Below are 55,945 nucleotides of genomic sequence, written 5' to 3'. Positions count from 1 at the left end.
TACGGCCTGCTGGTAGGCATCCTCGTTGAAGACCTCGGGGGCGCAGTTGACCTTGTACCCGGCCAGGAGCAGGGCGGGGATCGCGCGGATGGCCAGGCGCTTTTGCTCATCAGCGTCGAGGTGTTGCGGCGCAACGTGCCGGGTGTAGACGGGGCCGGCGGTGCGGACCTCCCGCCGCTCCAGACCGAGCGGGTCGAGCAGGTCGAGGAGTCGCCCGGGGGCGCCTGTGGCGGTGTCGGCGTGGATGGTGGTCGTCAGGGCCTTGATGTAGACCTCGACGTCGGTGCCGTACTCATCGGCCAGATTCGCCATCGACGGGCCCTCCCGTCGCCCTATCGGCTCCTGCTGGCCGGGCTACGGGTCGCAGCCGACGCCGGCGGCACCGCGGGTGTGGCGGTGGGCGCGATCCGCCCCGACGGGTGCTGGAGGGCGGTGCCGATGCCCTGGGCGTCGAGCTGGCGTCCGGTCTCGCGCACGGCGCGGGCCTGCGCCTGGGTGTCGTCGCCGCTGAGACGGTAGATGCCGCTCGGGTCCTTGACGAAGCCGTTGGCCGCCAGGACTTCGGCGGCCTGCTCGCCGACGGGTGCGGCGGCGAGGCTGCCGTCCTGCTGCCAGGTCAGGACGACCCGGTCCGCCTGGGACGGCTGCACGCCGCCCAGGGCGTTGTACCTGATCTGGGCGAGGGCGGTGTCGTAGCGGGAGAGCAGGTCGCCCGCTACGGTTTCGGCGCTCAGAAAGGGGTCGTCGGTCAGCGCGATGCCGTTGGGTTCACCGACTGCGCGGTATGCCTCGTCGGGGAGGGTGCGGGGGGCGACGGCGGCGATGAGGAATCCACCGCGGTCGTCGTGCCGGTCCAGGACGACGAGCTGGGCGCCGTCCGGGCGGCTCAGGGTGGCTGCGTGCTGGAGGGGATGCTCGGCCAGGGATGCGGCGATGAGGTCCAGGTCCCAGATGCGGTCGGTCAGTTCGGTGAGGTCGTCCTTGTCCTGGGGCGAGTGGTAGGTGCTGGTCCAGGTCCCGGGAAGTTCACCGGCGACGATGTCGGCGTAGGAAGCGAGGCGCTCGGAGTTTTCGTGGTCGTACATGGTGTCCTTGGGCGAGGTAGGTGTCATCGGCGCAGACCGGCGGACACGGGTGGTGGCGGGGCCGGCACGGTGCGCGGCGGGGCGGGCAGGCGCACGCGGCGGAGCGTTCACGTTCGGTGGCGGGGACCTGTTGGGTGCAGGTGCTGCGGCCGGGGTGCGGGGCGTGGCGGTCGGCAAGGCTGTTGCGGGTAGCGGCTAGGTCGGCGCTGATGATGGGCAGGCGCTCGTCGGCGAGGTAGCGAAGCCGTTGGGCGATGTGCGGGTCGGGGGCCTGGCCGAGGCCGTCGTGGAACTCCGCGGTGGCGGTCAGGACCTCGGCCAGGGCGGCGAGAATGCCGTCGTGCGCGGCGGTCAGCTCGGTGAGAGCGTCGGCGGCCTCTTCGGTGGTGGTGGCCTGGTGGATCCGCTCGGCGAGCTGGGCCACGGAGGCGCCGAGTGTCGGGTATGTGGCGGGCCGGGCTTCGGTGTCGAAGTCCGCGTCGCAGTCGACGTGGTATCCGGCGGCTCGCAGCCTTGCCACAGCGCCGATGGCGAGGCGGGATTCCTCGTCCTGATCGAGACCGGTGGGGGTGCGGTGGTAGGTCTCGTGGACGCGCACGACGGGAACGAAACCTGCCCGCTGCAGAACACTGTGGGCTCCTGCGTCTCCGCCGCGGGCGAGGACCTCATCGGAGTGCGGATCGCGGCGGATGTCGAGGAAGCGGTTGGCGAGAGGTGAAGGAACGTTTCTCCTATGGTGATCGGTGGGTGGCGGACCGGACGGCGGGTGGTGCCGGGGCCACGCTGGGGCGGACGACCGACAGGTGGGCTGCCGTGGTGTCGAGGTCCTGCTGGATGGCGTGGAGCCGGCGGGCGATCAGCTCCAGGCGGTGTGCCGTGTCCGGCCTGGTGGCTCCTGGCTGGCGGGCGATCCGGTGGGCGGTGTGCTCGATGAGCGAGCGCACCGTGGCCAGCGGCCCGGCGTGCTCGTCGGCGAGCTGAGACAGGACGCTCGCGAGGTGGCCTGTGGCAGTGGGTACAGGCGCGGGGGCCTGCGGCTGGGTTGCGGTGGGTGCCGGGGTCAGGCGCAGGTCCCCTTCGATGCGGCGGCCTTCGACCGAAAGGCGCTGCAGGACGTTGGCGGGCTGGGTGTTCCAGGTGCCGTCGAGGCGGATCAGGTTGGCGATCAGGTCGAGGCGGCCGGGTTGGGCTTGGACGGCGATCCACTGACAGCCGTGCTCATCGCCGGGGATCTCGATGCCGGCGGCGCGGGCGAGGCGGTGGGCGGTCTCGGCCCATTGGGGTCCGGTCAGCACCCGGTCATCGCGGTGGAGGCGGATTTCGAGGTGGAGGATCGCTCGCCGGTCGTCGTTCGGGCTGGCAGCGAACGGGTGCTCCAGCAGCGGGTCTTCGAGGTGCTGAGCCCACTGGGCGGATGTCCACGTCGCCTGCTCGTCATCCAGGGTGTAGGAGTCGAGCCCCGGCCAGCAGGCGACGACGGTGTGCTCGGTCAGCCCGTCATCTGGTGAGATCGGGCGGCCCAGTGCCGCGGTGAGCGGGTCGTGCGGGGTATGGGTGCGCTCGTGGACCTGGAAGATCACCGGCCGCCCCGGACGTCGGCGACGTGCACGAGCTGGTGGAGGGCGGTGATGGTGTACCAGCCGCAGTCGACCAGGGCGTTGGCGTCGGTGTGCTTCGGCAGGAGGTAGTCCTCCATGGCCCGCAGGTGGATCAGGCAGTCCGGGCAGCGGCGCGTGAGGTGGACGAGATAGCGGGGGTGGGCGGTGAGGTACGACTGTGCTCCGCCGGTCGCGTCGCGCACCCGCCATCCGTCCTCGTCGGTCGGGGCGTGCCAGGAGGAGGCGACCACGCGCACAGCGTCTCCCCACAGCTCTCCGCCGGCGACCCCCCTCAGGACGACGACCTGGTCGCCGGCCTGAAAATGGCCGTGGGTGATGTCCCGGACGGGGGTGAACGGGTCAGGCGTCGCAGCGAACGCCGGTATGGGTGGGGGCAGGGTCATCCGGTTCCTTCCACGTCAGACGTGAAGCGGTGGGAGGAACAATGGTCCGGAAGAACGCCGGTTTGGCTAACCGGCGATCCCCGGCTATGTTCCCCCTCCGTCACCGGAACGGGTTCTCCGTCCCCCGGTCGTCCTCACCCGCCGCGTCGAGGAGTTCCGGCAGGTCAGAGCCTTCTGCGCCCCGCTGATCGATCCACCACCCGGCCCGCGAGATGGCCCGCGCCTTCTCCTCCACCTCCGCCCAGTCCGCCTCGTCCCAGGCCCCCTCGACCACCAGCACGGTGTGCGCGGCAGCCATCAGCTGATGACGGGAGCGCACACCCCAGTCCAGGACCTTCTCCGGGCCTTCCAACGGCGGCATGTCGAACTTCTCCGCCCACTCGACAGCAGCCTGCTGCTCCTGGGCACGCTTGCCGGCGAGCCACTGCTCCTTGGATGCGCTGTCGGCGTCACGCGCTGCTCTCCAGCAGTCGCTGCTTATCTGCACTTCGCTCGGATGGGCGCGTATCGGTGGGGTCATAGGTGGCTGGGGCGTTCGCCATCGGGCTCCGTCAGCGGTCACGGGGCGCTATCGCGATCGGGGGAGAGCGACGTTCGGTTCCCGCGTCTGTTTGTCCTAGAATCCGCCATCTGCCCCGGCGCCGGGTTCATCGCCTCGCACGTGCACGACACGCACGCACCATGGCGCCACCCGAAGCACCGAGGCTGGGGCGGTGAGGAAAATCCTTCCCGGGGCCGGGCCGCTGCTCCTGGTCGTGCTACCGGACCGCAGCCAGGCGCCGCCCCGCCGGACGGTGAAGGGCGCCCGGGGTCACCTCCGCCCGGTCCTCCCGGCAAAGGCCGGGCGGTGGTCCGCACCACCGCCCCCGATCCGGTGGCGGTGGTGACCACCGTCTCCACCGTGATCACCCGAAGGTGTCCCAGGAGTACACGGCCCAAGGCAGGCCGGGCGGCCAGGCTAGTGCTGTGACCGCTTAGGTTCACCGGGTTGTGGTGGGCACAGTGGTGTTGGCCAAAATCGGTTTGGGTCGCTGCTTCGCCGCCTTTACCGTGGCGTGGTGATGACCCAGATGATCGTTCTCAATGGTGGTTCCAGCTCGGGGAAGTCCGACCTTGCCCGGTGTCTGCAGGATGTCATGCCGGATCCGTGGCTGGTCTTTGGGGTCGACACGTTGGTCCAGGGCATGCCCGCGTCCATGAGGTCGTCGGAGGCGGGGATCGAGTTCGCTCCGGATGGCGAGGTGCTGGTCGGGTCTTCGTTCCGGGCGCTGGAAGAGGCGTGGATCGAGGGGATCGCCGCGATGGTCCGTGCGGGTGCCCGGGTCATTGTTGATGAGGTGTTCCTCGGTGGAGCGGCGTCCCAGCAGCGGTGGCAGAAGGCTCTCGGCGGGTTGCAGGTGCTGTGGGTTGGTGTCAGGTGCGAGAGCGCAGTCGCTGTGGGTCGGGAGGTCGCACGCGGTGATCGGGTCACCGGGATGGCCGAAGCGCAGGCAGAGGTCGTCCACCAGGGTGTGCGCTATGACCTGGAGGTGGACACGACGCGTGTCGAATCCCTGGAGTGCGCGCGGATCATTGCGGCCCATGTCCACTGATCGACCCGGTGGTTGACCTCCGCGGTTGCGCGAGACCAACACCGTTGTTGAGCGGTCAGGCGGTGGCCGGGAGAGGTCGGCCGCCCCAGCAAACGCCTTTCTCGCTGCGGATACGGGCGCGCTCCTTACGCTGCGCGGCCAGGACGTCGGGGTGGCGGGCGTTGGCATTGCGCCAGCGCAGATAGCGGTGCAGTTCCCGGGTCTGGACGGTGTGGTTGGGGTGGTGGGAGTTGGCGAGAGTGAACTGCCGCAACGGCCCGAAGTGCGCCTCTATTGGGTCGGCCCAGGAGGCGTTGGTCGGGGTGAAGCACAGCTCGACCCGGTTCTTTCGGGCCCATCGGCGGATCTTGGTGCCCTTGTGGGCGGAGAGATTATCCATGATCACGTAGATCGGGGCGCCGTCCGGACGCGCGGCGCGGATCGACCGCAACGCGGCCAGGGAGTTGACCGCACCCTTGCGTCGCCGGTTGACGCCCCACAGGGTGTCGTCACCGATCGAGTAGCAGCCATGGAAGTAGGTGACGCCGTGGGTGCGGTGGTAGGTCGCGGGGACCCGGTCGGGCCGTCCCCGCGAGGCCCAGCAGGACCCGCCGGTGGGGCGGATGCCCAGCGGTCCGAACTCGTCGAAGGCGAACGTGCGGCCGGGAAAGTGTTCCAGGAGGTGTTCGATCCGGTCGAACTTGGCGTCCCGGTCCGGGTCGGTGGACTCTTTCCACGTCTTGGTGCGTTGGAAGGTGACGCCGCGGCGGGACAGGAGGATCCGTAACGCTTCGCGCCCGATCCGGATCGCCCGGCCGTGGACTTTGCGCAGGTAGGCGGCGAGTTTGCGGATGGACCAGCGGGTGAAGGGCTGCCCGAGTCTGGCCGGGCGGGTGGTGGCCGTCTGGACGACGAAGTCCTCGTCGTCACGATTGAGCAGGCGGGGACGGCCTCCCGCCCAGAGAGGGTCCAGGCAGGCCAGGCCGATCTCGTTGAACCGGTGGACCACGTCGCGGACGGTGTCCTCGTCGGCCTGCACCAGCTGGGCGATGACCGGCACCCGGTTCCCGCCGGCCGAGGCCAGCAGCATCATCGCCCGCCGGTAACGCACCGTGCTGGTACTGCCCCGCCGCACAATCTGCTGCAGCCGCTGCCCTTCCTGATCGGTCAGTCTGCGTACTCGAACCGGTTCAGCCACCACACACCTCCACACACCGCATCGGATGTCTCCTCACACCCAACCAGCCGAGCCACCACGACCGCGAGCCCCAACCCGGCGAACCTAAGCGGTCACAGCACTAGCGAGAACGCCGGACGGTGACCACGCCTGTGACCGGCCAGCCTCTCAGGAACGTCCTCGCCGATCCCACACAGGTGACGGCGGTAGTGCGGGCACAGAGCCGGCCCGCAGGTGGGACCAGCGGTGCGACGGCTAGGCGAACAAGTCCCGGCGCTGAAGAGCCCGGTGCAGCCTCTCCAGCACGGAAAGGGTGTGAACCGCTTGTCCCCGCTGAAGTCCGATCACCTGAGCGTGGCCAGGTTCCGATCGGATTCGGACAGGCGTATTACTTCCCCTCCGGTGTGGCCGTGCCGATGGGATGATCCATCTGACTTCGCCATGTACTGATCATCTGGCGTGTGCGGGTCGTTGGCTGTCGCGGCCCGGACCTTGCCGCGGTGGTGCGCCAGGGACGGGCTCGGCCGGTGGCGATGTGCCGCTGGTGCGGGCACGCCTGTACGACCGCGTCTCTGCCGGTTCACGGGGGCCTCCGGTTCCCGCCGCCAAGGTGCGGACCCGAAGGGGGAAGAGCCTTGATCTCTGCACCTGCACGGCCTTATCGGCGCCGGTCCCGATGGGGCCGCCGTCTCACGGCGCTGGTCGTCGGCGGGACGCTGGCGCTGACCGGGCTGGTGGGCCTGGACGACCCGGCGCAGGCGGCGCCGACCGGCACGTCCACCGCCGCGGCTCCGGCGCAGGCCGCCCCGACGGGCACGGCCACCGCCTACGTGTCCAACGGCGGTGCCGGCACGGTGTCGGTCATCGACGACGCGTCCGGGGCGGTGGCTGCCACCATCCCGGTCGGCTCCAGCCTCAAGGGCCTGGTGTTCTCGCCCGACGGCACCCGTGTCTACGTCGCCAACAGTGGCGGAAACTCGGTCTCGGTCATCGACACGGCGACCAGGGCGGTGACCGCGACCATCGCGGTGGGCTCGTTCCCCTATGGCATCGCGGTCTCCCCGGACGGCGCACAGGTCTACGTGACCAACGGCGGCGGGAATTCGGTCTCGGTGATCGACACGGCCACCGACACGGTCACCGCCACCGTCGCGGTGGGCGTGGCGCCCCTCGCCATCGCGGTCACACCTGACGGCAGTCAGCTCTATGTCACGGAGAACTCGACCGGCGGCAAAACCTCGGTGATCTCCACCGCCACCAACACGGTCACCGCCAGCATGACGACGGGCATCGCACCCAACGGGGTCGCCGTCTCGCCCGACGGCACCCGTGCCTACATCGCCAGTGCGTCCTCGAACAGCGTCTTTGTGGTCAGCACAGCGACGAACACGGTGACCGCCACCATCAGCGGCATTTCCTCGGCCTTCGCGCCGGTGGTCAGCCCGGACGGCGTCGACCTGTACGTCGCCCAACAGTCCTCGGGCACGGTGGCGGTGGTCGACACGGCCACCAATACCGTCACCAGCACCGTCACCGTCGGCTCCGTCCCGTTCGGGAACGCGATCACCGCCGACGGCGCGCACCTCTACGTCGCCAACTACGGCAGCAACACCGCCTCGGTGATCGACACGGCCACGAACACCGTCACCGCCACCATCGCCGTCGGCAGACTCCCCGGACACGTCGCGACCGGCCAGGTCCCGCTGCCCGCCCCGGTCGTCACCGCCATCAGCCCCACCTCCGGGACCACCTCCGGCGGCACCGTGGTCACGGTCACCGGCACGAACCTGACCGACGCCACCGCGGTCACCTTCGGGCCGGGCAACCCCGCGACCGCCGTGTCCTGCACCGCGACCACCTGCACCGCCACCGCCCCGGCTGGAGCGGCAGGAACGGTCGACGTGCAGGTCACCACCGCCTCGGGCACCAGCCCCACCAGCGCCGCCGACCAGTACACCTACCTCACCCCGCCCACCGACATCGACGTCAACCTGACCGCGCAGCCACACCTGGGCATCCTCGTGCCGTACCTGACCTACACCCTCACCGCGCACAACACCGGTCCCAGCGCCGTGGCCACCGCCACTCTGACCGCGGCCCTCCCCACCGGCGCCACCCCGACGAACCTGTCCACCGGCTGCACCACCGCCGGCAACACCGTCACCTGCGCCTACAGCGCCATCCCCGACGGAACCAGCGTCAACAAGACGTTCCGCATCCCCCTGCACCTGCTGACCCTGGGAAGCGTCTCGGTCACCGGCGTACGGACCGCATCCGCACCCACCGACCCCAACCCGGCCAACGACAGCGCGACCGCGACCTGCACCGCCATCTCGATCATCCTGGTCACCTGCCCCTGACCTCAACGGTCCCGGCCGGCCCCCACCTGCGCCGGCCGGGACCACATCCTCATGCACGGCCGTCCTATGTGTGGACATCGGCGGTGGCGCGGCCATCGGCGAGGGACGCAGGTGCTGGTCATCGATGTCGTGGGCGGTGAGAATCCGGGCACGACGGTAGCGCCCTTGCCTCTCACGCTTCCCGCCCCTTTCCTCGCTGAACAGGATGACCGCCTGCCGGTGACCGTCGGGCGCGGGAGCGGACGCCCTCTTAGTGCCGCTTGAGAACGGCTCGCATCCTGCTCAACGCGGTCCGGCCCGGCATCGGCGGATCAGCGCCCGCCGGAATCGGGAGAACGGCACTCCACCAGGACGAACGGGCGAATCGGAGTAAATGCCTCCGCGAATTCTTGTGGAGGCGCCCGACAAACACTAGAAACTAAACCGGCTGGTATGTATCTTCCCGGCCAAGGGGTCAATCCGAGCACAACTCCAGCAGTACAAGGGGGAGCTATGTCAGCGAGCAAGTCGCAAATGGAGCGCACGGCCTTCGACACCTGGACGAGAGAGGCCGCCACGGCCACCGCCGTCATCGCTCGTGTCACCGGCGCCACGACGCTCACCAGCACCGTTCCCAAGGAGTTCGTACACCGGTCGGCCGTCGCCGAGGTTCTGCTCACCGACTGGGCGCGGGTGGACGACACCCACTTCCGCATCAGCGCGCAGTGGCCGCGCGGCCACAGCTTCTTCACACCGGTGGCGGAGGGGTACCACGACCCGCTCATCGTCTGCGAGACGATCCGCCAGGCAGGCATCCTGCTGGGCCACGCCGAGTTCGGTGTGCCCCTCGGCCACCAGTTCATCATCTGGGACCTCGACGTCGCCGTGCACCCGGAACACCTCCTGGTGGGCTACGCACCCGCGGCGCTCAGCATCGACGTCGCGTGTACCGAGATCACCCGACGCGGCGGGAAGCTGTCGGGGATGCGCATCACGGCGGTCTTCCACCGTGACGGAAACGTCGTCGCGACGGGCACCGGCTCCTTCTCCTGTCTGGCGCCCGCGGTCTACCGGCGGGTCCGCGGCGACCACACGGCCGGCGGGGACTGGCACCAGCTGCCCCTCATCAGCCCGGCGGCGCCGCAGAGCGTCGGGCGCATGTCGCCCATGGACGTCGTGCTCTCCCCCACCGCCGAGGACAACTACTGGCAACTGCGCGTGGACACCCGCCACCCCGTGCTCTTCGAGCACCCGGTCGACCACATACCCGGCACGGTGCTGATCGAGGCCGCCCGCCAGGCCACGGCCGCCGTGCTGCGCCGGTCCTCCTATCTGCCCCTCAGCATCGCCACCCGGTTCACCCGGTTCGTCGAGCTCGACGCGCCCTGCATGGTCGAGGCCCGGCTGCTCGACGACGCGGCCTCCCCCGGCGTGCAGACGGTCCTGGTGACCGCCCTTCAGGCCGGCGAGCCCGCGTTCTCCGCCATCGTGACGGCGGGCTCGCACGGGCTCTGACCCGCTGCGGAAACCGGCTCCACCGACGCACGGAAAGCACTCAGATGGTGTCTGGCCCACAGGTGGAAGGAACCGGCCGGCCGGCCGAGCAGGGCGGGAACGGTCCCGTCCACCTCGCTCTTGCCGCCCTGGCGTTGCTGCTCGGCCCGCTCCAGGATCGCGTCGACGACGTCGTGCGGATAGCGCTCGGCCAGCACCGCGCGCGCCTGCCGGGGACCGAGTTCCTCGAAGCGCAGCGGACGGCCCAGCAGTTCGGCGAGCTGGGCCGTCTGCCGGGCCGCCGTGAGCGGCTCCGGCCCGGTCAGCGTGAGGGCCGTACCGGCATACCGCTCCCGGTCCCCGGTGAGCGCGCGTACCGCCACCTCGGCGACGTCGCGGGGATCGACGCAGGCGTTGGCCGAGGTCCCGTAGAGCGCCCGCACCACACCGTGCGTGCGGACGGACCCCGCCCAGGAGAGGGCGTTGGACATGAACAGACGGGGCCGCAGCAGGGTCCACTCCAGCCCGGACCCGCGCCACAGCTCCTCGTTGCCGCGCTGCCACCGGGTGATCAGGTCGTCGGCCCGGCCGTCCGTGACCCCGGCGGCGGAGAGTTTCACGACATGGCGCACCCCGGCCGACCGCGCGGCCCGTAGGAAGCGCGCGTCGTCGTCCGCGATCCGGTTCGTCACCAGGAACGCGGACCGCACCCCGGTCAGCGCGCGCGTCAGCGACTCCGGGTCCTCGTAGTCCCCCGGAACGGTCTCGGCCGTCGGGGACGCGCACCGCAGAAGGACGCCCGGACAGTGCAGCTGGAAATCGCAAGCATTTCGGGCGAGGAAGCCGAGGAATCCGTTGTCCAGGCTCGCCTCGTACCGATCCATGACCTGCTGAGCAGCTCTCTGGGGCCGGGGAAATGGACAGCTCCTCGGGACAGGGGAGGTGACACAGCCACGGGATCGGGACATGAAACCGCAGCTCAGAGCGTCATATGAGGACACGGCTGACGGGAACCTACAGCAGACCTACACGGCGCGGACGGCGCCGCGAACCTGCGCAACTACGAACAAAGGCAATCCGCGGCGTGGAACCCCCATCAAACCGCTTTCAGAGAAGCACAAGGCCCCTCACCCGGGCGCGCTATTCATCTGAACTGCAGGAGGCGTGCCAGCTGCCGTGGCGATACTGTTTTCAGGAACCGCGCAGAGCGCGCTCGAGCCCGACCGGACGGAGCATCCAATGCCCACTCCCGAACGCAAGAGTGCGCTCGACCACGTCGTGGTGGTCATGTTCGAGAATCGCTCGTTCGACAACCTGCTGGGCCGGCTCTACGAACCGGGCGAGGTGCCGTTCTTCGAGGGTGTCATCGGCAAGGACCTGTCCAACCCGATCCCTGAGTGGGCTGAGCACGGTGCGGATCGTAAGTCCATTGCCTACGGCATCGCCCAGACGATGGACACTCCGAACCCGGACCCGGGTGAGGAATACACCCACGTGAACACGCAGCTGTTCGGCACGATCGACCCGCCGAGCAACCGTGGAACGCTGAGCGAGCACATGACAGCGCCGTTCAATCTTCCGGCCGACCCTCACGCCAACCCCACGATGAACGGGTTCGTGACCGACTACATCAGCGCGTTCACCGCTGAGTGCGGCATACAGCCCACCTACGAGCAGTATGCGCAGATCATGCAGGGCTATACGAACGAGCAGATGCCCGTGATCTCGACGATCGCGCGTGGATTTGCGACGTTCGACCACTGGTTCGCAGAGGTGCCGTCGCAGACGTTCACGAACCGCTCCTTCTTCCACGCGGCCACCGCATCGGGTTTCGTCGTCAACTCGCCGTACTCGAACTTCCCCGGCCAGAATGACGCCGAGACCATCTTCGAGCGGCTGGAGGCCAAGGGTCTGACGTGGAAGGTGTACGTCGACCAGCCCTCACCGGCGTCGTTCACGGCTCTGATCCACGGGGCGCGCCTCAAGCACCGCTTCGCGACGCACTTCGTGTCCACCGATCAGTTCTACGAGGATGCCGCGAACGGCGAGCTGCCGACCTATGCGTTCATCGAACCGAACATGTGGCACGGCCACAACGACATGCATCCGCCGATTGGTGCACTCACGCCCGGACTGCAGGCCGACCCCCCGTCGTCGCTCCTCGGCGGTGACGCGCTGCTCGCGAGGATCTACACGGCGATCCGCGACTCCGCCAGTGAAGAGGGCTCCAACTGGTGGAACACCCTCCTGCTCGTCGCGTTCGACGAGCACGGAGGTACGTACGATCACGTCCCGCCGCCGGCGGCGACCCCGCCAGACCCCGCGGCGGGTCCGGGTCAGATGGGCTTCACGTTCGACCGGCTCGGTGTCCGCCTGCCCGCGATCGCGATCTCGCCGTGGATCGACGAGCACACCGTCATCACCGAGGAGCACCGGCACACCTCGGTCATCCGAACCCTTCGCGAGCGATGGGACCTCGGAGGGCCGCTGACCGCGCGGGATGCCGACGCCCCCGACCTCGCGGCGATCTTCACCCGGGACGAGCCGCGCCTTCCTGAGGACTGGCCCGACGTGCACCCCCTGCCGGTGCCGGAGTTCGACGTAACGCTCATTCCCTTCGACGCGCCTCTGTCGCCGCTCGCGAAGGCGCTCGTCGGAGGAGTCGGGACACTTGTCCGGTCGCTGGACCCAGACGCTCCCGAGGTCGGCGAACTCGACCACCTCACCGGTCGCGAAGCACTCGCGAAGATGCACGCCACCGTGGGGCATCTCTTCCCGGGACTTGCCGCCAGGTAGCTCGCCGGCAGCTTGCGGGCGCGCCGAGCGGACACATGCAGAAATGAGCGACTCGCTCGGCAATGCGTTCTGCGGACTGGGTTGCGATCAGAGCCGCTCGATGTCGTCGGGGATCCAGGTCTGGTCGAACCAGGCTTCCAGCGGCCCGTACAACCGTAGGATCGCGTACCAGCTCTTGCCGGGGACCGTCTGGATCCAGTTGCCGTCTCGCGTGCTCGGCGGCTCCGGCCCGAAGGTCAGGTCGATCGAGCCGTCGTCGTTGTAGGTGAGCTCGTCACGGTTGTTCTCACTGCTCCGGCTCGGCAGAGCCTGGCTGGTCTGCAGCTCCGATCGGGTCTGGGGGTCGTACACGACCAGCGACCAGAAGTCCTTGGCGGGAATGCCAGGCGGAAGAGTCAGTCGATACGTTGTGTCGCCGTGCAGGTACGCGCCGGAGGCGTCTCTCTCGGAGAGCGCGTACTGGGAGCCGGCGCCTACCATCTCGAGCGCCATCGCCGGGGTGTTCAGGGTCGCCTGGTAGAAGAACATCGTCCGGGCGTCCAAGTTGCGCCCGCCGCGTCCGTCACCGTCGAGCCACAGGTAGTCGCCGCCGACGAATCCGGTCTTCCACTTGCGGTCCTCGTAGTAATAGGCGCGCTCATCTCTCGTCTGGAAACAGATCGCACGGGCCGAGGCGTTGCCGACCGCGGCGGCGTCAGCGAGCGTGGCGCGCATCCGCTCGTCGGGCGCGAACGGGCGGTCCTTGTGGATGCCGATCGACGCGAGCAGGCCCCGGGTCTCCGGATCGATCACCTCGATCGGCTCGCGCCGGATCACATCGGCGACCTCGTGGTAGAAGCTCTGGTCGTTGGCGTGGATGGTGTTGAACGCCTTGCCCGAGATGGAGCTGAACTCCATCTGCGGGCGTGCCTCGGCCGTCGACAAGGGGTAGATCTTGACGCCGTTCTCGAACATGGCTTTCGCCGCGTCGGTCTTGCCGTCGACGAGGAAGCCGCGCAGCGCCAGCAAGTTCGTATAGCTCGACGACCGGGCCACGTGGTAGCCGTCCGGGACCTCGCCGTCGTAGCCGGGGGGAACCAGCAGGTAGTCACCACCGGCGCCACCGTCGGGCCCGGGTGCGCCCATGTCGGTGACGAATCTGAACCAGGCGTCGTTGACGGTGCCCGGTCCGCAGCCGGGTGGGATCTGGACGACTGTCGGACCGTCTCGGTCGAGGTCGAGCATCGTGATCGCGTAGACGGTGTCGGTGTTGCCCGTCAGGAACAGCGAGTTGGAGTCCAGGAGGCGGTCGGCGATCACCACCTTGTGCGCGGCGTCGCAGCCGATGTCCGCCAGGCCCGCCCGCAGGCCCTCCATCGAGGCGGCAGGAATGCACTGCAGGAACACCTCGACGGCACGCAGGAAGTCCAGATGGTCAAAGACCTTCACAGCCGTCTTATCGCTGGGGAAGCCATCGATGAACTCCAGCGTGCCGATCCGGGTCTCGACCCGGTCCGGCGTCATGATCTTGCTCGGGACCGGAGTGTTGTAACCGTCAGGGACGGCCCTCGATGAACTCATGGCGCCAGCGTAGGTGAAGTCGCAGCCAGTCGACCGTTGCGGCTCACACGGGAGACGGGGATTCGCTGCGGAAGGCTGTGGCAGCCCATGTCCGGGCTGCGCGACCCTGACCGCACGGGGGCCGCAAGCGTGCCTATCAAAGGGGGCCGAGTAAGTGCCGCCCGCCGCCTGGGACGGCTGGTGCTCGCCCGCCGTGTCGAGCAATGGGCAGAGCCGTCTACGGCATTCTGCGGGGGTGCGGGCCGAAGCTGGTTGTGATCACTGGATCTGATGAGGCAGCTGGCTTCTGATTACGGACAGCTCTAGCGTGATCGCATTGCGCAATGACATTGCGCTTTCACAGATCGGGCTTCCATGAGGTTTCGGCAGCACCCCCTTCCCCGGTTCACCTCCCGGCTCGCCGTCTGCGCTGCGGCTGTCGGACTCGCGATGTCGGCCACCGGGCCAGCTTTCTCCGCACCCAGCGCTCCGGGCCCGCCCTCGGCCCCGCCGCTGATGGGCGTTGAGACCGTGAAGACCACACGGACCGTCGCCGACTTTGAGCAGGTGAAGATCTTCTGTCCGGACGGGAAGGTTGCCATCAGCGGTGGTGCGGAGGCGACGGCCCCGAACTCCGCGTACGACTCCGTCGCCCTGGTCGGGAGCTTCGTGGAGCCCTACCGGGACACATCGCTGTGGGTCGCCAGCGCCCGGAACTTCTCGGGGCAGCCAGCACAGTGACGCTCTGGGCGATCTGCGCCTGGAAGCCCAGCGGCTACGAGGTCGTTCAGGCGCCGCTGAGCCAGGTGCCGGTGGACCCGCCGGTCACGGTGTCCTGCCCTGCGGGCAAGGTCGCTCTCGGCGGCGGCGGTGAGATCCAGGGCGAGGGGAGCTCCCTCACCAAGTCGTACCCGGCGGCCTTCAACTCGGCCAAGCAGCCCACCCAGTGGGTGGTGGCCGGCACGAAGTCCGCGAACACCTCGGTCGGCGTCGTCGCCTCCGCGATGTGCGCCGACCCGATCACCGACGTGACCTGGTCGACGGGCAAGGCAACCTCGAACAGCCCGGCCGGAGGGTTCCTCGTGTGCCCGGAAGGGCGGCAGGTCGTAGGCGGCGGTGCCTCGGCGAGCGGACGCCAGGCCGCTCTGATCTCGTCGAAGCCCGGCTTCAAGAGCGAGGGTGCCCGCAGTGACGGCTGGTGGGCCCAGGCGGGCAGCTTCTACGAGCCGCTCACCGCAGACGTCTACGTGACGTGCGCCAGCCGGTAGCAGCCGCAGCGTACGAGGGCCCGCCGACCGTGACTGGTCGTGCGGGCTCTCTGCTGTGCCGGCGAGCGGCCCGGGTGATCAGACTCCGGACAGTGAGCTGCGGAACTCAACCGAAAGCGGTCCTGGGCACCCTTCGAAGCCGCTTCGTCGTTCTGGGGAGGCACAGGGGCGTTCGAGCTGCTTAGCTATTAATAGAGGGCTTTGTGCGGCTGGTCCACGGGACGTCCGACGGTTCGAGCGTGAGTCAACAAGGCCTCCGGCAGATTCCCCTATTCGCGGGTTTCTGCGGCTGGCGGTCGCAGGCACCATTCGCGCGTGCTGGCCGGCGCGGATGAGCCGGCGCCGGTCGTTGCGTGGGCGAGGCAATGGAGAGGCGCTTCATGGACGAGATGCTTCCGAGCTGGACCGACGGCCCGGCCAAGCAGGCCATCATCGAGTTCATCAGCCGGGTGACAACCCCCGGCGACGGATACCTGAAGCCCGCGGAGCGGGTCGCCGCCTTCGACAACGACGGCACTCTCTGGGTCGAGCAGCCACTGCCGGTACAGCTCGACTTCATCTTCCGTGCCCTGGCCGCTGCAGCTCAGCGTGATGACTCTCTCGCGGGCACGCAGCCCTACAAGGCGATCCTCGAACAGGACCACGACTTCTTCGCCGCGGTAGGTCAACAGCATCCCGACGCGATCATGGCCTTGGAGGAGGCGCTCGCCCGTAACTGGCGCGGGAAGACACCGGACCAATTCGACGCCGAGGTACTGCGATACCTGGACGGCGCGAAGTCCGAGCGCTTCGCCGCGCCCTACACCGAGCTGGTCTACAAGCCGATGCTGGAGCTCTTCGACCTGCTGAGGTCGCACGAGTTCCGGATCTTCGTCTGCTCGGGGGGAGGCCGGGACTTCATGCGGGTGATCGCCGAAGGCGCCTGGGGGCTCAACCGGGAGGACGTGATCGGGACAGCCCCCCAGTACGAGTACCGGCACGGCGTGCTCCACCGCACCGACAAGGTCCTGGGCGGGATCGCCCTCGGACCGGGCAAGCCCGAGCACATCTTCGCCACGACCGGCCGAATGCCGGCCTTCGCGGGAGGCAACGCCGACGTCGACATCGAGATGCTGGAGTCCGCGACGTTCGCGATGCTGGTCGTCCACGACGACGAGGAACGCGAGTACGCCTACACCGCCGCAGCCGAGAGATCGGTCAAGGAGGCGAAGCGGCAGGGATGGACCCTGGTCAGCATCAAGAACGACTGGAAAGTGGTGTTCTGATGAGCGACCTCACCGCGGTCGACATCCTCATGCTCCCCGACGCGACGATGATCGAGCGCGCCAGGGAGCTGAACACCCAAATGCACCAGAGCGTCCCCGACGGCTTCGCGCTCGACGCCCACCACCGGCCCCACATCACTCTGCTGCAGCGCTACGTCCGAACCAGCGAGCTCACCCCTGTCTTCGACGTTGTCGCAGACGCGATCGGCGCGGCGGATCCGGATGCGCTCCAGCTGCGCGGAGTCAGGGTCGCCCACATGCAGGTCGCCTCCCAGGCCGGGATGGGCCTCGCCGGCCTGGTCGTCGAGCCGAGCCAGGCCGTGCTCGATCTGCAGCGCTCACTCATCGCCGCGGTCGAACCCTTCGCCGCGCAGGGAGGGACTGCCGCCGCCTACGTGACCACGGCGGAGGCGCCCGAGATCAACGCGGACACCATCGAGTACGTCGAGCGCTACGTGCCCGACCACAGCGGCAACAACTTCGTCGCACACGTCACCGTCGGCCTCGCCCAGCTGGACTTCCTCACCGATCTGGAAAGCAGGCCCTTCGACGCCTTCACCTTCCACCCGGCCGGCTTCGCAGTCTTCCAACTCGGCAACAACGGAACCGCACAACGCGAAATGCAGACCTGGGACTTCACCCAGACGGGCAGGTCCCCCAGCGGCCGACAGAGCTAGCCTCGCCGTTTCGGTTGGGCTGAGGCAGCGTCGCTGATCGCCAACTGTGGGGTGGCCGACGTGATTTCGGTGCTTGGGCAGGTTACAGTCCCGGCTCGGTGGTCGGGTTCTCCGGGTTCTTTCGGGTCGTGGGCGGACGGGGCTTTGTCGGTCAGTTGGACGGTCGGGGCAGTGCGGCGAGACGGTGGAAGGCCGTGGCCACGTGGAAGCAACCAGCGGCGACCGACTTGGTACTTCCGTCAGGTAGTACCAGGGCTGGCAGGCTCGACCCTTTATGGGGTACGGGGCGAATCGGCACAGTGGGGTGCTCGGTCATCGAATACCTCCCGTGGTCACTCAGATCCGGTCATCACGGACCTCGCCGGTTCCGGCATCATCTGCGGCGACGCACGCGGCACGGCCCGCGAACCCGAAGGCGCTCCCCGGCTCACGGGCCGGCGCTACCGGTGCTCCGCGCGGGCACGCCAGGCGGCGACCCTCCGCCAGATCGCCCGCTGGCAGCGAAGCGCGGCGGTGCCCACTCCGATCAGAACCACGATGTTGACCAGCAGTTGGATGAGCGATCCCAGGCGTTGCTCCAGCTGGTGAACGCGACCGAGACGCTGACGTCCGCGGCGGCCTGTCAGGCACTCGCTGCCGCAGCCGGGCCCGACCCACCATCGGCGTCGTTTCCAGCGGGCTGCGGTGCCCGAGCGTGCGGCGCCGCTGAGTCGAGCTTGGCACCGGGTTGACGACCGGGCCTTGACCCTGATGCGCGTGGAACTCGTAGAACCCGCTGATTACTGTCAGCGCGTGGTTGATGGTGCGCGGCGCGTACCCGGCGCGCAAAGACCCCTTGCCCGTACGGAGATTCACCGTCCCGGCCAGTGGGCGGCCCGGTGTCGCTGCGGGTTGGCGGCCGAGCGTAGCCAACCCGTCAGCACGGCGACCTCGGACTCCGTCGCCCGCTCCCACCCGGTGCCGAGCAGCCACAGCAGGCGGAACCACCGCAGCATTCCGTACCCGTAGCTGCGGCAGGTCAGCGGGCTGGAATCGCCAAGCGCTAGGTCCCGCAGGAACGCGGTGACTGGCTCCACTTCGGCTCCCGCCGCATCGAGCATCACACACGGCGGATGTGCCCGGTTGACCTCCACCACTTGTCCGAGGCGAGGGATGGTCCGTCGGCACTCCAGCAACTCAGTACGTACATGCATCACTTGCTCCTCGATGGCGGCCTATTACGCCGTGACTAACGAAGCGGAGATGGTGCAGTTAACAGAGCAGTCCTTCGTCGCGAGCCAGCGGGCGAATCCGGCCCGTTTGTCGGCGGGACGGCCGGACAGGTCGTGCTCGACTGCGTGGGAGCAAGGGTGCTCGACGCTCCATCGGGTGCGCACTGCCATAGATGGGTCTCCTCAAGTAAGTGACATGGAAGCGGTGTTGGGCTTGTGCTCAGGGGCTATCGCTTCGGGCTGGGGCCGCGCGGTGGCGCCCGCACTACCGGGAAGGTGTCCGGCCGGGCGCAGGTGCGGGCGCCCGGCGAGCAGGACGGTGAGAGCGAAGGCGGCGCCGGCGGCGGGGAGTGCGGCGCTGGCGAGGTGGTGCTCGGCGAGGCGCCCGGCCAGCGCGGTGCCGGCGGACTGCCCGGCGCCGATCGACAGGATCAGCCATGCGTACGCCTCGCTGGTGCGGCCCGCAGGGGCCAGGGTGTCCGTGGTCAAGAACGCGCAGGCGACCACGATGGTGAGGAACGCCCCGGGCACGATGACCGCGGCGGTGGCCGCGCCGGGGCCCAAGACGGCTAGGAGCGGGAGCCATCCGGCCAGGAACGCTGCCCCAGCGGCGATCAGTTGGCTGGTGGTGGTGCCCTTCCCCGTGCGGCGTCCGTAGACGAGGCCGCCCAGGAGGCTGCCGGTGGAGAACGCGGCGGGGATGATCCCGGACAGCATGCTCTGTCCATGCTGCTCGGCCAGGGCGACAGCCCAGACGTTCATCGCTCCGATCGCGAACCCGACCCCGGCAAGAGCGGCGAACAGCAGCACCAGACCCCCACTGGTCAGCCTGCGGACCGACCCGGCGTGCCCACTGGTGGGCTGTGCGGGGTGCCAGCGCAGGGAGGGCGGTGCCAGGGCGACGGCGGCGGTGCCGACCAGGCCGAGGGCGGCGGTAACGATCAGGGCGCACGATGGCGCGTACGCGGCGGTGAGTGCGGCGACGAGCAGCGGGCCGATGACGTACAGCAGGCCCTGGCTGCCGGTGTCCAGGGCGAGCGCGGCGTGCCGCATCCGGGGGCTGGGCAGCACGCTCGGCCACAGTGCCCGAAGCCCGACTTCCAGGGCTGGCATGGACAGGCCGGCGGCGATGACGATCCCTACGGCGAGCGACGCTCCGCCGCGCAAGCCGACCGCTGGCAGAGCGACCAGGAACGAGGAGTTCGCCAGGGCCGCCAGCAGGTGTACGGCGGTCTGTCCGTGGCGGTCCATCAGGCGCCCCATGGCCGGCTGAGCCAGCGACGACGCGAGCCCGTACCCGGCGGCGAGCATTCCTGCGAGGGCGATGCCGCCTCCCGACGCGGTGGCCCACAGCATGATCGCGATCGGGGCCATGGCGTTGGGGAGACGGCCGGTGAGGGTGCCGGCGAGGAGCCGGGCGACGTGCGGGCTGCCCAGCACCGCGCGGTAGGTGATGCGCGGTGCCGGGGTCGAGGGTGTGGTCAGGGACAACGAAGGGCTCTCTGGGAACGGGAGGTTATGGGCGGCGCGCGGTTGTCGGAGTGCGAGGTGGCGGTGCGGCTGGAGGTGCGGTCTCCAGCGCGGGGCGTGGCCGGATCCGCGGAGGTTTCGGGACGCGGTGCGGCGGCAGGACGGCGACGGTGGCGCCGAGGTCCTCTGCCGCGTCGTGGACCTCGCGTATCAGGGAGTCGAGCTGCCGCGCGAGTGCGTGGATCCGGGCGCCGATCTGCTGGCTCCTCACGGTGCCCAGCGCGTCGGAGAACTCCTCGGCGGCGTACAGGAGGTGCCCCAGGCGGACCATCGCACCGGCGCCGACGCCCTCTTGCGTGGCACTGAGCAGGACCTCGGAGACATCGCCGGCGGTGCGGGCCTCGACAATCTCCCGGAGCAGCTCCTGCAGGGGCTGCTCGGGGACGGGCTCTGGACGGTTGAACCGGGACGCGGCGTCGGGCCGTAGGACTCCGGGCGGCACTGCTCGGGGCAACGCCTGCCCGGCCGCGTACTCATGGACGTAGTGCCCGATGATCTCCCAGTCCGAGGCGTCCGGGTCTCCGCAGAGCGCGACCACCGTGGAGTCGTCGTCCTCGACGAGGTACGCGAGCGTGATGCGGCGACCGTCAGCCACATGCCACGACTCGATCAAGTCCAATGCCCCGCCCTGCCGTAGCGCGGCGTGCGCCCGCGCGGTCCAGCTCTGCCGCTCCTCATACGTCAGCCCAGGTTCGGGCTCGTGGTGCTGCTCGGCCAGGTCGGCGGCGATGGATCCGTAGTCCGCCCAGGCGGCGAGGTGAGGCCACACCAGGGCGTACTGGACCCCCTGCGCGGCCGAGTCAGGCACGGCGGGACGGTCGAGAACGCGGATGATCTCGGTGTGGGAGGTAGCGAGCGAGTCGAGCACCTCGCGCCACGCGTTCAGGGGTCCGGTGGGCGGCAGCTCGTCGAGCGCGCGGTGGGCGGCGCCAAGCAGGGCGTCGGCGTGCGGGGCGAGGTGGGTGGTGTACGCCTCCACGGCTGCCGCGTTGCGGTGAGCGAGAGCATCCGCGGCGGCGCCGGGGTGCGCGGTGCGGCCGAAGCGGTCACGGGTCGTGTCGAGTGCGCTCTGGGTTTGGGTGTCGATCACGGACATCCGTAGCCGGAACTCGCGTGCCTGTTGCGCGAGGCGCGATGCCTCCGCCTGGAGGCTGTCGGGATGGGGGTCGCCGGTGGGCGTCATCGGGCTCGCCCCTCGCCCGAGGACAACGGGCTGCGGGTCGAGGCAACAAGGTTCAGGCCGACGTGGGTTGCGAAGCGGATGTGGTCAGACAGGGGGAATCCTCTTCCTGTGGGGTGTCAGGGGTGCGGGTTCGCCGGCTGCGGGGTGGCGGGCTGGGACGGGCGGGTGGTGAGCAGGCGCGGGGTGGGGGCGGACAGCGCCACGAGCCCACCGGGAACGGCGGCGCGGGCCTGGCGCTCGAACGCTTCGCTGTCGGCAGGCCAGGTCGCGATCTGCGGCACGGGGCCCCACTTTCGTCACCAGCAGTGCCGGAGCAGCCGGGGTCCGCGCGATTTTCGTGCGCCCCGGCGGATGGGGGTTTGTGCGTCTGGTCGTCGTGGTCGTGTGTTGGTGTCTCAGCGTGTTCTGCGGATGGCGTCGGTGGCGGCTTTGGCGATGGCGGCGGGGGTGCTGGAGGGTCGGGGCAGGTGGAGTGGGGTGGTGCCCGGCAGGTGGCGGGACTCCTTGGTGAGGGTGAGTTGGAGTACAGCGCAGCCGGCCGTGGTGAGGCGTTTGATGCGGGTGAGGGCTTGGGCGGTTTCGCCGTCGGTGTAGTGGGCGTCGGTGACGATCACCAGGAGCCGCCCGGTGCCGGGACGGCTGAGGTCGAGGCCGTGGTCGAGTGCGTCGATGGCGTCGCCCAAATTGTGGTTGCCGCCGTCGGCGTTGAACTCCGTCACGCGCTCTGGTGCCCGGTGGGTGGGTCGGGTCAGTGCGGTCAGATTCATGTCGTAAGCGATGGTGGCGGTGCGGGAGTCGGGGTCGGTCAGGGCTGCTGCGCGGGCCACGATCCATGCGGCGGACGCGACGGGTTTGCAGGCGGCGCTCATGGAGCCGGAGACGTCGACCGCGATGCCGACCCGCAGTGGTGGGGTGGGGGAGTTGCGGCGGCGGGTGTGGGTGAAGGGCTCCGCGGTGGGTGTCGAGCCGGCGGCGCGCTGGGCGTCGCGGGCGAGGGCTTGGCGCATGTTGAGGCGGCCTGGCGGGGTGGGGCTGGTGGTCCGCTCTTCGGTGCGTTCGCGGTAGGCGGCGGCGCGAAGGGCGCGGCTCAGGCGCGCGGCGGCGCTCTGCTCGGCGGCGGTGGGTTTGCGGCTGCCGGTGACCGGGTTGTTGGAGGGCGCGGGTGTGCCGTCGGGGCTGACGGTGGTGCCGCGTGGGTTGAAGACCGACTTGGCGGTTGCGGCGGCTTTGCGTCGCTGGCCGGCCTGTTGGGCGCGGTCGTTGGCCTTCGCCCGGGACTGCGCTGCTACGGCGTTGTTCGAGGCGGCCTGTGCCGCGAGGTCGGCGGCGTCGTTGGCGGCCATGTTGTCCAGGACGACCGTCACGGCGCCGGACAGCAGATCGGTGAGGTCTTTCGGTACGGCGGGCAGGGCAGGGGCGGCGGTGTCCAGGGCGTCGCACCAGTCCTGGGCGTGTTGGAGCATGGTGGTGGCGTCGTGGTCGGCGCACCGGTGGGCTGCGGTCCAGATGCCGGTGAGGGTGGCCAGCAGGCGCGCGCTCAGGACCCTTTCGCACAGATCGGCGACGGCTTTGGTCTCGCCGGCGTCCAGGATGCCGGCGTCCCGGCGACCGAGCATCAGGGCCGCCACACTGGCGGCCTGCTCGACGCCCTGGAAGGCGGGGTTGGCGATGTCGGGCATGACCAGGGTCCGGGCACTGGTGCGCAGGTATGTGCGGTCGGTGGGCCGTCTAGTCAGGTGGGCGCCCTCGACACGGCTCTCCTCTAGCAGCAGCGCGGCCTCCACAACGCGGGGTTCCGCGCCGGCCGGCTCCTGCCACACGGAGTGGGCCGCATGGGCGGCCTCGTGGACGAGCACTCCCCAGGCGGCGGGGTAGTGCTCCTCGTCGCCCACAATCCGCGGACGGACCTCATGGGGCTGAAGAGGTGCGAACAGTTTGGCGTCGAACTCGATCTCGGCCAGGCCGGGGAAATAGGCGGCCGGTGCGCCGCTGCGGGTGCCGGGACGGCAGGTGACGAGCAGGTCCTGGCGGCCGGACAGCGCGACCAGCCGGTCGCCGAGCTCGGCTCCCACCCGCAGCCACGCGGCCGGGGAAGAACGGGGCTGTGCGGGCGGGGCGCCGTCGTCGTCCCAACGCCCGAGGTCGGCGTCCTCGTCAGTGGTAGAGGGCTGGACGTGGTGGTGGGCGCTCATCGCGAGCTCCGGCGCGCGGGTCCGGCGCTGCCCGGGGGCTGCCGGGCGACCGACGCACTGCCAGCGGGGAGCTGTCGGCCCAGGGTGAGGGGCGCGACCTGCTTGACGCCGGCGATCTTACCGACGGCGTCGGCGACAGCGTCGCGGTCCTCCAGGGGAGCGATACCGATCAGGTTCGCCAGCGCGGCCCTGGTGCCGAGGACGGCCTCGGCCTTCTGGTAACTGAGCAGCTCCCGCAGCTGGGGGGCCCAGCCCATCTCGCCGAGTTCGACCTGCCGCGCGAGATGCCGGGCGATCCGGACCACCCGGGCATCGATCTTCAGGGCCAGGGCGAGATCGTAGTCCGTCCCGACCTGGATCTGCACGCTGAACCGGGACGCCAGCGCCTCCGTCAGCACAGCGCCGTGCACGCCCGGATTGTGGCCCGCCACCACGTAGAAGCCCGGCTCGGCCTTGATGGTCTCGCCCCGGTGGGCCTTGACCTGGATCTGGCGGCGCCCGTCCATGGCCGGGTAGAGGGCGGCCAGCACCTTCGGCGAGATCAACGTGGCGTCGTCGATCAGCAGGGCGCGGCCCTCGGTCATCGCGGTGACCAGCGGACCGTACTGGAAGACGTACCCTCCGCCGTCGGCTTGCGTGTACTCGCCGATCAGGTCGCCGACCGTGGTGTCGCCGTCACCGGCGACGGTGACCAGGTCAGGAAACGCGGCCTCCACCAGGGACGTCTTGCCGGTTCCCGGAGGACCGTAGAGCAGCACCGGCACGTCGGCGTCACGCAGACGATTCAGCGCCTCGACGTCGGGCAGGTCGGCCAGCTCCCGGGGGTGGTAGAGCTGGCCTCCCGCGCGGCGGATCGGACCGCCCTGCTGGGGCGTGCGGGCTGCAGGAGCGCTCGTGCGCGTCGTGGCCGTTGGGGCGCGGGGAGAGTGGGTTCCCGGTGGGCTAATCACCGCGGCGTGCGCGGCTGCGGCGGTCTTCCCGTTGGCGCGGAACTGCGGCTGTCCGGTGCCGTGCTGGTCGGCTTCGCCGCGTTTGGCCAGGGTCAGGGCGGCGTTGCGGACGGCGCCGTGGGAGTGGCCCAGCTGCCTGGCCATGTCCCCGATGGTGAGGCTGTCCGCGGGCCGGTCGGCCAGCAGCCTGGCCACCTTGGCCCGTAGTTCGCCGGCTTTGGTGCGTGCTGTGGCGTGCGGTCCGGGTGTGGTCAAAAAGAGGATCCCTCAACGGGTGGGCGTGCGGGCGGGGTTGGCACTGCAGGTGCGGGTGGCCTCGGCGTGGGAGGTCCTATCGCTGGTCTGTGCGGGCGCGCCCGACGGGGGCGCACCGTCGGCGTTCACAGGCTGGCCGATGCTCGGTCCAGGAGCACGGGGTGGCCGGCGGCGAGCGGTTCACCGGCTGCCGGGCAGGTCCGCGGCTCCGGTCCGCGGCGGTTTCCGCCGGTGCGGCGGGCTCAGCCGGGAGTCTCCTCGAAGCCGGACTGAAGCAGGATCCGCCGGGCGGCGGCGTTATAGCCGGTGGTGGTGATCTCGCCAGTGGTGCTGTGCCGGATCGGCGCGAACGGCTGGACTGCGCGCTCTGCTGGCGCTGCCGCCTCGTGGACGGGCGAGGGCACCTGGACGACGTGGATGCGGGTCGCCGACAGGGATTCGAGCGCTTCCATGCGGCGGTCGGTCAGGTCCTGTTCGATCCTGGCCAGGGCATGCGTGAGCGTGTAGGCGGGGACGGACTCCGGGTTGGGGTGGGTCTCGTCGAGGCAGGGGTCGACCGCGGTACGGGCACGGGCGATAAGCCGCTGGACGGCGTGGAGCGGGCCGCCGTCCTGCAGGAGGTGTTCCAGGAGTTGGTCGAGCTGATCGCTGTCGGCTGACGTGAGGTGGCAGGCGAGTTCGTGCAGTGCCGCAGCGCTGGCCTTGACGTTGGCGACGGAGTCGAGAGGATGCGAGGTCAGGATTTCTCCGTGATGTTCGATTCGCGGCTTGGAGGGCTTGAGCGGCCGGCGCCAGCCGTGCTCCAGGGGCGGGACTCGGCGTGCGGGGCCGATACGGGCGGGCCGTAGCCGGCCTTCCACTGTCCGTACGTTTCTCGGCCGGCGTCGGTCGTCGTGTGTCGGGTGACGGTGACGGTGCGGTTGTCATGGGCGGCGTCGGGCCATCCGCGGGGTTGCTCCATCATTTAGCGGTGCGCGCGAGCCGGCAGTCCTGCAGCAAGCACCGGCGGGCGGGTGCTGGTAGCGCGCTTGGGCGGTGTAGGGAGCGCGACTTCATGAGCACTGGCTCCTGCGGAAACAGCAGCATCCGCGGCTGGTGAGCAGCGCGCTTACTCGGTGATCATGAGCAGAATCGTCCGCCGAGCTCTGAGCGGTAGTCACTGCTAGTAGCGGGTCCTCCCGGCTCTTGCGCCGCAGGCAGGATCTGTTTGCCATGTTCTCCACTTGAAACTCGGGGGATGGGGTGAGCTTCAATGGTCTCTACGATCGCCGGTTACCCAAACCGGCGATCGTCGGCTATGTTGCGGTCGCTTGGTCGGGAAGCCTGGCGGAGAGAGCCCGTCGAACCCGGGTTGATTCCAGCGATCGTCGCAACACGTTGAGTCAGAACTATCTGGCTGGTGGGTGTCTCCCGCCCCGGTGGGCGGGAGACACCTTGCTTTCGTATGCAGAGTGATCGGGCTCACTTTCGCGGCTACGTATCGGACTCGGAGGCTGCCCCGTCGCACTGATGTGGCCAGCCATTCACCGTCCAAGGAGCCGTGAAGTGACGTCTGCCCCCGATCTGTCTCCCGCGCTCGACCGTTCTGCGACAGTCTCTGGTCGCGGCGGCCCAGGCTGCGCGCCGTGGGCCTGTCCAGCCAACGGCTCTGTCTCATATTCGGTGGTGACGGAGTGTGTTGCTATCCGAGGAGGATGCGGTGGCGGAGGAGGTTGAAGCCTGCGCGTCCGTGCATCTGGCGAGCGATGCGTTTGGTCTTGGTGTTGACGCCTTCGGTGGGGCCGTTGCTGTACGGGAGTGTGACCGCGGCGATCACAGCGTCACGGTCCCGCTCGAGGCCACGGGTGAAGGCGTGTAGGTGAGGCAGGTCGGCTGCGCGGACCTGGGTGATCCAGTGGTCGAGCGCGTCGGCGTTCTCGGGCCGAGGCTTCAGGAGTTGGGCGAAGGTCCGGACGGCGGTGGCCAGGTCGGTCATCTCGGGGCAGGCGGCGGTCAGCTGGTCCAGGAGGTCGCGATGTCCGCTCTTGAGGTTCTCGGGTCTGCTCAGGAGCATTCGGGCCAGCCTGCGCGGGGAGATGTGGCTTCGGTCGGCGTCCGCGCGGCCTTGGTTGATGTACTTGTGCAGGAGGTTGAGGCAGCCCGTGAAACCGAGGGCCTTGATCTCTTCGAAGAGGTGCTGGACGGGAACAGCAGGGTCATCGGCCCGGCGTCTGCGCAGGTGCTCGCGATAGGGATCGACGAGACTGGTCCGGTACTTGGGGACGCGAAGCATGCGCTCGGGTCGGTCGGCGCGGGCATAGCGTTTGACGGTATTCAGGGACAGTTGCAGTCGGCGGGCGCATTCGAGCAGGCTCACACGCTGCTGGAGGAGGCCGTGGACCTGATGCCAACGCTCGAGCGTCGTCTCGGCTCGTGGTCCTTCATAAAGTGGAGTGTCCAGCACGGCAGCCCAGCAGGTGCTGTGCGCTTTGACCTCGCTCAGGGCGGTTTCGCAGAGGTTGTGCCACACGTGCCACCGGTCGGCGACCTGCACTGCGTCGGGCAGGGCACGGCGGATGGCCTCGGCATAGGTCGCGGAGCCATCCCGGCACACGACCTCGACGCCCGGATTCTCGCGCAGCCACGCTTCCAACGTGTCGGCCGTGCGGTCGGGCAGCACGTCAATCCGCTCATGCGTGTGTGCGTCGATCACCACGGTGGCATAGCGGTGCCGTCGGCGCAGGGCGAAATCGTCGACCCCGATCACGCGGGGCACCCGGCCGGTAGGCAGCGCGATGCGCAGCAGAGTGCGCAGGGCCGTGTGACGCGACAGGCTGATTGCGAGTATGTCCAGCAAGCGCGATCCCGCACGGCCCGCTAACTCCTTGACCACGGCTTTGATCTGCCTGGTCAGGCGGGTTGTGCGCCGCTGGTATCGCTCCATCACCCCGGGCAGCTGCTCGCGAAAGGTGTGGCGGCAACCGCGGGTCGGACACACCAGACGCCGAGCCCGGACGCGGACCACGACCCGCCGGCCGTCGATCGGCAGGTCGGTCACCGTCCGCCAGTGATAGCCGTGCACCCGCCCCGACAACACCCCACACACCGGGCAGACCGCGGTCGATCCCGGAGTCCGTGCCCTCACCAGCACGCGCTCACCCTCGTCGACCACATCCTCGATGACCAGCGGGGCTATCCCCGAAAACACCGTCGCCACCAGCTCGTTGAGACTCTCCACACTCACATCAACGACCTACGCCACTCTGCGTCACCACCGAATATGAGACAGAGCCGAAGACCGTACAGACCCCGCGCCGTGAGTTCCTGGTCGCTTTGGAGCCGTTGCGGGGTGATCTGTTCCGCTATTGCCGTCGGCTGACCGTCAGTGTGTGGGACGCCGAGGACCTGGCCCAGGAGACGCTTGCCCGAGCGCTCGCCCGGGCGGCGGTGTCCCACCAGCCGGTCGAGCGCCCGACGGCGTGGCTGGTGCGGATCTCGACGAACGCCTTCCTCGACCAGGTCTGCCGCCCCGCCGCGCTTCTCATCGAGCCGTCCGAGCGTGCGGCGCCTGTCCTCGCCGATGCCGCCGAAGTGCGGGAGGGACCTTCCTTCTTTGTCGCCGCTATGACCGGTGCATGAGGAAGGTATGTGATCACGCCTACTTACCGGCAGGTTGTAGCCGTGGTTCTTCGCGGTACGCGGCAGTGAGCTGGTCGATCTGCTCGTAGCCGGTGCGCAGTAGGAAGGTGTTGAGGCGGCCGTAGGACTTGGCGCCCAGGATGAAGAAGTGCGGCTCGGGGTTGCGCAGGGCCTCGATCCCGACGGACGGCTGGGCGAGGCAGTCACCGCCCGCGGAGCCGAGCAGGGCGGCGGAGAGGTTGATGGGGGCGCCGGTGGCGTAGCACTCGTGGACCTGCAACTGCCGGTAGAGGGAGGCGTCGCCGGTGTAGCCGGTCAGTGCCACGACGTGGTCGCAGACGATCTCGCGCGGGCCGCCCTCGGTGGCGAGACAGGCGCGGACCCGGTCACCGTCGGGGCTGAGGGCCTGGATGTGGGCGCCGGTGTGGACGGTGACTCGGTCGTTGGCGCCGTCGGCGAGGGCCCGGGAGGTGTCGACGAGGTGCTGGCGGCCGGGCAGTGTGTCGTCGGGTACGGCGCCCCAGTCGGGTGCCGTGCTGCGTACTGCCCAGTGGATGCGGGTGTCTGGCAGGGCGGCGAGGTCGCGGGCCGCGGTCTGGGCGGACTTTCCGGCGCCGACGAGCAGGACGGTTCCGCTCCAGAGGTCGGGATCGCGGGTGTCAGGGAGGGCACGGGTGATGCGGTTGGCGAGGGCGCGTTCGCCGGGGGTGGGGATGCCGCCGGGGCCCAGGGTGTTGGGGTGGGAGTAGGTGCCGGTGCAGTCCAGGACGAGGTCCGCCTCGGCGGTGTCTTCGCCGTCGGGGGTGTCCAGGAGGAGGGTGAAGGGGGCGGCGGCGCGGGTGTCGGTGCCGATGTGCTCGTGTTTGAGCAGGCCGGTGCGGGCGATGCCGGCCGCGCGGGTGCGTAGCCTGATGCTGCCTTCGAGGGCGGGCAGTGCGGCGAGCGGGTCGAGCAGGCGGGTGGCCAGTTCGGTCCCGGTGGGGCAGTGGTCGCCGGTCGGGGCGCCCGGCAGGTGGGTGCGCATCCGGCCCGAGACGTTCAGGTCCCACGGGGTGAAGAGGCGGGCATGGCCCCAGGCTCGCACGTGGGCGGCGACTGTCTCCCCGGCTTCGTAGACGGTGAACGCCCATCCCGCGTCGGCGCAGGCGAGAGCGGCGTCGAGGCCGATGGGCCCGGCGCCGAGGATCGCGACGTGTCGCTGCATGGTCGACTTCCTTTCGGTACGCGTGCGTCTCAGATGGCGCAGTGGACGGGGCGGGGCAGGGTGCCGTCGGTGAGGCGGGCGGCGAAGAACCGCTCGGTGACCAGCTGTTGGCCCGCGGTGAGCGGGGTTCCGGCGGGCGCGAGATAGAGATCGGGGCTGGTGGCGAGGTCGGCGCCGGCGGGGTGCCAGTGCAGGCCGTCGGCGGTGACGGTCAGTTCGGGGATGCTGGAGTCTTCGCCGATCTCCTCTCCGGTCTCGGCGAATCCTCGGCGTAGCAGCGGGCGTACGGCGAAGTGGTCGGCGGGCAGGCCGAGTCCGGCAAGGAGTGCGGCGACCGCGGGGATCTCGTGGGTGTTGTCCTCGGTTTCGGTGAGGGCGACGCGCGGAGGCAGTCCCAGGCCGATCAGGTGGTGGATGCCGTCGAGGGTGCGCTGCCAGGAGCCGGAACCGCGGTGAAGGTCGTGGGTGTGGGCGGTGGCGCCGTCCAGGGAGGTCTGGACGGTGAGCTTGCGGTCGGCCAGGTCCGCGAGGCCGGCGGCACGGCGGCCTCGCAGCAGCATGGCGTTGGTCATCACGACGGTGGGCAGCTCGGTGGAGGCGTAGTCGAGGAGGCCGATGATGTCCGGGTGGAGGAAGGGCTCGCCGCCGGTGAGGTACAGCTCGGTGAATCCGGCCTGTACGGCCTCGTCGACGAGGGCGCGGAAGGTTTCGGTGGGCAGGGTGCGGGGAGCCGCTTTCGGGGAGGAGGCGACCGCGCAGTAGTCGCAGGCCAGGTTGCAGTGGAAGTTGGTGTAGATCCACAGGCGCGCCGGGAAGTAGGGGGTGCCGAAGAGCGGGACCACCGGCCGGTCGCCCTGGAGGGCCGGGGGCGTGGTCTCTCCCCAGCCGTTGTCCGCGGGGCGGAAGCCGGAGGGCAGGGTGGAGCGGTAGAGGTGGTAGCGGCCTCGGGCGCGCTCGCGCGGCGGCAGGATCTCCTGGCAGGTGGTCCACCAGCCGGTCTCGATGGTCTCGGTAAAGATCTCGGGGAGCCCGGCGGCGCGCATCGAGCGGGCTTGCGCCCGCCAGTCGTACGCGAGCGGGATGAGCTCGGCGGTGACGTGCCCGTCGGAGAGGTCGAGGATCGCGTACCAGACCTCGCGGCGGCCGTCGTTGGCGGGTTTGCCGAGCACGCCGACGTTCACGGCGAGGGTGTCGCCGATGCGCCGCTGCCAGGGCAGACCACTGTGGGTGCACAGCACGACAGAGGCCCCGGACGCCTCTACTCGCTGGCGGTGCTGCTCCTCGGGGAGCGACTCCCACCAGAAGTCGTTCAGCGCCAGCGTGGAGCCGTGGACCATGTGGACGTCGACGCCGTCGATGGTCTCCCGGCGCTCGGTGGGCAGGGTGCCCATCCAGGCGGCGAAGTCGCGGCTGGTGGTGGCGAGGGTGTGGTCGTAGATGAGTTGGGCGTACTCGTTGTCCTTCGGGTCGCGGTAGCCGCAGCCGCAGTCGGTGTCGCCGCGGGCGATGGCCACGTCGTAGTTCCCGGCGACGCACTCGACGGTGTTGTCGGTGAGGATCGGCCACAGCGCGTCGACGTCGGCGCCGAATCCGCCGAGGTCTCCCAGACAGAACAGCCGCTCGGCGCCCCGGGCACGGGCGTCGTCGACGAACGCCTGGAGGGCGTACGGGTTGCCGTAGGGCCCTCCGCAGACTGCGATGCGCATGAGGTCGGTCTCCAAAAGTGTCGAGGGCGAAAGGAACAAGGGGGCGTTCAGATGCGTCTGGTTCGTGCCGCTCTCGGGCTTCTGTTCGGCAAGAGGCGGGGGCCTGCGGTGTAGCGGGCGCGAATGGCCTCTGGGTCGACGCCGGCGAAGTACAGCAGCTTCAGGTACTGCATGAAGGCGATCATGCGCCAGGTCCCGTGCGCGATCAGTCGGCGTGAGGAGGCCGTCGAGGTGGCGGGCAGCAGGCGCAGTTGGCCGCGGCGGTGCAGGCGCCGAGACATTTCCAGGTCCTCCATGATGGCCAGGTCGGGATAGCCGCCGAGGGCGTCGAAGACGGTGCGGCGGATGAACATGGCCTGGTCGCCGAAGATGTGGTGGAGGCGCCGCGCGCGGGCGTTGGATGTCCACGCGAGGTAGTTCAGGGCGGGTGTCCGGCGGTCGAAGCGGAGGGTAAGGCCGCCTGCGACCACGGCCGGGTCGGCGAGAGCGGCCCGGATCTGGCCCAGGGCTTCGGGCTCGATGGCCGTGTCGGCGTGGATGAACCACAGGATGTTCCCGGAGGCGTGCCGGGCGCCCTCGTTCATCTGCTTGGCCCGGCCGCGCTCACTGCCGATCACGGTGGCGTGCAGGGCTGCGAGTGCGGCGGTGGCGTCGGTGGAACCGCCGTCCACGACGATCAGCTCGCAGTCGGGGAAGTCCCGGCCCAGGCGGCACACCGCATCGTGGATCGTGGCCTCTTCGTTCAGGACCGGGACGATGATCGACACCTGAGTCATGGCCTCTCCTCGGGCTGGAGCAGGGCGGCGATCGGCGTGGGCAGCGCCGGATCAGCCAGGAGCGCGGCAGCGTCCTCGGGGGTGTCCAAGTCCCGCAGTGGACGTAGCAGTCCCATCCTCAGCCCTGCGCCGTCGGCGAGGGCGCGGGTCGCTGCAAGCACCCGCTCCGTGCTCCAGACATCCGGGGCGAGGGCGAAGAGCGAGGTGTGGGGTGCTCGCAGGCCGATCAGGTAGTAGCCGCCGTCGAGCGCCGGGCCCAGTGCCACGTCATGGTGTTCCAGGGCGGTGAACGCGGCGGTCAGGCGGTCGCCGGTGAGGGTCGGTGCGTCGGTGCCGATGACCAGCAGCGGGCCCGCGCCGTCGGCGAAGGCATCCGTGACGGCTGCGGCGAGGCGTTGTCCGAGGTCTTCACCGCGCTGGACGAGCAACCGGACGCCGGCCGGCACCGCCGTGTTGATGGCGTCTTTGCCGTCGTCCGGCGCGTAGGCGAGGTAGGGGCGCGGGGTGTGGGCGGTGGCCAATTCCATGGTGTGGCGGATGAGTTCGGCCTGGAGTTCCGCGCAGCGCTGTGGACCCAGCAGGGGATGCAGCCGGGTCTTGACCGTGCCGGGCCGGGGCGGTTTCGCCATGACCAGGATCGCGGGGGTGCCCCCGTGGCCGGCGGCGTTCACGTGTCGAACCGGTAGACGAAACCGGCGCCGCTCACGGCGTCAAGGGAAGGCAGCGCGTGTCCGGCCAGCGTGGCGAAGACCTCCTTGCTCACCGCCATGCGGTCCAGCAGTGCCTGCACCGCTTCCGGTTCGGCGGCGATGCCGTTGGCGTAGTCGGTGACGAAACCCACCAGCGCCATGGGCAACTCGGCTTCCCCGGCCAGGACGACCTCCGGTCCCGCGGTCTGGCTGATTGCACTGACCCCGGCCGCGGCCAGCGCGGCCACCTCCGGGCGCGAGTTGAAACGAGGGCCGTCGACGTGCCCGTAGACACCCTGCGTCGCGACGGGCACCCCGGTCTGCCCGGCGGCCGTGATCAGCGCTTGGCGCAGCGGTTCACTGAAGGGCTTCTCGAAGATCCAGTGGCCGCGGCCCGCCTCGCCAGGTGTGTCGTACCAGGTGCAGGGGGTGCCATCGGGCAGCCGGTTGGCGGGGAAGTACAGGTCATCGAAGACCACCAGGGAGCCCGGCGGCAGCTCCCGGTCGAGGGAGCCACAGACGGTGAAGGAGACGACGGCATCCGTCTTGCAGGCCAGCAGGGCGGCCAGGTTGGCCTTGTGGTCGACCTGGCTGGAGAGCCGGTGGTGACCGGCGCCGTGCCGGGACAGCTGGACGATCTCCGCGTCCCCCAGGCGTCCCTCGGTGACGGTGACCTCGCCGTGGTCCGTGACGACGGTCCGCTCCGCGGCCCCTTCCAGATGGGGCCAGTCGTAGCTGCCCGAGCCGGTGATCACACCTATGCGCATGAAACTACTTCTCCTTCGGTGACGTGCCGGACGGGCGGCCGACGGTGGTGCGGACCTCGACGATCGGCAGCAGAGTGCGCAGCGCCGCGTTCTCGGCCGGGTCGAGTACGGCGTGTTGCACGCAGGCCGGGACGAGGGTGCCGTTCTCGGGGTGGGCCATGGCGTAGTGGCAGGCGGCCAGCCGCTCCTGGGTCTCGCGCAGCCGGGGGTCATCGGCCTGCTCGCCGCGCTGCATCATCTCCCAGGCCGGGGCGACGACATCGGCGTCCATGAACTGGTGCATCACGAACGTCACCGGGCGCACCCGCATCCGGTGGCGGACCAGCCGCAGCAGCCCGACGCGGCGGGCCGTGCGGAACAGCCAGCGAAGCGCCGTCACCGCCGTGGACGGGTGGCGGCCGACCACCCGCAGGACCCTGGCGGCGAGGAGGGCGGGTGGGGTTCCGGTAAAGGTGACCTTTCCGAAGTAGCGGAAGAACGCGTCGCGCACGGCGAGGTCGCGCGGGTCGCCGCCGTCGAGGAACGGATACCAGCGGCGGCCGGCGTAGAAGCCGTAGGCGGTGCGGTTGCAGCGCACATCACCGTTCTCGAAGACCCGGTAGTCCAACCGGGTTCCGGCGCCGCGCTCGATCTCCGCCCACACCGCGTCCGGGGTCGCCTCGCGGAACTTCTCCTTCCATCGGCGCTCGTCGCCGAGGAAGGCTGCGGGCTGGAAGGAGAACATGCCGTAGCCCATGGCGTGGCAGTCGCGGACTACTTCCGCGATCTCGTCGAGGTTGCCCGGGGTGACGGTCATGTTGTGGGCGAGGAAGAACCGAACACCGTGCTCGCGCCGCAGACGGGTGAACATGGCGGCGAACCGTGCCCGGTACGGGTTGAGCGACTGCTCGTCGGGCGGGCGTTCGATGCCTCGCCGGCCGTACATGAATTTGTCGAAGTGTGCGGCGAAGGACAGTCGCCCGATGCGCCGTGTACCGTCCGGGCCGAGTGCGAGCTGGGTGAGGTAGCCGTCGTCGAAGTCGCCGTGGGTGAAGCTCATCGGTTCCCGGCCGTGCTCCCGCATGATCGCCAGCGCGGCGGCGTGGTCGTCGGGGTCGAGCAGACTGACCTCGCCGCCGATGAGCTGGGTGTGGGCACGCGGACCGCGCAGCTCACGCAGCAGTCGCATTTGGGCCGCGAGCTGTTCGTGGGTGTGCGGGCCGTCGACGCGTACCTGGTTGGCGTCCCGGGAGTGGTAGCAGGGGGTGCACTTGAGGTTGCACTTGGGGAAGACGCCATGGGTGCCCTCGCAGCCGACGCCGTGCCGGCCGAGGATCTGGCCGGGTGTCTTGGCTGCCTCGGGGAGTTCCGCCCAGCGGCGCTCCATGGCTGTGGCGAACTCGGTGTCGTAGGGGCGGGTGGCGTGTTCGAGGTCGCGCAGTGCTGCGATGATCCGCATCAGTGGTTCTCCTGCGGTGTGGGGGCCGCTGTTGAGGTTCGGTCGGTGAGGGGGTTGGTCCGGGCCCGCCGCAGTCCGCGCCACAGCAGCCAGGCGTACAGCAGCATCAGCGCGTCCTCGACCAGGACGTACCAGCGCAGCGGCTGGGCGAGGTAGGTCCCGAAGCAGCCGCAGTTGTCCAGGACGAGTCCGCGGGCGAACGCCTGGGCGGCGAGAGCCCACCACACCACGGCGACGCTCGCGTACAGCCAGACGGGCGTGGCGGCGCGGAAGCGGGGCCGGGTGAGGAACCAGACGGCCGTGACCGTCTCAGCGCTGATCAATGCCACGGCCAGGGCAGTCGAGGCCGCTCCGGACGTCAGGCCGTAGGTGGTCAGGATGGCGGGCATCGCGTCGAACGAGGCGAGCTGGCCCAGCGCCATCGCCGCGAGGACGGCGCCTAGGACGAGGCGGAGGATCACCGGATCGCCCCTCTGCGGAGCTTCAGCAGCGCGCCGATGGGCCCGCTGCCCCGGGCCAGGCGGGCGTAGACGTCGGCCAGGGCCGTGTGCCAGGGCCCGTCGGCGTACGTGGGGTAGGGGTGCATGGTGCGCGCGTAGTCGGAGGGCGTCCAGCCCAGGCGCACCGCCGCCGCCAGATGGGCGATGGTCTCCCCGGCCCTCGGCGACACCACCGTGGCTCCGACGATCTTCCCGCGCGGGCCCAGCACCAGGGTGGTGAAGCCCTCGGTGCGGCCGTCGGCGACCGCCCGGTCGACCCGGTCGTTGTCCAGCGTGTGGACGCGCACCGTGTCGCCGTACTTCTCGCGTGCCTCGTCGGAGGTGAGGCCGACGCGGGCGATCTCGGGATCGGTGAACGTCACCCAGGGCACCGCCCGGTAGTCGATCGGGCGGCGCACACCCAGGAGAGCGTCGATGGCGGCTGCTCCGCCCTGCGTGCCGCCTAGATGGGTGAAGGCCGAGCGGCCGGTCACGTCACCGGCGGCGTAGATCCGGTGGTTGGTGGTACGCAGCCGGTCGTCAGTGCGGGCGTGACCGGTGTCGGTCAGCTCCACACCGGCCGCCTCCACGTTGAGCCCCTGGACGTTGGCACGGCGGCCCGTGACGGCCAGCAGCGCGTCGTAGGGGAGAGGGCCACCGGGCCCGTGGACGGCACCGGCATCGACTGTTTCCGCACGGTAGCCGGTCAGCACGGTGACTCCCTCGGCCTCCAGCCGGTCCCGCAGAACCTGCGAGGCCCGGGGTTCCTCCCGGGGCACCAGGCGGTCCATCGCCTCCACGAGGGTGACCTGCGAGCCGAGCCGGGCGAACGCCTGGCCCAGTTCACAGCCGATGGGCCCGCCGCCCAGCACCACCAGGCTGCGCGGGAGTTCGGACAGCTCCCAGACGGTGTCGCTGGTCAGCGGGTCGGCCTCGGCCAGGCCAGGGACCGGCACGAGGGCCGGTGAGGAGCCCGTGGCGATCAGCGCGAACCGGAAGGAGACCTCGCTCTCACCCGCTGTCAGGGTTCCCGGGCCGGTGAAGGACGCCGCGCCGTACGTGACGTCGACTCCGTACGGGGCGAGCGCCTCGGCCGAGTCGTGCGGTGCGATCGCACCGATCGCCCGCTTCACCTCCGCCATGGCCGCCGTGAGGTCGGCCGAACCGGTCACCGGCGGGAGCCCGTAGGCGGCGGCGCGGCGGGCCGCCTGGACGTCGGCGGCGACGTGCAGCAGTGCCTTGCTCGGTACGCACCCCGTCCACAGACAGTCTCCGCCCAGCCGGTCCCGCTCGACGAGCAGCGTCCGGGCGCCGAAGCGCCCGGCGGTGCGGGCCGCGGTCAGCCCGGCGCTGCCGCCGCCGATGACCACCAGGTCGTACCTGTTCATGGTGCGGGCTCTCTCCAGTCGGTGGGCCGCCGTGGGACAGGCGGTGCGCGATCGTGGGACATGGGGGAAACCCGCTGACACAGCCGGGGCCTTCCCCTTTTCTCAGCCCACGATCACGGTCACGATGACCGTCCCGCGTCATCCGCGCGCCTCCGGCGTGTCCGAAACGGAATGGGGGACCGGCCAGGCAGGGTTCCCGACGCAAAGTACAAGGGGCGAGCAGCCCCACAGGTCGGAAGATCGGAAGAGGGGCGAAGGCTGGATGGACGAACCGGACTGGCGGCGCTTCATCGCCGCCTACCACCAGGCGCACCCCGGTATCACCGAGCAGTTGTTCGCTCTGGCCGATGCTTCCCCCTACGCCTGGCTGGCCGAACCGCTGCGCGGTGTCGAGGGCACGGTCCTCGATCTTGCCTGCGGCTCGGCACCCACCCGCGACGAACTCACCGACGCCGACTGGGTCGGGATCGACCTGTCGACGGCAGAACTCGCCGAAGCAGCCCGCCGGGGCCGCGGACCACTCGTCCGCGCCGGTGCGGACGCGCTCCCGGCCGCCTCCGCGAGCGCCGGCGCGGTCTGCGCGGCCATGTGCCTGCCAGTCGTCACCCCCCTGCCGCAGGTCCTCGGGGAGATCCGGCGCGTACTGCGGCCCGGCGGGACGCTCGCGGCGCTGGTGCCCTCCCAGTCCGGGCTCTCCCCATCCGGCATGCTCGGCTGGCTGCGGGTAATGGCAGCCCTGCGCGCCCTACGCCAGCCGTGGCCCAACCCGCAGGCCCGCGACGGGCTGCCCGCCGCGCTGCGCACGGCGGGTTTCCGCGTCCGCACGGACGAGCGACGCGTCTTCACTCTCGCCATCGACTCGGCCGACGCGGCGGCCCTGCTGGCCGACGCCCTGTATCTGCCCGATCTGACACCCAAGCGCTCCCAGACCGCCAAGCGATCCCTGGCACGGTGGGCGGCCCCGGGGCGACGCCTGGAGCTGCCACTGCGCCGCGTGGTGGCCGAACTTGCCGCCGAACCACCATCACAGGAGCCGCTATGAATCACCAGACAACCCCCTCCTGCGCCATCGAGCCCACGCCGCCCGACACCGGCCCGAGCTTCGATGCCGGCCCGGACGGGGTGGCGCCGAGGCCGGCGCGCGCGGCGTGGATACGGCTGGCCGTCCTCGTGGTCCTGCTGCTCGCGCTCGGGGCCTGGGTGGCAATGGGAGGCGGGGACCTGCTGCGCGAGGTGCGCCAGTGGGTCGACTCGCTCGGCATATGGGGGCCGGTCGTCTTCTCTGTCTGCTACGCCTTGGCCGTGACGGCGCTACTGCCCGGCTCTGTACTGACCGCCTCCGCGGGGGCGCTGTTCGGGCTGCCGCTGGGGGTGGCGGCCGTGCTCGTGGGAGCGACGGCGGGTGCGGCCCTGTCGTTCGGCCTCGCCCGCTGGCTGGGGCGTCCGGTCGTAGCCCGCTATGCCGGGTCGGGGCGGCTGGCCCGGCTGGACGCCTACCTGACACGCCGCGGGTTCGCGGCCGTGCTGCTCGTGCGGCTGGTGCCGCTGTTCCCCTTCTCGGTGATCAACTACGGGGCGGGGGTGGCCGGTGTCCGCTTCTCCGCCTATGTGACGGCCACGGCCCTGGGCATCATCCCAGGCACGGTCGTCTACACCGGGCTCGGCGGTTCCCTGGACGACCCTGGCTCCCCCGGGCTGTGGATCGCGCTGAGTGCTCTGCTGGTGCTGAGCGCGGGCGGCTGGTGGGCGGCACGGCTGGTCCGCTCCCGCAGCGTCGAGGCCGACGCGGCTGCCGGTAGCCGTTGACGACCCGGGGGACGCCGTCGGCGAACGTCCCGTGAGGGAGGAAGCCCGTGCTGATGTTGGAGGAAGCCCGCCGCGCCTCGGAGCGCCCGACGGCATCAGCCCTGCACACCGGTGGTTGATCGCCGCTGACCTGAGACCCGTCCGGGTCACGGCACAGCGGAGGGGGAATGGCAACCGCCGCACAGCGGGTTCCCGTCGCGGCCCCGGCGAACCACCGGCCGGGAGCACGAGAGATCATTCATCAGGGAGAGACATGGCGACGATTGACGTATCCCCGGGGCAGCAGACGCCCCTTTCGTCCGTGGCGGAATCGGTCAGGGACTACTACGGAAAGGTTCTCGCCTCCTCCGCGGACCTGAAGACCTCGGCCTGCTGCACGGACACGGCACCGCCGCCCCACATCGCGGCGGCTCTCGCGCAGGTGCACGACGAGGTCATGGAGCGTTTCTACGGCTGCGGTTCGCCCATCCCGCCCGGACTTGACGGGGCCACTGTGCTCGACCTGGGCTGCGGCAGCGGGCGGGACGTCTACGTGTTGTCCCAACTGGTCGGGCCAACCGGCCGGGTGATCGGCGTCGATATGACCGAGGAACAGCTGGCCGTGGCGCGTCGCCATCAGGACTGGCACGCCGAACGGTTCGGCTACGCCAACACCGACTTCCACCACGGCTACATCGAAGACCTGGCCACGGCCGGCATCCCGGACGCCTCCGTGGACGTGGTGGTCTCCAACTGCGTCCTGAACCTGTCGCCGGACAAGCCGCGCGTCTTCTCCGAGATCTTCCGCGTCCTCAAGCCCGGCGGCGAGCTGTACTTCTCCGACATCTTCGCCGACCGCCGCCTGCCCACCCCCCTCCTCGACGATCCCGTCCTCGTCGGCGAATGCCTCGCCGGGGCCCTGTACACCGAGGACTTCCGGCGCATCCTGGACCGTGCCGGCTGCCCGGACGCCCGCACCGTCACCGCCTCTCCGGTGGAGATCAGCGACCCGGACATCGAGCGGAAGATCGGCTTTGCCGCCTTCACCTCCCGCACCGTCCGCGCCTTCAAGCTCCCCCTGGAGGACCGCTGCGAGGACTACGGCCAGGTCGCCGTCTACCGCGGCACCGTCGCCGAGCAACCGCACGCCTTCGACCTCGACGACCACCACCGCTTCCCCACCGGAAAGCCGATGCTCGTCTGCGGCAACACCGCCGACATGCTCGCCGCCACCCGCTACGCGCCCCACTTCACCGTCACAGGCGACAAGAGCCACCACTTCGGCCTGTTCCCCTGCGATCCCGTGAACGGGGCAGCCGTACCGGCCACGGGCGCACCGTCGGGCTGCTGCTGACCGGCACGCCGGGATACCAGGACGCCCGGCCGCCAGGGTTCGCGCGGGATCAGTGAGGCTCGGTGTCCTTCAACGGCGGGGCCGGTCCCGGCCCGGCGGCGTGGTGAGGCGATCAGCGAAGCGCCGTACCCGGGCCGACGCGAGAGACGGGGGGGTCCGCCGGGGATGGTCCCGGAGGGACGCCTTGACCAGCCGCAGCAGTTGCAGACTGCCGCTGCACCCCCAGCAGCAGGCGACGTGGGCGGCCACCCGCACGCGGTGCGCACCGGTGAGCTGCCCGTCGACGTACGCTTCCACGTCACCGCGCAGCCGCACATGCCGCATTTTCTCCCGGCACTCGGCCCACACTCGCCCCGGCCCGGGAACGCGCTGCCATTTCATACAGCGGAAACCCGTCCTGCCGCGCGCGGCATTCCAGCCCCCGCACAAGCTCCTCACCTCGCCACTGACCACAGTGGCGCCCGGGGCCGGGAAGCAGAAGGATGAAGAGGATGGAATGCGGGTCCGGGGAAAAGGGGTTTCCACCGTGTGGAAGACGAAGTGACAGCGCCGCCTGACCCCGCGGACCCTCGAGGTCAGGCGTTCGCCGCCTATGTGCTGCCGGAGGTGGAGGTACTGCTGCGGGTGGCGATGACGCTGACCGCGCAGCCGGCGGACGCCGAGGACCTCGTGCAGGACACCCTTCTGCGCGCCTACCGGGCCGTGGACCGCTTCGACGGGAAACACCCGCGCGCATGGCTGCTGACGATCATGCGGCGGGCCGAGATCAACCGCCACCGCCGCCGCCGTCCCCACCTCCTGGACGACCCGGACACCGATCTGGACCGGCTCAGCACCACGGGCCCCAGCGGGTCGGCGGAAGAGATCGTGGTGGGTGAGGCGTTCGATGAGGTGGTGGACGAGGCCCTGTGCGCGCTGCCGGACAAGCACCGGCAGGTGGTGCAGCTGGTGGACATCGACGGCCTCACCTACGCCGAGGCCGCCCACCTGCTGGACGTGCCCGAAGGCACCGTGATGAGCCGGCTGCACCGGGCACGCAAACGGATACGGGCACGGCTGGCCACGGCCGGACTGGCACCGAAACGAGGTGTGATGTGAAGAGGCGTCCATGGTGGCGACGTGCAGCGGCCGAGCGCCGAATGAACTGCATGCAAGTCGCCCGCGTGCTCCAGTCCTACCTCGACGGCGAAACCGACGAGATCACCGCGCGCCGGGTCTCGGCACACCTGGAGGACTGCCGCCGCTGCGGCCTGGAGGCGTCCGTCTACCAGGAGATCCACAACGCGCTGGCCCGCCGCACGGGGCCCGACAGCCAAGCGGTGGAGCGCTTGCAGGCGTTCGGCGCATCGCTCCTGAGCGATCAGCCGGCCGGAGACGATGACGCGGAACACGGCACGACGCCTCCGACAGGTGCCTAGCGATCTCTCCAAGAGGAGAGGCTTCTCAGCGGCCCCCACAAGAACAGAACGGCATTGCTTACGGAACGCTTCCCAACACGGCGTGGATCGTTCCCAGCGGAGAGCTGGAACACGTCACGGGCCGAGGACGGGACCGGGTGTCGAGGCGCTGTAGCAGTAGCTGCGCCTCGTCGAGCAGGGCCTGGCCGCGTGCCGTTGGGGCGACCGGCCGTCTGCGGTGGTTGAAGATCGCGAAGCCCGCGGCCGTCTCCAGCTTCTTCAGACGCCCGTTGAGGGAGGTTCGGGGGATGCCGAGCGTGAGTGCCGCCGCGCGGCGCGTGCGAAAACCGGGAAGCAGCAGGGCCGTCCGTAGTTCTTCCAGTGCGCCCGCACGCGTGCTGATTCGTTCCATGTCCGGCGACAGTGGCACGCCGAGGCTGGCGAAGGGGCTCGGCTGCCACGCTGGAGGCGCACTGTGGCCTGGCGGATGGCGGGGGATGCCCCACGCGTCGAGAAGTTGGGAGACGTTCGAGTCGGGGGCGGCCAGCTCGCGAGCGATGTCGGCCACCGTTCTGCCCTTGTCGTGGTACTCGGTGCGCAGCCAGACCGGATCGACCGACCGTCTCAGTTCGCCCGCTGCGCGACGGGGCCGCAGCGGGATGTTGGCCTGCTTGAGCGCGGTCTTGACGATCCCGGGGGTGCATCCGGCGAGTTGGGCGATCTGCCGCTGTTGCAGGCCCTGCCGCTGGTAGAGATCCCGCAGCCGGTCGGGTACCAGGTAGCCCTGGTGCGGTGGACGGGGGTAGTTGCCCTTGTTGTGCGGGCGGGTCTGCGCGCTCAGGCGGCGGTTTTCCATCAGCAGGCGCAGTTGGTGCACCGTGAGACCGAGGGTGTGGGCGACGTCGCGGGCGGTGGAGTGGGGGGTCAGCAGGGCGCGGATGCGCTCGGTGGGGGTGGTGACGGGCGGTTGGGGCAGAGCGATGTTGTCGAGCCAGTGTGGCGGCGGCTCCCAGGTCACCGGCTCGTCGGTGATGTGGTGGGCGGCGAGGTTGCGGTGCGCCTGCTCGTCGAGGAAGGCGAGGATCTCCGGGTGCGTCCGGTAGGTGAAGCGGTGTGTCCAGGCGGGTGCGTGGTTGCCGGGCTGCGGGTCGGCCCCGAGCAGGAGCCGCCGCAGCTGCCAGCGCAGCCGGTAGAGGTGGACTTGTTGGAATTGCCGGGTGCCCAGGCTCTTGCAGAGGCGCCAGTGGGCGTTCTCGTCGAGGAGCAGCGTGGTCGCCTCGTTGGCGAACAGGGCTCGGCGGCGTGCGTAGTCGATCGGCACCTCGTGCGTGTCGAGCACGCGTGTGTAGTGGGTCAGCGTGCTGCAGATGTGATCGGCGTCGACGAAGGCCAGCAGGGCCTCCAGGTTGCTGCGGAAGTGCGGATTGCCCATGATCCGGGCGCCCTGGCGGTGTCCGGCCGGGCCGCCGGGAACGAGCATGAGGCTTGCGCAGGCGCGTCGCAGGCCGGCGATCCTCGGCTGGTGCGGGCTCTTGGGCGGCAGCAGCCGCAGCGTCCAGGACGGCCAGAGCATGCCGGGCGTCTTGGACGCCCGCACCCTGATGTCGGCCTCGCTCAGGGAGGGCACGGCGGGCTCGGCGGTCGCTGTGCCGTAGCGCAGCCGGGCCTTGAGCGTGAGCTGGCTGTCGGACGCGGCAAGGATGCGGTTGATCACGCGGGGGCCTGCGGACTTCCAGTTGGTCAAGTACCGCGTGGGGTGTTCGCGCAGCTCACCCATTTCGCGGTCCGGCGCGAGGCAGATCCACGCGAACACGTCCTCGTGCAGCGGATGCCGGGGATCGGTGGCGATGGCGGCCAGGGTGGTCCCGATGGCAACGTTGCGCGCGTCGTGGATCTCCATCGCCGCGGCGCCGGCGAGAAGCTCGCCGCCGCAGGCCGTGATGATGTCGCGTGCGAGGGGTGGCACGACGTCGGGCCGGGCGCCGATGTTGCGTAGCGCTCGTCGTCCCAGGTGCGACAGTTCCCCGGCCCGTTCGCGCGCCGCAGCACTGCGATGCTCCGCGATGACGTGCGCGTTGACGCCAGCTTGCGAGAGCAGGACCGCACCACCTTCGGCGAGAGAGACGGCGGGGGCCTCGGTCAGGGGGTAGCCGCAGCGGGTGCCGCGGCCGTCGCGCTCGGTCAGGGAACGGCAGGCTTGTGGCCGGGACAGCATGCGGTGGTTACCGCCACTGAGTACGGGCGGGTGCTTGCCGCAGCGTGGGCACCGTTCGAGGAGCAGGAGCCGGTGGCGAATGCAGGCGAAGGCCCAGCCCAGGCGCCAGTGCACCTGCCACCGGCCCCCGTTGCCGGCCAGGCAGGCGGGGCAGTAGCGCGAGGTGGTCCCGTAGAACCGCCAGTGGGCGGGCGCTCTCAGCCGGCGGGTCGGCCCGGTGATCCGCACGAGGGAACCGCCGAACGCCTCCAGTGTCATCGCCCTCAGCTGCTCGGCCCCGACGCCGGTGCGCCGCTCCAGCAGCTCCAGCTCGCCCTCGGTCAAGCGCCGGACCATCCTGCGCACGGATGCGTGCGGGAGCCCCAGGTAGTCGGCGAAGTCCACGGTGTGCGTGCGCAGGCGGTGCGCGTACCGCTCAAGCCAGCTGTCCAGGGCCTCCCCAAGGGAGGGCGCTACCCCGATGGGGATGCGCTCGTCACTCCAGCCCGTCATGCCGACTTCCTCCGGCGTCGTGGATCCTGGGTCGGCCGCGTGGTCTTGAGACCGGCCTTGATCTCGGCCTCCAGTTCCTTGCGAGCCTCCTCGGCCGCGGCGTCGTTCTTCACCTGGTTCATCAGCTCCTCGTCCAGGCGCTCGTTCCCACCTCGGATCGCGCGCAGACAGCCCCGGTTGACCAGCGACATCAGCGACGCGAAATGCCCGGTGGAACGGGCGAAGAGGTAGTCCGAGAGGTCCTCGGCGAGCATGCCGGGGTACTTCTCGGCCAGGACGAGCTTCTGCTCGATCGTCTTGAGCAGCTGGCGCCACTGCAGGCGGCCCTCGTCGTCATCGACCTGGAAGGGCATCAACGTCAGCGCCGTGGTGCGGCGCCCGAACTGCGCGAGCGGGCTCTCCCTCGGCGAGAAGCCCTCATGGAGGATGCCGCGCTCCTGGACGCCGACGCCCACGTAGATCAGGGTGACGGGGAAGACGTTGGAGAGGTACTTGAGCTGGTTGGCCATGCGGACCGCGTTCGACGTCGAGCCGGCCAGGAAATGGATGTCGTCGATAACCATGGCGACGGTCTTCATCGACAAGACCGCGTCCACGGCCCGCTCGGCCAGCGTGTCCGCGTCCCCCTTGACGGGCAGCCCGTAGAACCGGCAGATCGCCGCGTTCAGGCCGCGGATCTGCGTGTTGCCGCTGAGCGCGATGTACATGACCGGCACCCGCCGGGCACCATCCGGCGTGGTGTCTCCGCGCAGGTTGACCTGCCGTTTGAACAGATCGCAGCCGTACGCGCGCACCGCCGTGCTCTTGCCGAGTCCTGGGTGGGCGTCCACCAGGGCTGCCGGTTTGGTCTTGTTGCCGTCCTGCCGGTTCGACTCGATGATCTCGCGCAGGTCCGCATGGAGCGCGAGCAGCTGCGGAGTGTCGATGGGGCCGATGTTGGCGTGCCAGACCTCCCGGTTGTCGTTGTGTACCGAGAGCGCCCGCGGTGAAAGCTTGGCGAGCTGGGCCCGGCTCAACTGCTCGGGCCGGATCCGGTCGGGTCCGTAGACTTCCTGCAGCCATCCGGGCAGCCGGGTCGGGCTGTACTGGCGGTCGTCGCCTTCGAACGGCTCGGCGTCCGCGGCACCGCCCGCCGTGCTCAACGGCTCTCCCAGACGTCGGCGTAGTAGGCGTCCTCGTCGATCGCGGCGCCGTTCTCCTCGCCCGGGAAGACGGCCTCCAGCTCATCGTCCTCGTCATCATCCCCGCCCGGCACCTCGTCCACCCCTTCGACGACCCGCAGGTCCGGATCCTCCGTCTCGCTCCGATCGGCCCCCGGCCCGCCGGCGGCTGCCACTTTCCGCAGGGCCGGGAGGGAGGCGACGACGTCGGTGCCGGCTGGCGCTTCGTCTTCTCCGACCATGCGCAGCCGCTCCTGGGACAGCCGCACCGCCATCCGCCGCTCGGTGCGGTCCGCAGCCAGTCCAGCACCCCATCGTTCGAGGAGTTCGACCAGTGCTCGCTTCGTGTCCGGGAAGCGGTGGGCCGCTTTGGCGAGCCGACGGGCATAGACCAGCGCCTCCCGGCTGACCGGGCCCCTGAGTGCGGGGGCGTGCTCCCAGTCGAGCGTGTGCCAGGTCCGCTGCTTCGGGTCCTGGAAGTACGCCTTGGTGACGTCGCCGCGGTCCAGTGCGATCGGCCACTTGCCCGCATCCACTCCACGATACGGACTGGGCTGATTGCGGTAGTCGTTCAGCGCGTCGCCGTTGTAGCGCAGTCCTTCGAGCTCGACGCCGTAGTGATGGATGGGTACACGTTCCTCCTCCAGGAACTCCAGGGCCAGATTCGGGCGGGCCGGAATCCTCAGCGGGCCGGCGCGGGTCACGCCGTGCTCGAACATGTCGAGCGGGCTCAGCTTCAGCCCCGGGACCTCAGGGATGCACAGTCCGCGGTGGTGGCGCCTGTGATAGATCCGGGCGATCCACTCGCGGATGATCGCTTCGAGTTCGTCGATGAAGAAGAACGCCTCGTCCTCGACCTTCTCGCCGCGGCTGTGCACATCCGAGCCCTTGTAACCCGGCAGCGCGGCCAGCAGCCCCTGATTCAGAGTGCGGAACCAGCGCTCGATAGGCTTATCGGTCGGCGTCTTCGGGCGGGCCGGTTGCAGCGAGATGTCCAGCTTCGCGCAGACGCTCTCGATGTGGTTCGACAGATAGACCTTGCCGTGGTCGAAGATGATCGTCTCGGCCGCGACCGTCGGCAGCAGTGGCTGACCGTCCCGGTCGACCAGCTTGTCCGCTTCAACCACGACCGTGGAGGGAACACCGCAATACGGCAGCGGCTCGCCCCCGTCCTGCGGCACCTCGCGGGGACGGACCGTCTCGTACAACACCCCTGCCACGTCCGTCGACTTCGTCGAGACGGGGGTCAGCCGCAGGCCCGTGATGCACCGGCTGTAGAGGTCCATCGCAACGGTCAGTTCGCAGCGCACCCACTGACAGGTCACCGGTTCCATCGCGAATACGTCCAGGCAGTTGGTATCCAGCACCACGAACTCGCCCGGCCGGGTCGCCCGCAGCCTGCCAGACGTCCCCTTCGGGGCATCCGCGATCGACCGCTTCCCCTTCGTGCTGCCCTCGAAAGCGTTCGTGCCCTTGGCCAGTGCCCGCAGCAGTTCGTAGCCCGTCGTACGGGCCGGAAGCGGAACAGCGCCCTTCCCGTATTCCCTGACCAGGCGTTCCTCGATCTCGATCAGGATCAGATTCCGCACCGGCCTGGAGGCCCTCTCGTGCCCCTTCAGCACCGACCTGGCGATCTCCAGCCACCGATCGTCAGCCCGGTCCAACACGCTCGCCTTGGGCCGTTCGCGTACCAGACCGACCGGACCGGAGCGCTCCACTGCCCTTACCCAGTTCCGGATCGTGCTCTCGGCGACTCCGAGCTCCGCCGCCTTAGCGGCGTACCGGCGCATCTTGGGCGTACCGGGCGCGTAATCTGGCTGCGGCTCGCCCGGAAGAGCCAGTGCCTCGCTGCCGAGCTGGTAGCCGGTCCTGACCTCCTGGACGTGGCGGTACCGCCGCGTCAGCTCTTCATCCTCCCCGTCGCCAAGACCGCCCAGGACAGCCGCAGCCGCCGGTTCCTCTTGCGGAACCGGGACCAGGATCTCGGTAGTGGGATGAGCCAGCAGCACGGAGATGTCCACCTGCCGCCACTGCGGAACGCCCATGACTGCGGCCGTCGGGCGGAGGAGAACCCGACGGCCTTCGATCTCGGCAACCGTGAACTGCTCACCATCGAAGCTGATCGGCAGCCCCGGCCGCAGCGGCGTCGTCCACGTGGTCACGTGCACCTCCGCAGCACGGACTCACCAGACAGCGGGCGGGACAGGTCCGTGGTCAGCCGACCGGCCCACAACAGCACCATGAAAGGCGGTCTCGCCTCCTGGGACGGCCGGTCGCCCGCCAGGCGACGTTCCGCCAGGGCCAGTTCCTCACCGTCGACGACCTGCTGCCATGCCTGCTCCACCTCGGCCTCGGGCACCACGCCGGGGCGCCGGTAACCGGCCAGGAATCGCACGTTCTCCAGCAGCGCCCGGCCCGCCCCGGACCAGATCTCGTAGTCCCAGCCGTGCTGCTGAAATAGTTCACCCGGCCATGCCAGGGCCTCCACGATCTTCGGGTCCTTCAGGCGGCCCGCCGGCTTGACGTTGACCACCCGCACGGTCCCAGAGCGCATGAGCAGCAGGAAGTCCGGTACGTGGTGCCGCACCCGGGCGCCGACCCGAGCCGTTAACCGACACGGCTGAGCGAAGATCCCCCGGACTTCGGGGTCGAAGTCCGCCAGCAATAACCGCGCCAGCTCCAGTCGGCTCTCGTAGACCACATGCCCGCCCGTCGTGGCAGACGAGTACTTGCCCGAATGGTGGGGCATCCCGTGTACCGACCGGACGCCCCGCCATGGCTTCGACTCGTTGAAGTCCGCCAATCTCATCTGCCGGATCGGCACCTCACGTACGGGCGCGTCTTTGTACCGGATCGACACGGTTGGAACCTTGCATGTACGGCGGGTACTGCCCGCGCTCCGGACTGCCATGCTTGAAACCGTACGGAGGGCAGACTGCGAGTACTGGACGAAGACCGGAAGCGCCCCAACAGAGATCGCTACTGAACGTAGTGGTTGTCAATCAGATCGCGGATTTGCTAATCCGTTGCTAACGAACTGCCGTCACTGCTAGCGCAGTTGCGGATCCTAGAGCCTCACGATTGCGAAGGACGGCGCGCAGGCTGCGGCCGTAGTGCCAGGCGTGCTCTCTGGCCGACGCTTCCAGCTGGTCGTATCCGAGCTGGGCTGTCATCTGGCCTGCATGCTGCCGATATCTGTATACGGGAACAGGCAGCAGGATCCCGGGAGCGAGCGTGCAGACGCCGACGGCAGCGCAATAGTCTTCGCCTTGCACGAGACCGCCCATCGGGGCGGCGCGTACGAGGTCGGTGCGCGCGAGGATCGTGGTCGGCCCGATCGGGATGGTGTCGGCCGGAGACTTCCAGTACGTCCATACGTCGCCGGCCTCGTGGCGGCCGGGCGGCGTGGGGCAGCGCCACAGGGCGGTCGAGCCGTCGGCGTGGACGTCCTCGCTCCATCCCGCGCACCAGCCCACCCCGGTCGATTCCAGAGTGTTCAGTCGCACGACCATGGCATCGTCGGCGAACTCGTCGTCGTCATCCGCCCAGTTCACATACTTGGTACGGACTAGGCCGAGACCCAAGTTCCGCGCACAAGCGGCGCCCACGGGACGGTCCAGGGCGAGGACGCGGACTCGCGGGTCGGCTGCGAGCGGGGCCGGCAGGCGGTCAGGATCGGCACCATCGACGGCGATCACCGCCTCCCAGGGGGCGGCCTGGCGGGTGAGGCTGGCGTGCATGGCGGTCAGGTAGTCCAGCCGGTCCTCGCGCAGGCGGGTGGCGATGACGACCGTGATCAGGGGCGTGGTCAGGACAGTCTCCGGGAAGTGTGGGCAGAGGGGTCAGCGGCGGGCGGCGGTGCGGGGCTGTGCGGGCGCTGGGGCGGGAGCGCTGCGTGCTGGCCGTAGGGCGGGTGCGGACTCGGTGATCGGTGTGGTGGCGGGCGGGGGCCAGTGGCCTGGGTGGTCGCTGAATGCCAGGCACGGATCGGTGTCCCAGCCGACGACGGGACCGGCCTTGCTGCTGAGGATGTTGATCACTTCGATGCCGTGCCGGTGCAGGAGGTAGCCCCACTGCATGTCCTGCTCGTCGGCGGTGTCTTCGGTGACCGTCATGCGCACCGGCGGGGATCCGTCCGGGGTGATCAGGTGGTCCAGCGTGCGGCTGGGCCACTGCTCGCCGCCGGTCAGCGCGGTGATGAGGGCGGGCGGCGCGCCGTCGAGGAGGTCGGTGCCCAGCTCGTCCCAGCCGACGGCGACATCGTCGATGAGGTGACGGGACATCGCCTCCAGATCACGCCCGAAGGTGTGCTGGTAGGCGGCCAAGAGCAGGGGGAGGTGGTGGCTGGGCGTCCCGTCGAGGTGGACGTAAATGCCGCTGTAGCCGGTGTCGGTGGGGCGGGCGATGAAGGAACGCGTGGACAGGGAGGTCTCCAGGTCGCGTTACGGATCCCGGTGTTTGGGGTGGTCAGTGCGACGGCCCCCGCGGGGGAGCTTGGCTGGGCGGCGACGGGGGCAGTCCGAGAACACCTGGGGCCTGAGGCGGAGTTGGGTTCTTCGCCGTCGGCGCGGGGTCGTACTCGGCCCGCAGCGCCTCCAGGTCGGCATGGTCCGCCATGGCCAGTACGGACAGGCTGCGGCTGGCCGCTTCCCGAAGCAGCTTGGGCGGCGAGCCCTTGGCCGCCGCGTGGTACTGGCCACGCCAGTGGGCGGCAGCTACGAGGTAGTCACTCACCGCACGGAGCGCCGGTTCGGCTGCGTCCAAGAGGCGGCTGGTGACGGCGTGCGCCTCGGCGGGTGTCTCGGCCGCGGCGAGAGCGGCGATGTAGGGCGCGGGGTCCGGGCCGGGCAGCGGTGCGTCCGGCAGCTGGTGCTCGGCCAGGAAGCGCGTGGCGTCGCGCCGCGCCCACCGTAGGAGGTCGGCGCGGGTGGCGATGCCGGAGTGGGCGGCGGCGATCTGCTCCGCGTCGCGGCCGGCGTTGTCGTACAGCTCGAAATCAGGATGGGTCAACGACATTCCTCGGTGCAGGCGTGGCCTACGCGCGGCCGGACGGCCCGGCGGCGGCCGGTGTGCCGGAGGCGTTGGTGCGGGCGCACGTGTAGCCGATCAACCGGGACGGGGCGGCCGTCGCCGGGACGGTCGCGGCGTCGTTGCACACGAACGTGTACTGGATGGAGCTGCGCGGCACGTCATGGAGCCAGGCCCGGTCTTCCTTGCCAGGGGTGATCTGCAGACCTGCGTGGGCGACGGCGTCGGTCTGGGTGTGCGTGTGGGAGAACAGGATCAGGGCGCCGCCGTCGGTGGTTTTGAGCGCGTAGGCGTCGGTGTAGCGGTTGGGGGCCCCGGCGAAGACGCTGGTGCCGAGGTTTCCGTACTGGGTGCCGGTCTTGTCGTGGACCTTGATCTGCTTCTTGCTCGCCTCGGTCGGCGCGAACACCTTCGTCCCGGTGTTCGTGCCACCGGTGGCGAAGTTGTCGAGGACCGCGGCCCGCAGCACGTCCGGGCCGGCGGCGAGCTGCTGGTTGCCGTTGGCGGAGACGGCGGTGGCGTAGCCGGCCTGGTCGAGGGCGACGTCCGGCAGCGTGTGGTCTTCGAGGTCGACGACGGAGACCAGTTCCCAGCGCTGGTTCGCGGGCCGTTCGGTGAACACCACCAGGCGGGAGGGGGCGGTTCCCTTCTGGCCCGCGAGTGCGGCGGCGAACCAGCGGTCCTGCCCGGGTGCCAGGCGCGGGATGTACAGCTTGGCGCTCGCGGTGTCGTACGACCATGGCGTGTACGGCTTGCGGTCGGCTGCGGGCATGCCCTCGGCCTCGGTGTAGTCCGACAGGGACATGGCATACAGCGGGCCGTCCTCGACGGTGCCGAGCAGGGCGCGGTCACGCGACGCGTTGGCCACGTTGTTGATCTTTGAGTAGTGGGTGATGACGTCCCGGGCCTGAGCGGAGCTGAGGGCCGGCGCCGGCTTCGGCGCAGTGCTGGCGCTGGTACTGGGATTGTGCTCGGGGGTGCCGTTGTCGGCGGAGCAGCCGGTCATGACCAGGGCGAGGCAGGCGGCGCCGGCGATCAGTGGCAGGGTGCGGCGGGCGATGCGGATGGGGCTCTCCAGAGTCTGTTGGGATGGGGTCAGTGCGTGCGGGTGGGGGCGGGCGCGACGGGCCGGGGCGCGACGGGTGCCGCCGAGGGCGCATGGAGGCTGTGTGGTCCCCTGCTCGTCGGGGTGAGTTGTCCCGCGTCGAGAAGGAGCTGGCGGGCCGCCTCGTGCAGGTGGCGGTGGGCACTGTTGAGGCGGCCGTCGACTGCGGAGCGCGAGACCTGCTGGTCACGGGCGCGCTCTGGCGAGCGAGGAAGGCTGGCGACGTGGTGCAGGTCCCCGACGTGGGCGACGGCTGCGCTGAGGTTGGCCAAGGCGCGTCCGAGGGTGCCCACGGCGCGCGTCAGCGCGGTGACCCTGCGCGGGGTGGCGTCGTTCGCGCCGGTAGGACCGCTCGTTTCACGGTCGGCGAAGGCGGCGGCACTGGTGACGTGGACGATCAGCCCGGCGATGTCACGGACCCGGTCGTCTAGTTCGTCGAGGTTGTCACTGACGCAGTGCCTCGCGTCGGTGAGGGGCACGTCATCGGCCGCTTGGTGGATGCGCTCGGCCAGGCCACGCAGTTGGCTCACGGCGTCGATGTCAGAAAGCAGCGGAACTCCGTGGGGAACGCGTGCGGACGGATCAACGCTGGGGCGCGCGGGCGACCTGCGGTGAAGCCGGCGGAAGACCGGGGCTGGTGGTCGGCGCGGCACGTCGCAGGTTCACCCCGATGCCCTGAGCCGTGAGCAGCCGGGCCACGGCCTGCACCCGCAGGGCGCGACCGGTTTCGCCATATGCACTGGGCAGGAGGAACGCGGCCTGGTGCGGCTGGTACTGGAAGCCTTGGGCGTACAAAGTGTTCCGGGCCTGTTCGGGCACGGTCGCGTACGGTGCGCCCAGGGCTCCGTCGTCGTACAACGTCAAGGTCAGGACCTGGGCGACCTGCGGCGGTGCGGACCGGTGCGGCGGGTCGGGCTGGAATGCCGCGTAGTCGAACACCTCGTCCAGAGCCTGCTCGTAGCGGGGCAGCACCCGCCGTGCAACGTGGGCCGCCGCCCGCGCGGGATCGTTGGGGACGGCGATGCCGTTCGGCTCCTCGACGCCGACGAAGTGGTGGGGCTTGACGCCGTCCTCATCGGGTTCGAGCGGAGCGACGACAAACTGGTGCCGGTAGCGGGGCCGGTCGGCGACGTACAGCCGCTGGCCTCCGGGGCCGTGCAGGACGGCGTCGTGTGCGATGACGTACTGGCTGACGATGTAGGCGACGTGGCCGTTGTCCCAGAGCTGCTCGCTCAGGGGGAACTGGTCCTCGTACCGTACGTGGCGCTGGTATTGGCTGGTCCAGGAGCCGGGCAGGCGGGTGGCCAGGGCAGTGGCGAACTCGGACAGGTCGGATCGGGCTGGGGTCATGGATTCCTGAGGGAAGAGGTTGCCAGAGGCGGCGGCATCAGCGGCTGCGCTGGGGCGGTGCCGGCCGCCCGGCCGGCGGGGGGAGAGGCGGCGTGCCCAGCGGGGCCGCTGAAGGCCGGGGCGGCGGAGGGGGCGGGCTCAGTGCCCGCATCCGGTCCTCGGCCACGTGCAGAACCTCCCCGAGATTGCGGATCTCGGAAGCGGCGTCGGCGAGGTCGTACGACAGGTCGAAACCGTCATCGTGCTCGGCTTCCTTGGCCTTCTCACCGGCCGCTTCGAAGAACTCGCCGAGCCGCTCCAGAAGTCCGTTGATCGGATCCAGGACCTGGTGCAGCAGCGCGGCGGCCTCCGCGTGCGACGCGGCTCCGTTGAGCCGGTCGGTGAGCGCGAGGAGAGCGTCGCCATAGACGTAACCGGCGACGTCGCCTGTGGCATCGACGGCAGGCTCGGGTGCCCCGGGCTGCGAAGCCGGGGGCACCCGCAGGCTTGTATCCGACCCGTCAGGCAGCGGCAGCAGGCCGAGCTGGGCGAGCCGCTGGTCGATCGCCTCGATCACAGGTGTGGCGCTGCCGCCGTGCCGGGCCTCAGGCCGCTCAGGGACACCGGGGTCGGTCGACGGGGACGAATCGTAGAGCACTTCGAACAGCTCAGAGTGATCCTGGTGTTGGCGGGTCACGACCCACCCTTCCGGGTCTCCCGGCGGTCGCTCGGAGGGGGGTTCCTGCGGTGGGCCGATGATGAGGCAGCTGTCGTCAGGGAGCGAGACCCGCACGATGTACGCGCTGAGACCGAACTCGATGTCGCACTGGAGCCCGCGCTGCCGCAGCGGTGTGGTGATGTGCGTGTGGCGGCGCCACAGCTCCTGCCACCAGGCGGTATCCGCGTTGCGGTGGTCGGGCAGCGGTGCGAGTGAGCCTGCGTCAAAGGGCTGGCGGCGGGCGTCAGCGTGGAAGGCGTCCGGGGTGTTTTTGCTGTCAGCGACCACGGCTTCTCCTGCGCGAGGCGGGTGCGGGGAGAAGCGGCGAGATTGGACGTGCGGGGTGGGGCTTCGGATCCGGTCGGGGCGTGTAGTCGAGTTCGTACGCGTCGTAGGTGTCGATCAGGTCGTGTTCCATCTGGGCTTCGCGATCGGCGACCTGTGCCATGAGCTCGTCGTGGTCGACTTGGCACCGTTGGAATTCGGCCCAGTCGGCGTCGGTGAAATGGGCGGGGCGGTTCAGAGGACTCCTTGGAATGGGACGCGGGCTAGAGACGGTGTGTGCTCGGCTTGGGCGGCAGCGGCAGCGGCACCGGGCTTTCCGGCCGGGACAGCGTAGGGAAGAAGCGGTGGATGTCGAGATGTATGTCGAGGTCCTTGACCGCGTCGCGCAGCGATTCCGCCGTGCGCCGTAGGTAGGCGCGCGCCGTGGCGTGGTCGATGACCATGCGGTTTTCCGCATACTGCCGGTCTGTCGGGCCGGAGGACCGGGGAAGCGAGAGGGCGGTCTCCGCGGTCTCGGCGAAGTGCGCTACCGCGTGGCTCGACATGGTGGCCGCTGTCGCGAGGTGGGCGAGTACGGCGCTGCCGGCACGGTTGGTGCTGTGCGCGGTCCGGGTGAATTCGGCCGTCAGCTGCAGGACTTCGTGGGAGATAGCCTGCGCGTCCGCGGCATGCTGGATCAGCACGGCGTAGGACGGGGACGCCGGTACGTGACCGGTGTCATCCAGGAGCTGCCATTGCTGGGCTGCGTCGCGGAATTTTGCCTTCACGCCGTCCAGGGCGCTGATGAGGCGGAGGGTGTCGCCGCGCGGTATCAGTTCTCGTCGGGGATCGGGATTCATGAGTCCTTTGCTCTTGCTTCAACCCCATGGGGTTCGGTGGCCGCGAGCACGGTGCGGTGACCTGTAGGGGCAGACCGGCGAGCGGTCGCGCGAGGGGTACCCAAGCCCTATGGGGCTTCGAGGAGCCCGTGCGGGCTACGGCTCATCGAAGGCGAGGTCGTCGAGGGTGCCCTGCTGGTAGTGGAAGACGTTCTCTTCGAGCTGGGCGAGACGCTCGCAGGTGGGGTTCTCGCGGAAGGCGACGTCCGGTCGAGGGCATACTGCTGCTTTTCTGCCTCTGCGGCGATGACGCGGACGGTATTTCGGGAGGAGACGCTCGCCCATTGGGTTGTGTCGGTGGGAGTGGCATCCTTCATCCACACCCAGATGCCCCGGCCGAGCCGGAAAATGCTCTTCGGGTGGTACAGCCCGCCGGTCTTGCGATGGCGGCGTGGGCTGCGCCGCTCAGCGAAGTCGCGCGCAACCGACTGAGTGGCTTTGTACATGGCCCCGTCGTACAGCTCCGGGACCTGACGAATCCGCCCGTCCAGAGCGGCGTGGAATTCTGCCAAGTTGATGCGGCCGTTGGCGTCGGTGACCTCTTCGGCGGCTTCGAGTGCGAGTTTTCGCAGTACTGCGTCGAAATCGTTGCTCACGGAAGGTCACGCTCCTTCCATACGGCTGCCATCTCGGCCACTGCCGTGGCAGCATGCGCGATGACCTCGCGGGTCACAGCGCGTCCGGGCGTGGCGAACTCGGGGTCGTACAGGGCGAAGGTCTGGCTGCCCCGGACCTGGGCGAGGGAGGGCAGGACCTCGCACAGGAGCTGGGTAGCGACCCGGCGCTGGCGAATCTCCTCGTCGACACGCTCGGTGCGCTCTGCCAACGCGCCGGCCAGCGTCAGGGAACCCTCGACGACCCGGTTGGCCAGTTCGGGATCATCCTTCCGTAGGCGGGCGAGCTGGACGTCGGCGGAGTTGGCTGTGGCCTTGTTGTCCTGGGCGACGGAGTACGCCTCGTTGAGTCCCGTGGCGCCGCTGATCACCGGGTCCACGAGGTCAGGCGCGTGCAGCAGTACGGTGTTTGCCTTGCCGACGGTGCCCAGCGAGACCCCGAGCCGTTCACTGAGTGAACGCGAGGTGTGTTCACTCGGTGAACGCCCGCTCTGTTCACTCAGTGAACAGGCTTTCGCGGTGATCATGGCGATCTGGCCCTTGGTCAGATTGCGTCGGTGGATGTTCACGGACAAGGCGTAGCCGACAGGGTCGTCGCCTTCGTACGTGGTGAAGGAGGCTTCGACACCGAGAATTTCGCACGCCTTCAGGCGGCTGCGTCCGTCGAGGACCTGGCCGCTGCGATCGAGGACCACGGGGTGCAGCAGCCCATGTTCCTTGATGTTGTCGGCGAGGGCGTTGAGGTCTTCATCGTTGAGCGCGGGGAAGAGCACGATCGTTGGATGGAACTGTATGGCGGTCTCCTGGTGCGTTGGGCGGGGGTGATGCGGACGGTGGGTCCGACGGGGCGGATGGACTGTGTCTCTATGACCGTGTGTTCCAGTGCGTTCTTGGGGACTGTCTGACCTGGCAGGGCAGGCCAAGGGGGGTTCACTCGGTGGGGTGAATATTTCGCTGTTCCGTCGGGATTCCTGACGTTCAGTCGG

Annotated in this window: 54 protein-coding genes and 1 pseudogene (1 of these 55 cut by a window edge); 14 read left to right on the top strand and 41 right to left on the bottom strand. The window is 69.8% G+C overall.

Features of this window, described 5'->3' with window-relative positions; all coding sequences use genetic code 11:
• The 6 genes from G3I60_RS35815 to G3I60_RS35790 all read right to left on the bottom strand — a co-directional run.
• Positions 1-312, bottom strand: the 5' portion of a protein-coding gene (locus G3I60_RS35815; protein WP_164608239.1) for a hypothetical protein. It extends 96 nt beyond the left edge of the window; only the first 312 of its 408 coding nucleotides appear in the window; its start codon is at positions 310-312; the stop codon falls past the left edge of the window.
• 20 nt (positions 313-332) lie between these two features.
• Positions 333-1,085 (bottom strand): hypothetical protein, encoded by a 753-nt coding sequence (locus G3I60_RS35810; RefSeq protein WP_164608238.1) that lies wholly within the window; start codon positions 1,083-1,085, stop codon positions 333-335.
• The gene (locus tag G3I60_RS35805; protein WP_343241993.1) at positions 1,027-1,683 is read right to left on the bottom strand and encodes a hypothetical protein; all 657 of its coding nucleotides are present in this window, start codon (positions 1,681-1,683) and stop codon (positions 1,027-1,029) included. Before G3I60_RS35805 ends, G3I60_RS35810 begins: the two co-directional genes overlap by 59 nt.
• A gap of 133 nt (positions 1,684-1,816) precedes the next feature.
• Positions 1,817-2,665 (bottom strand): relaxase/mobilization nuclease, encoded by an 849-nt coding sequence (locus G3I60_RS35800; RefSeq protein WP_164608237.1) that lies wholly within the window; start codon positions 2,663-2,665, stop codon positions 1,817-1,819.
• Entirely contained in the window at positions 2,662-3,087 is a 426-nt protein-coding gene (locus tag G3I60_RS35795; protein ID WP_164608236.1) for a hypothetical protein, read from the bottom strand. The genes G3I60_RS35800 and G3I60_RS35795 overlap by 4 nt, the downstream gene beginning before the upstream one ends.
• A 100-nt stretch (positions 3,088-3,187) precedes the next feature.
• Positions 3,188-3,574: a hypothetical protein gene (locus G3I60_RS35790; RefSeq protein WP_343241992.1), complete on the bottom strand. Its 387-nt coding sequence runs from the start codon at positions 3,572-3,574 to the stop codon at positions 3,188-3,190.
• Positions 3,575-4,157: 583 nt separating this feature from the next.
• On the opposite strand from G3I60_RS35790, the gene cpt reads away from it, so the two are divergent.
• Positions 4,158-4,679, top strand: coding sequence for a chloramphenicol phosphotransferase CPT (cpt, locus tag G3I60_RS35785; protein WP_164608263.1), 522 nt, complete (start codon positions 4,158-4,160; stop codon positions 4,677-4,679).
• A gap of 55 nt (positions 4,680-4,734) precedes the next feature.
• Here cpt and G3I60_RS35780 read toward each other — a convergent pair whose 3' ends face one another.
• A complete protein-coding gene (locus tag G3I60_RS35780; RefSeq protein ID WP_164608235.1) occupies positions 4,735-5,856 on the bottom strand; it encodes an IS630 family transposase in 1,122 nt (373 codons plus the stop codon).
• A 614-nt stretch (positions 5,857-6,470) separates the two neighbouring features.
• Between G3I60_RS35780 and G3I60_RS35775 the strand changes: the two genes are divergently transcribed.
• Together G3I60_RS35775 and G3I60_RS35770 are read left to right on the top strand one after the other, a co-directional pair.
• Positions 6,471-8,195 carry an IPT/TIG domain-containing protein gene (locus tag G3I60_RS35775; protein WP_239070674.1) on the top strand — a complete coding sequence of 575 codons (1,725 nt, stop codon included), beginning with the start codon at positions 6,471-6,473 and terminating at the stop codon, positions 8,193-8,195.
• A gap of 492 nt (positions 8,196-8,687) precedes the next feature.
• A complete protein-coding gene (locus G3I60_RS35770) occupies positions 8,688-9,689 on the top strand; it encodes a ScbA/BarX family gamma-butyrolactone biosynthesis protein (protein WP_164608234.1) in 1,002 nt (333 codons plus the stop codon).
• Here G3I60_RS35770 and G3I60_RS35765 read toward each other — a convergent pair.
• Positions 9,632-10,552 carry an NAD(P)H-binding protein gene (locus tag G3I60_RS35765; RefSeq protein ID WP_164608233.1) on the bottom strand — a complete coding sequence of 307 codons (921 nt, stop codon included), beginning with the start codon at positions 10,550-10,552 and terminating at the stop codon, positions 9,632-9,634. The two genes, G3I60_RS35770 and G3I60_RS35765, sit on opposite strands and share 58 nt — an antisense overlap.
• A gap of 280 nt (positions 10,553-10,832) precedes the next feature.
• Here G3I60_RS35765 and G3I60_RS35760 point away from each other — a divergent pair, with 280 nt between their 5' ends.
• Positions 10,833-12,464, top strand: a complete 1,632-nt coding sequence (locus tag G3I60_RS35760) for an alkaline phosphatase family protein (RefSeq protein WP_164608232.1) — start codon at positions 10,833-10,835, stop codon at positions 12,462-12,464.
• Between the two features lie 87 nt (positions 12,465-12,551).
• On the opposite strand, the gene G3I60_RS35755 is transcribed toward G3I60_RS35760, so the two are convergent.
• Positions 12,552-14,024 (bottom strand): DUF1254 domain-containing protein, encoded by a 1,473-nt coding sequence (locus tag G3I60_RS35755; RefSeq protein ID WP_164608231.1) that lies wholly within the window; start codon positions 14,022-14,024, stop codon positions 12,552-12,554.
• A gap of 510 nt (positions 14,025-14,534) precedes the next feature.
• On the opposite strand from G3I60_RS35755, the gene G3I60_RS35750 reads away from it, so the two are divergent.
• The 4 genes from G3I60_RS35750 (at position 14,535) to G3I60_RS35735 (ending at position 17,213) form a co-directional block, all read left to right on the top strand.
• Positions 14,535-14,744 (top strand): hypothetical protein, encoded by a 210-nt coding sequence (locus tag G3I60_RS35750; RefSeq protein ID WP_164608228.1) that lies wholly within the window; start codon positions 14,535-14,537, stop codon positions 14,742-14,744.
• Positions 14,741-15,271, top strand: a complete 531-nt coding sequence (locus tag G3I60_RS35745) for a hypothetical protein (protein WP_164608226.1) — start codon at positions 14,741-14,743, stop codon at positions 15,269-15,271. The genes G3I60_RS35750 and G3I60_RS35745 overlap by 4 nt, the downstream gene beginning before the upstream one ends.
• A 380-nt stretch (positions 15,272-15,651) precedes the next feature.
• Positions 15,652-16,536, top strand: a complete 885-nt coding sequence (locus G3I60_RS35740; RefSeq protein ID WP_164608224.1) for an HAD family phosphatase — start codon at positions 15,652-15,654, stop codon at positions 16,534-16,536.
• Complete coding sequence (locus G3I60_RS35735; RefSeq protein WP_164608222.1) at positions 16,536-17,213, top strand: hypothetical protein; 678 nt, start codon at positions 16,536-16,538, stop codon at positions 17,211-17,213. Before G3I60_RS35740 ends, G3I60_RS35735 begins: the two co-directional genes overlap by 1 nt.
• Positions 17,214-17,653: 440 nt before the next feature.
• Here the strand turns inward: G3I60_RS35735 and G3I60_RS45940 are convergent.
• The 9 genes and pseudogenes from G3I60_RS45940 to G3I60_RS35695 all read right to left on the bottom strand — a co-directional run.
• Positions 17,654-17,832, bottom strand: a pseudogene (locus G3I60_RS45940) (DUF389 domain-containing protein); the annotation flags it as partial.
• Positions 17,833-18,064: 232 nt separating this feature from the next.
• Positions 18,065-18,406 carry a hypothetical protein gene (locus tag G3I60_RS45935; protein ID WP_239070673.1) on the bottom strand — a complete coding sequence of 114 codons (342 nt, stop codon included), beginning with the start codon at positions 18,404-18,406 and terminating at the stop codon, positions 18,065-18,067.
• Between the two features lie 201 nt (positions 18,407-18,607).
• Entirely contained in the window at positions 18,608-19,915 is a 1,308-nt protein-coding gene (locus G3I60_RS35725) for an MFS transporter (RefSeq protein WP_164608220.1), read from the bottom strand.
• A gap of 25 nt (positions 19,916-19,940) precedes the next feature.
• The gene (locus G3I60_RS35720) at positions 19,941-21,137 is read right to left on the bottom strand and encodes a hypothetical protein (RefSeq protein WP_239070672.1); all 1,197 of its coding nucleotides are present in this window, start codon (positions 21,135-21,137) and stop codon (positions 19,941-19,943) included.
• Positions 21,138-21,253: 116 nt separating this feature from the next.
• Positions 21,254-21,418, bottom strand: coding sequence for a hypothetical protein (locus tag G3I60_RS35715; protein ID WP_164608164.1), 165 nt, complete (start codon positions 21,416-21,418; stop codon positions 21,254-21,256).
• 114 nt (positions 21,419-21,532) lie between these two features.
• Positions 21,533-23,329 carry a hypothetical protein gene (locus G3I60_RS35710; protein ID WP_164608217.1) on the bottom strand — a complete coding sequence of 599 codons (1,797 nt, stop codon included), beginning with the start codon at positions 23,327-23,329 and terminating at the stop codon, positions 21,533-21,535.
• Entirely contained in the window at positions 23,326-24,474 is a 1,149-nt protein-coding gene (locus G3I60_RS35705) for an AAA family ATPase (protein ID WP_164608260.1), read from the bottom strand. Before G3I60_RS35705 ends, G3I60_RS35710 begins: the two co-directional genes overlap by 4 nt.
• A gap of 302 nt (positions 24,475-24,776) precedes the next feature.
• Complete coding sequence (locus tag G3I60_RS46935; RefSeq protein WP_343241991.1) at positions 24,777-25,394, bottom strand: hypothetical protein; 618 nt, start codon at positions 25,392-25,394, stop codon at positions 24,777-24,779.
• A gap of 821 nt (positions 25,395-26,215) precedes the next feature.
• The gene (locus tag G3I60_RS35695; RefSeq protein WP_164608215.1) at positions 26,216-27,757 is read right to left on the bottom strand and encodes an ISL3 family transposase; all 1,542 of its coding nucleotides are present in this window, start codon (positions 27,755-27,757) and stop codon (positions 26,216-26,218) included.
• A gap of 98 nt (positions 27,758-27,855) precedes the next feature.
• Between G3I60_RS35695 and G3I60_RS35690 the strand changes: the two genes are divergently transcribed.
• Positions 27,856-28,152: an RNA polymerase sigma factor gene (locus G3I60_RS35690; RefSeq protein ID WP_164608213.1), complete on the top strand. Its 297-nt coding sequence runs from the start codon at positions 27,856-27,858 to the stop codon at positions 28,150-28,152.
• A 19-nt stretch (positions 28,153-28,171) separates the two neighbouring features.
• Here G3I60_RS35690 and G3I60_RS35685 read toward each other — a convergent pair whose 3' ends face one another.
• From G3I60_RS35685 to G3I60_RS35650, 8 genes are read right to left on the bottom strand one after another with little or no spacing between them, the layout of a single operon-like run.
• Positions 28,172-29,356, bottom strand: coding sequence for a hypothetical protein (locus tag G3I60_RS35685; RefSeq protein ID WP_164608211.1), 1,185 nt, complete (start codon positions 29,354-29,356; stop codon positions 28,172-28,174).
• A 29-nt stretch (positions 29,357-29,385) separates the two neighbouring features.
• Complete coding sequence (locus G3I60_RS35680; protein ID WP_164608209.1) at positions 29,386-31,062, bottom strand: radical SAM protein; 1,677 nt, start codon at positions 31,060-31,062, stop codon at positions 29,386-29,388.
• Positions 31,063-31,109: 47 nt separating this feature from the next.
• On the bottom strand, positions 31,110-31,838 hold the full coding sequence (locus G3I60_RS35675; RefSeq protein WP_164608207.1) for a TIGR04283 family arsenosugar biosynthesis glycosyltransferase: 729 nt from the start codon (positions 31,836-31,838) through the stop codon (positions 31,110-31,112).
• Positions 31,835-32,467, bottom strand: coding sequence for a TIGR04282 family arsenosugar biosynthesis glycosyltransferase (locus G3I60_RS35670; RefSeq protein WP_164608204.1), 633 nt, complete (start codon positions 32,465-32,467; stop codon positions 31,835-31,837). The genes G3I60_RS35675 and G3I60_RS35670 overlap by 4 nt, the downstream gene beginning before the upstream one ends.
• Before the next feature lie 38 nt (positions 32,468-32,505).
• Positions 32,506-33,294, bottom strand: a complete 789-nt coding sequence (locus G3I60_RS35665; RefSeq protein WP_164608202.1) for an MTAP family purine nucleoside phosphorylase — start codon at positions 33,292-33,294, stop codon at positions 32,506-32,508.
• 4 nt (positions 33,295-33,298) lie between these two features.
• The gene (locus G3I60_RS35660) at positions 33,299-34,732 is read right to left on the bottom strand and encodes a radical SAM domain-containing protein (RefSeq protein WP_164608199.1); all 1,434 of its coding nucleotides are present in this window, start codon (positions 34,730-34,732) and stop codon (positions 33,299-33,301) included.
• Positions 34,732-35,193, bottom strand: coding sequence for a MauE/DoxX family redox-associated membrane protein (locus G3I60_RS35655; RefSeq protein WP_164608197.1), 462 nt, complete (start codon positions 35,191-35,193; stop codon positions 34,732-34,734). The genes G3I60_RS35660 and G3I60_RS35655 overlap by 1 nt, the downstream gene beginning before the upstream one ends.
• Entirely contained in the window at positions 35,190-36,599 is a 1,410-nt protein-coding gene (locus G3I60_RS35650; RefSeq protein WP_164608195.1) for an NAD(P)/FAD-dependent oxidoreductase, read from the bottom strand. The genes G3I60_RS35655 and G3I60_RS35650 overlap by 4 nt, the downstream gene beginning before the upstream one ends.
• Before the next feature lie 262 nt (positions 36,600-36,861).
• Between G3I60_RS35650 and G3I60_RS35645 the strand changes: the two genes are divergently transcribed.
• The 3 genes from G3I60_RS35645 (at position 36,862) to G3I60_RS35635 (ending at position 39,738) form a co-directional block, all read left to right on the top strand.
• Positions 36,862-37,641, top strand: coding sequence for a class I SAM-dependent methyltransferase (locus G3I60_RS35645; protein WP_164608193.1), 780 nt, complete (start codon positions 36,862-36,864; stop codon positions 37,639-37,641).
• Entirely contained in the window at positions 37,638-38,405 is a 768-nt protein-coding gene (locus tag G3I60_RS35640; protein WP_239070669.1) for a TVP38/TMEM64 family protein, read from the top strand. The genes G3I60_RS35645 and G3I60_RS35640 overlap by 4 nt, the downstream gene beginning before the upstream one ends.
• Positions 38,406-38,658: 253 nt before the next feature.
• Positions 38,659-39,738, top strand: a complete 1,080-nt coding sequence (locus tag G3I60_RS35635; RefSeq protein ID WP_164608191.1) for a methyltransferase domain-containing protein — start codon at positions 38,659-38,661, stop codon at positions 39,736-39,738.
• A gap of 69 nt (positions 39,739-39,807) precedes the next feature.
• Here the strand turns inward: G3I60_RS35635 and G3I60_RS35630 are convergent, their stop codons facing one another.
• Entirely contained in the window at positions 39,808-40,062 is a 255-nt protein-coding gene (locus G3I60_RS35630) for a zf-HC2 domain-containing protein (protein ID WP_239070666.1), read from the bottom strand.
• A 216-nt stretch (positions 40,063-40,278) separates the two neighbouring features.
• On the opposite strand from G3I60_RS35630, the gene G3I60_RS35625 reads away from it, so the two are divergent.
• Together G3I60_RS35625 and G3I60_RS35620 are read left to right on the top strand one after the other, a co-directional pair.
• Entirely contained in the window at positions 40,279-40,836 is a 558-nt protein-coding gene (locus tag G3I60_RS35625; protein ID WP_164608186.1) for an RNA polymerase sigma factor, read from the top strand.
• Between the two features lie 50 nt (positions 40,837-40,886).
• Positions 40,887-41,156: an anti-sigma factor gene (locus tag G3I60_RS35620; protein WP_239070664.1), complete on the top strand. Its 270-nt coding sequence runs from the start codon at positions 40,887-40,889 to the stop codon at positions 41,154-41,156.
• 58 nt (positions 41,157-41,214) lie between these two features.
• Here the strand turns inward: G3I60_RS35620 and G3I60_RS35615 are convergent, their stop codons facing one another.
• From G3I60_RS35615 to G3I60_RS35550, 14 genes are all read right to left on the bottom strand, one after another.
• On the bottom strand, positions 41,215-43,842 hold the full coding sequence (locus G3I60_RS35615) for a TniQ family protein (protein WP_164608181.1): 2,628 nt from the start codon (positions 43,840-43,842) through the stop codon (positions 41,215-41,217).
• Entirely contained in the window at positions 43,839-44,984 is a 1,146-nt protein-coding gene (locus tag G3I60_RS35610) for an AAA family ATPase (RefSeq protein ID WP_164608179.1), read from the bottom strand. Before G3I60_RS35610 ends, G3I60_RS35615 begins: the two co-directional genes overlap by 4 nt.
• Positions 44,981-47,164 carry a DDE-type integrase/transposase/recombinase gene (locus G3I60_RS35605; protein ID WP_164608177.1) on the bottom strand — a complete coding sequence of 728 codons (2,184 nt, stop codon included), beginning with the start codon at positions 47,162-47,164 and terminating at the stop codon, positions 44,981-44,983. Before G3I60_RS35605 ends, G3I60_RS35610 begins: the two co-directional genes overlap by 4 nt.
• The gene (locus tag G3I60_RS35600) at positions 47,161-47,811 is read right to left on the bottom strand and encodes a TnsA-like heteromeric transposase endonuclease subunit (RefSeq protein ID WP_239070680.1); all 651 of its coding nucleotides are present in this window, start codon (positions 47,809-47,811) and stop codon (positions 47,161-47,163) included. Before G3I60_RS35600 ends, G3I60_RS35605 begins: the two co-directional genes overlap by 4 nt.
• 220 nt (positions 47,812-48,031) lie before the next feature.
• Positions 48,032-48,802, bottom strand: coding sequence for a glycosyltransferase family 2 protein (locus G3I60_RS35595; RefSeq protein ID WP_164608257.1), 771 nt, complete (start codon positions 48,800-48,802; stop codon positions 48,032-48,034).
• A 42-nt stretch (positions 48,803-48,844) separates the two neighbouring features.
• Entirely contained in the window at positions 48,845-49,375 is a 531-nt protein-coding gene (locus G3I60_RS35590) for a hypothetical protein (RefSeq protein WP_269288286.1), read from the bottom strand.
• 94 nt (positions 49,376-49,469) lie between these two features.
• On the bottom strand, positions 49,470-50,018 hold the full coding sequence (locus G3I60_RS45930; RefSeq protein WP_239070659.1) for a hypothetical protein: 549 nt from the start codon (positions 50,016-50,018) through the stop codon (positions 49,470-49,472).
• 19 nt (positions 50,019-50,037) lie between these two features.
• Positions 50,038-51,036 (bottom strand): hypothetical protein, encoded by a 999-nt coding sequence (locus tag G3I60_RS35580; protein ID WP_239070657.1) that lies wholly within the window; start codon positions 51,034-51,036, stop codon positions 50,038-50,040.
• Positions 51,037-51,125: 89 nt separating this feature from the next.
• The gene (locus G3I60_RS35575; protein WP_164608173.1) at positions 51,126-51,665 is read right to left on the bottom strand and encodes a hypothetical protein; all 540 of its coding nucleotides are present in this window, start codon (positions 51,663-51,665) and stop codon (positions 51,126-51,128) included.
• 52 nt (positions 51,666-51,717) lie between these two features.
• A complete protein-coding gene (locus G3I60_RS35570; RefSeq protein ID WP_164608171.1) occupies positions 51,718-52,485 on the bottom strand; it encodes a hypothetical protein in 768 nt (255 codons plus the stop codon).
• Between the two features lie 37 nt (positions 52,486-52,522).
• Positions 52,523-53,470 carry a hypothetical protein gene (locus G3I60_RS35565; RefSeq protein WP_331284110.1) on the bottom strand — a complete coding sequence of 316 codons (948 nt, stop codon included), beginning with the start codon at positions 53,468-53,470 and terminating at the stop codon, positions 52,523-52,525.
• Positions 53,471-53,730: 260 nt separating this feature from the next.
• The gene (locus tag G3I60_RS35560) at positions 53,731-54,306 is read right to left on the bottom strand and encodes a hypothetical protein (protein ID WP_164608168.1); all 576 of its coding nucleotides are present in this window, start codon (positions 54,304-54,306) and stop codon (positions 53,731-53,733) included.
• Between the two features lie 107 nt (positions 54,307-54,413).
• Positions 54,414-54,941, bottom strand: a complete 528-nt coding sequence (locus G3I60_RS35555; RefSeq protein ID WP_239070655.1) for a hypothetical protein — start codon at positions 54,939-54,941, stop codon at positions 54,414-54,416.
• Positions 54,938-55,732 (bottom strand): ParB N-terminal domain-containing protein, encoded by a 795-nt coding sequence (locus tag G3I60_RS35550; protein WP_164608166.1) that lies wholly within the window; start codon positions 55,730-55,732, stop codon positions 54,938-54,940. Before G3I60_RS35550 ends, G3I60_RS35555 begins: the two co-directional genes overlap by 4 nt.
• Positions 55,733-55,945: the final 213 nt, after the last annotated feature.

This window comes from Streptomyces sp. SID13666 (assembly GCF_010548325.1).
Lineage (GTDB): Bacteria > Actinomycetota > Actinomycetes > Streptomycetales > Streptomycetaceae > Actinacidiphila > Actinacidiphila fildesensis.
Note: the sequence above shows the minus strand (reverse complement) of the source record. Positions and strands in the feature narration are given on the sequence as shown.

What these genes read in the sequence shown, in the direction of transcription:
- G3I60_RS35630 (WP_239070666.1), bottom strand. Translation starts at nt 40,062, where the DNA reads ATGCGGCATGTGCGGCTGCGCGGTGACGTGGAAGCGTACGTCGACGGG.
- G3I60_RS35670 (WP_164608204.1), bottom strand. Translation starts at nt 32,467, where the DNA reads ATGGCGAAACCGCCCCGGCCCGGCACGGTCAAGACCCGGCTGCATCCC.
- G3I60_RS35640 (WP_239070669.1), top strand. Translation starts at nt 37,638, where the DNA reads ATGAATCACCAGACAACCCCCTCCTGCGCCATCGAGCCCACGCCGCCC.
- G3I60_RS45935 (WP_239070673.1), bottom strand. Translation starts at nt 18,406, where the DNA reads ATGCATGTACGTACTGAGTTGCTGGAGTGCCGACGGACCATCCCTCGC.
- G3I60_RS35720 (WP_239070672.1), bottom strand. Translation starts at nt 21,137, where the DNA reads ATGACGCCCACCGGCGACCCCCATCCCGACAGCCTCCAGGCGGAGGCA.
- G3I60_RS35620 (WP_239070664.1), top strand. Translation starts at nt 40,887, where the DNA reads ATGCAAGTCGCCCGCGTGCTCCAGTCCTACCTCGACGGCGAAACCGAC.
- G3I60_RS35770 (WP_164608234.1), top strand. Translation starts at nt 8,688, where the DNA reads ATGTCAGCGAGCAAGTCGCAAATGGAGCGCACGGCCTTCGACACCTGG.
- cpt (WP_164608263.1), top strand. Translation starts at nt 4,158, where the DNA reads ATGATCGTTCTCAATGGTGGTTCCAGCTCGGGGAAGTCCGACCTTGCC.
- G3I60_RS35795 (WP_164608236.1), bottom strand. Translation starts at nt 3,087, where the DNA reads ATGACCCTGCCCCCACCCATACCGGCGTTCGCTGCGACGCCTGACCCG.
- G3I60_RS35615 (WP_164608181.1), bottom strand. Translation starts at nt 43,842, where the DNA reads ATGACGGGCTGGAGTGACGAGCGCATCCCCATCGGGGTAGCGCCCTCC.
- G3I60_RS35765 (WP_164608233.1), bottom strand. Translation starts at nt 10,552, where the DNA reads ATGGATCGGTACGAGGCGAGCCTGGACAACGGATTCCTCGGCTTCCTC.
- G3I60_RS35650 (WP_164608195.1), bottom strand. Translation starts at nt 36,599, where the DNA reads ATGAACAGGTACGACCTGGTGGTCATCGGCGGCGGCAGCGCCGGGCTG.
- G3I60_RS35570 (WP_164608171.1), bottom strand. Translation starts at nt 52,485, where the DNA reads ATGACCCCAGCCCGATCCGACCTGTCCGAGTTCGCCACTGCCCTGGCC.
- G3I60_RS35645 (WP_164608193.1), top strand. Translation starts at nt 36,862, where the DNA reads ATGGACGAACCGGACTGGCGGCGCTTCATCGCCGCCTACCACCAGGCG.
- G3I60_RS35810 (WP_164608238.1), bottom strand. Translation starts at nt 1,085, where the DNA reads ATGTACGACCACGAAAACTCCGAGCGCCTCGCTTCCTACGCCGACATC.
- G3I60_RS35680 (WP_164608209.1), bottom strand. Translation starts at nt 31,062, where the DNA reads ATGCGCATCGCAGTCTGCGGAGGGCCCTACGGCAACCCGTACGCCCTC.
- G3I60_RS35600 (WP_239070680.1), bottom strand. Translation starts at nt 47,811, where the DNA reads ATGAGATTGGCGGACTTCAACGAGTCGAAGCCATGGCGGGGCGTCCGG.
- G3I60_RS45930 (WP_239070659.1), bottom strand. Translation starts at nt 50,018, where the DNA reads ATGTCGTTGACCCATCCTGATTTCGAGCTGTACGACAACGCCGGCCGC.
- G3I60_RS35660 (WP_164608199.1), bottom strand. Translation starts at nt 34,732, where the DNA reads ATGCGGATCATCGCAGCACTGCGCGACCTCGAACACGCCACCCGCCCC.
- G3I60_RS35665 (WP_164608202.1), bottom strand. Translation starts at nt 33,294, where the DNA reads ATGCGCATAGGTGTGATCACCGGCTCGGGCAGCTACGACTGGCCCCAT.
- G3I60_RS35675 (WP_164608207.1), bottom strand. Translation starts at nt 31,838, where the DNA reads ATGACTCAGGTGTCGATCATCGTCCCGGTCCTGAACGAAGAGGCCACG.
- G3I60_RS35755 (WP_164608231.1), bottom strand. Translation starts at nt 14,024, where the DNA reads ATGAGTTCATCGAGGGCCGTCCCTGACGGTTACAACACTCCGGTCCCG.
- G3I60_RS35685 (WP_164608211.1), bottom strand. Translation starts at nt 29,356, where the DNA reads ATGCAGCGACACGTCGCGATCCTCGGCGCCGGGCCCATCGGCCTCGAC.
- G3I60_RS35710 (WP_164608217.1), bottom strand. Translation starts at nt 23,329, where the DNA reads ATGAGCGCCCACCACCACGTCCAGCCCTCTACCACTGACGAGGACGCC.
- G3I60_RS35740 (WP_164608224.1), top strand. Translation starts at nt 15,652, where the DNA reads ATGGACGAGATGCTTCCGAGCTGGACCGACGGCCCGGCCAAGCAGGCC.
- G3I60_RS35560 (WP_164608168.1), bottom strand. Translation starts at nt 54,306, where the DNA reads ATGAATCCCGATCCCCGACGAGAACTGATACCGCGCGGCGACACCCTC.
- G3I60_RS35580 (WP_239070657.1), bottom strand. Translation starts at nt 51,036, where the DNA reads ATGACCGGCTGCTCCGCCGACAACGGCACCCCCGAGCACAATCCCAGT.
- G3I60_RS35735 (WP_164608222.1), top strand. Translation starts at nt 16,536, where the DNA reads ATGAGCGACCTCACCGCGGTCGACATCCTCATGCTCCCCGACGCGACG.
- G3I60_RS35635 (WP_164608191.1), top strand. Translation starts at nt 38,659, where the DNA reads ATGGCGACGATTGACGTATCCCCGGGGCAGCAGACGCCCCTTTCGTCC.